48 protein-coding genes and 2 pseudogenes (2 of these 50 running past the window's edge) are annotated in these 57,671 nt (G+C 47.9%); 41 read left to right on the top strand and 9 right to left on the bottom strand.

What is annotated here, in order from left to right; all coding sequences use genetic code 11:
• From BFW96_RS16355 to BFW96_RS16255, 21 genes are all read left to right on the top strand, one after another.
• A protein-coding gene (locus tag BFW96_RS16355; protein ID WP_083252911.1) for a YesL family protein crosses the window boundary here: on the top strand, nt 1-490 show its 3' portion. 140 nt of this gene lie to the left of the window's left edge; the window shows 490 of its 630 coding nt (coding positions 141-630); the start codon falls outside the window, past its left edge; its stop codon occupies nt 488-490.
• Nucleotides 487-2,220 (top strand): two-component system sensor histidine kinase YesM, encoded by a 1,734-nt coding sequence (gene yesM, locus BFW96_RS16350; RefSeq protein WP_069840025.1) that lies wholly within the window; start codon nt 487-489, stop codon nt 2,218-2,220. Before BFW96_RS16355 ends, yesM begins: the two co-directional genes overlap by 4 nt.
• Complete coding sequence (gene yesN / locus BFW96_RS16345; protein ID WP_069840024.1) at nt 2,220-3,326, top strand: two-component system response regulator YesN; 1,107 nt, start codon at nt 2,220-2,222, stop codon at nt 3,324-3,326. Before yesM ends, yesN begins: the two co-directional genes overlap by 1 nt.
• Nucleotides 3,327-3,428: 102 nt before the next feature.
• Complete coding sequence (locus BFW96_RS16340) at nt 3,429-4,712, top strand: ABC transporter substrate-binding protein (protein WP_069840023.1); 1,284 nt, start codon at nt 3,429-3,431, stop codon at nt 4,710-4,712.
• Nucleotides 4,709-5,638: a carbohydrate ABC transporter permease gene (locus tag BFW96_RS16335; protein WP_083252910.1), complete on the top strand. Its 930-nt coding sequence runs from the start codon at nt 4,709-4,711 to the stop codon at nt 5,636-5,638. The genes BFW96_RS16340 and BFW96_RS16335 overlap by 4 nt, the downstream gene beginning before the upstream one ends.
• 3 nt (nt 5,639-5,641) lie before the next feature.
• Entirely contained in the window at nt 5,642-6,532 is an 891-nt protein-coding gene (locus BFW96_RS16330; RefSeq protein ID WP_069840022.1) for a carbohydrate ABC transporter permease, read from the top strand.
• A 15-nt stretch (nt 6,533-6,547) separates the two neighbouring features.
• A complete protein-coding gene (gene yesR, locus BFW96_RS16325) occupies nt 6,548-7,582 on the top strand; it encodes a rhamnogalacturonyl hydrolase YesR (protein WP_069840021.1) in 1,035 nt (344 codons plus the stop codon).
• Between the two features lie 23 nt (nt 7,583-7,605).
• The gene (yesS, locus tag BFW96_RS16320) at nt 7,606-9,891 is read left to right on the top strand and encodes a transcriptional regulator YesS (protein ID WP_069840020.1); all 2,286 of its coding nucleotides are present in this window, start codon (nt 7,606-7,608) and stop codon (nt 9,889-9,891) included.
• Between the two features lie 13 nt (nt 9,892-9,904).
• Nucleotides 9,905-10,603, top strand: coding sequence for a rhamnogalacturonan acetylesterase (gene rhgT / locus BFW96_RS16315; protein WP_080478178.1), 699 nt, complete (start codon nt 9,905-9,907; stop codon nt 10,601-10,603).
• The gene (locus BFW96_RS16310) at nt 10,596-11,258 is read left to right on the top strand and encodes a YesU family protein (protein ID WP_069840019.1); all 663 of its coding nucleotides are present in this window, start codon (nt 10,596-10,598) and stop codon (nt 11,256-11,258) included. Before rhgT ends, BFW96_RS16310 begins: the two co-directional genes overlap by 8 nt.
• Nucleotides 11,255-11,881 carry a YesL family protein gene (locus tag BFW96_RS16305; protein WP_069840018.1) on the top strand — a complete coding sequence of 209 codons (627 nt, stop codon included), beginning with the start codon at nt 11,255-11,257 and terminating at the stop codon, nt 11,879-11,881. The genes BFW96_RS16310 and BFW96_RS16305 overlap by 4 nt, the downstream gene beginning before the upstream one ends.
• Before the next feature lie 138 nt (nt 11,882-12,019).
• Entirely contained in the window at nt 12,020-13,864 is a 1,845-nt protein-coding gene (gene rhgW, locus BFW96_RS16300) for a rhamnogalacturonan lyase (protein WP_069840017.1), read from the top strand.
• A 45-nt stretch (nt 13,865-13,909) separates the two neighbouring features.
• Nucleotides 13,910-15,748: a rhamnogalacturonan exolyase gene (gene rhgX / locus BFW96_RS16295; RefSeq protein ID WP_069840016.1), complete on the top strand. Its 1,839-nt coding sequence runs from the start codon at nt 13,910-13,912 to the stop codon at nt 15,746-15,748.
• A gap of 52 nt (nt 15,749-15,800) precedes the next feature.
• Nucleotides 15,801-16,454, top strand: coding sequence for a rhamnogalacturonan acetylesterase (locus BFW96_RS16290; protein ID WP_069840015.1), 654 nt, complete (start codon nt 15,801-15,803; stop codon nt 16,452-16,454).
• Nucleotides 16,455-16,459: 5 nt separating this feature from the next.
• On the top strand, nt 16,460-18,454 hold the full coding sequence (gene yesZ / locus BFW96_RS16285) for a beta-galactosidase YesZ (protein WP_069840014.1): 1,995 nt from the start codon (nt 16,460-16,462) through the stop codon (nt 18,452-18,454).
• A gap of 43 nt (nt 18,455-18,497) precedes the next feature.
• Nucleotides 18,498-21,071, top strand: coding sequence for an exo-rhamnogalacturonan lyase family protein (locus BFW96_RS16280; protein WP_069840013.1), 2,574 nt, complete (start codon nt 18,498-18,500; stop codon nt 21,069-21,071).
• Nucleotides 21,072-21,192: 121 nt separating this feature from the next.
• Entirely contained in the window at nt 21,193-22,701 is a 1,509-nt protein-coding gene (locus tag BFW96_RS16275; protein ID WP_069840012.1) for an extracellular solute-binding protein, read from the top strand.
• A gap of 54 nt (nt 22,702-22,755) precedes the next feature.
• Nucleotides 22,756-23,712: an ABC transporter permease gene (locus tag BFW96_RS16270; RefSeq protein WP_040083891.1), complete on the top strand. Its 957-nt coding sequence runs from the start codon at nt 22,756-22,758 to the stop codon at nt 23,710-23,712.
• Nucleotides 23,713-23,725: 13 nt separating this feature from the next.
• Nucleotides 23,726-24,613 carry a carbohydrate ABC transporter permease gene (locus tag BFW96_RS16265; protein WP_014663136.1) on the top strand — a complete coding sequence of 296 codons (888 nt, stop codon included), beginning with the start codon at nt 23,726-23,728 and terminating at the stop codon, nt 24,611-24,613.
• A gap of 8 nt (nt 24,614-24,621) precedes the next feature.
• The gene (gene lplD, locus BFW96_RS16260; protein ID WP_069840011.1) at nt 24,622-25,962 is read left to right on the top strand and encodes an alpha-galacturonidase LplD; all 1,341 of its coding nucleotides are present in this window, start codon (nt 24,622-24,624) and stop codon (nt 25,960-25,962) included.
• 85 nt (nt 25,963-26,047) lie between these two features.
• The gene (locus BFW96_RS16255; protein ID WP_069840010.1) at nt 26,048-26,743 is read left to right on the top strand and encodes a DUF421 domain-containing protein; all 696 of its coding nucleotides are present in this window, start codon (nt 26,048-26,050) and stop codon (nt 26,741-26,743) included.
• Nucleotides 26,744-26,780: 37 nt separating this feature from the next.
• On the opposite strand, the gene hmoA is transcribed toward BFW96_RS16255, so the two are convergent.
• The 3 genes from hmoA to BFW96_RS16240 form a co-directional block, all read right to left on the bottom strand.
• Complete coding sequence (gene hmoA / locus BFW96_RS16250; protein WP_069840009.1) at nt 26,781-27,107, bottom strand: heme-degrading oxygenase HmoA; 327 nt, start codon at nt 27,105-27,107, stop codon at nt 26,781-26,783.
• A gap of 103 nt (nt 27,108-27,210) precedes the next feature.
• Complete coding sequence (locus BFW96_RS16245; protein ID WP_024573448.1) at nt 27,211-27,573, bottom strand: VOC family protein; 363 nt, start codon at nt 27,571-27,573, stop codon at nt 27,211-27,213.
• Nucleotides 27,574-27,670: 97 nt separating this feature from the next.
• Nucleotides 27,671-28,165 carry a hypothetical protein gene (locus BFW96_RS16240; protein ID WP_069840008.1) on the bottom strand — a complete coding sequence of 165 codons (495 nt, stop codon included), beginning with the start codon at nt 28,163-28,165 and terminating at the stop codon, nt 27,671-27,673.
• 196 nt (nt 28,166-28,361) lie between these two features.
• Between BFW96_RS16240 and BFW96_RS16235 the strand changes: the two genes are divergently transcribed.
• The 4 genes from BFW96_RS16235 (at nt 28,362) to BFW96_RS16220 (ending at nt 31,302) form a co-directional block, all read left to right on the top strand.
• Nucleotides 28,362-29,234, top strand: coding sequence for an STAS domain-containing protein (locus tag BFW96_RS16235; RefSeq protein WP_069840007.1), 873 nt, complete (start codon nt 28,362-28,364; stop codon nt 29,232-29,234).
• 154 nt (nt 29,235-29,388) lie between these two features.
• Nucleotides 29,389-29,556 (top strand): YezD family protein, encoded by a 168-nt coding sequence (locus tag BFW96_RS16230; RefSeq protein WP_069840006.1) that lies wholly within the window; start codon nt 29,389-29,391, stop codon nt 29,554-29,556.
• A 109-nt stretch (nt 29,557-29,665) separates the two neighbouring features.
• Entirely contained in the window at nt 29,666-30,310 is a 645-nt protein-coding gene (locus BFW96_RS16225; RefSeq protein ID WP_069840005.1) for a Bax inhibitor-1/YccA family protein, read from the top strand.
• A 32-nt stretch (nt 30,311-30,342) separates the two neighbouring features.
• Nucleotides 30,343-31,302 (top strand): DMT family transporter, encoded by a 960-nt coding sequence (locus BFW96_RS16220; RefSeq protein WP_371326436.1) that lies wholly within the window; start codon nt 30,343-30,345, stop codon nt 31,300-31,302.
• A gap of 23 nt (nt 31,303-31,325) precedes the next feature.
• On the opposite strand, the pseudogene yetL reads toward BFW96_RS16220, so the two are convergent.
• Nucleotides 31,326-31,643: pseudogene (yetL, locus tag BFW96_RS16215) on the bottom strand (transcriptional regulator YetL); the annotation flags it as partial.
• A gap of 118 nt (nt 31,644-31,761) precedes the next feature.
• Nucleotides 31,762-32,832, bottom strand: a complete 1,071-nt coding sequence (locus BFW96_RS16210) for a DUF3900 domain-containing protein (protein ID WP_014663147.1) — start codon at nt 32,830-32,832, stop codon at nt 31,762-31,764.
• Nucleotides 32,833-32,981: 149 nt separating this feature from the next.
• Here BFW96_RS16210 and cypD point away from each other — a divergent pair, with 149 nt between their 5' ends.
• The 7 genes from cypD (at nt 32,982) to BFW96_RS16175 (ending at nt 43,587) form a co-directional block, all read left to right on the top strand.
• A complete protein-coding gene (gene cypD / locus BFW96_RS16205; protein WP_069840004.1) occupies nt 32,982-36,167 on the top strand; it encodes a bifunctional P-450/NADPH--P450 reductase in 3,186 nt (1,061 codons plus the stop codon).
• Between the two features lie 445 nt (nt 36,168-36,612).
• Nucleotides 36,613-38,532, top strand: a complete 1,920-nt coding sequence (gene ltaS1 / locus BFW96_RS16200) for a lipoteichoic acid synthase LtaS1 (protein ID WP_069840098.1) — start codon at nt 36,613-36,615, stop codon at nt 38,530-38,532.
• Between the two features lie 237 nt (nt 38,533-38,769).
• Complete coding sequence (locus tag BFW96_RS16195) at nt 38,770-39,534, top strand: glucose-1-phosphate cytidylyltransferase (protein ID WP_014663152.1); 765 nt, start codon at nt 38,770-38,772, stop codon at nt 39,532-39,534.
• Between the two features lie 6 nt (nt 39,535-39,540).
• On the top strand, nt 39,541-40,509 hold the full coding sequence (locus BFW96_RS16190; protein WP_040083881.1) for a GDP-mannose 4,6-dehydratase: 969 nt from the start codon (nt 39,541-39,543) through the stop codon (nt 40,507-40,509).
• Between the two features lie 23 nt (nt 40,510-40,532).
• On the top strand, nt 40,533-41,444 hold the full coding sequence (locus BFW96_RS16185; protein ID WP_040083880.1) for a putative nucleotide-diphospho-sugar transferase: 912 nt from the start codon (nt 40,533-40,535) through the stop codon (nt 41,442-41,444).
• A 28-nt stretch (nt 41,445-41,472) separates the two neighbouring features.
• On the top strand, nt 41,473-42,651 hold the full coding sequence (locus BFW96_RS16180) for a glycosyltransferase family 2 protein (RefSeq protein ID WP_069840003.1): 1,179 nt from the start codon (nt 41,473-41,475) through the stop codon (nt 42,649-42,651).
• A complete protein-coding gene (locus BFW96_RS16175) occupies nt 42,652-43,587 on the top strand; it encodes a putative nucleotide-diphospho-sugar transferase (RefSeq protein WP_041521266.1) in 936 nt (311 codons plus the stop codon).
• Nucleotides 43,588-43,614: 27 nt separating this feature from the next.
• Here BFW96_RS16175 and BFW96_RS16170 read toward each other — a convergent pair whose 3' ends face one another.
• The 3 genes from BFW96_RS16170 to bcaP all read right to left on the bottom strand — a co-directional run bounded on the left by BFW96_RS16170 (nt 43,615) and on the right by bcaP (nt 47,143).
• The gene (locus tag BFW96_RS16170) at nt 43,615-44,844 is read right to left on the bottom strand and encodes an MFS transporter (protein ID WP_069840002.1); all 1,230 of its coding nucleotides are present in this window, start codon (nt 44,842-44,844) and stop codon (nt 43,615-43,617) included.
• Between the two features lie 110 nt (nt 44,845-44,954).
• Entirely contained in the window at nt 44,955-45,662 is a 708-nt protein-coding gene (locus BFW96_RS16165; RefSeq protein ID WP_069840001.1) for a YjjG family noncanonical pyrimidine nucleotidase, read from the bottom strand.
• Between the two features lie 95 nt (nt 45,663-45,757).
• Nucleotides 45,758-47,143: a branched-chain amino acid transporter BcaP gene (bcaP, locus tag BFW96_RS16160; protein ID WP_069840000.1), complete on the bottom strand. Its 1,386-nt coding sequence runs from the start codon at nt 47,141-47,143 to the stop codon at nt 45,758-45,760.
• Between the two features lie 249 nt (nt 47,144-47,392).
• Between bcaP and yfmT the strand changes: the two genes are divergently transcribed.
• The 7 genes and pseudogenes from yfmT (at nt 47,393) to BFW96_RS21270 (ending at nt 54,561) form a co-directional block, all read left to right on the top strand.
• A complete protein-coding gene (gene yfmT, locus BFW96_RS16155) occupies nt 47,393-48,850 on the top strand; it encodes a benzaldehyde dehydrogenase (RefSeq protein WP_069839999.1) in 1,458 nt (485 codons plus the stop codon).
• Nucleotides 48,851-48,863: 13 nt separating this feature from the next.
• Nucleotides 48,864-49,724, top strand: coding sequence for a methyl-accepting chemotaxis protein (locus tag BFW96_RS16150; protein ID WP_069839998.1), 861 nt, complete (start codon nt 48,864-48,866; stop codon nt 49,722-49,724).
• 134 nt (nt 49,725-49,858) lie between these two features.
• Nucleotides 49,859-51,748 carry an ABC-F family ATP-binding cassette domain-containing protein gene (locus BFW96_RS16145; protein WP_069839997.1) on the top strand — a complete coding sequence of 630 codons (1,890 nt, stop codon included), beginning with the start codon at nt 49,859-49,861 and terminating at the stop codon, nt 51,746-51,748.
• A 122-nt stretch (nt 51,749-51,870) separates the two neighbouring features.
• Nucleotides 51,871-52,317 carry a YfmQ family protein gene (locus BFW96_RS16140; protein WP_040083867.1) on the top strand — a complete coding sequence of 149 codons (447 nt, stop codon included), beginning with the start codon at nt 51,871-51,873 and terminating at the stop codon, nt 52,315-52,317.
• Nucleotides 52,318-52,441: 124 nt separating this feature from the next.
• The gene (locus BFW96_RS16135) at nt 52,442-52,864 is read left to right on the top strand and encodes a MerR family transcriptional regulator (RefSeq protein ID WP_040083865.1); all 423 of its coding nucleotides are present in this window, start codon (nt 52,442-52,444) and stop codon (nt 52,862-52,864) included.
• 65 nt (nt 52,865-52,929) lie between these two features.
• Entirely contained in the window at nt 52,930-54,120 is a 1,191-nt protein-coding gene (locus BFW96_RS16130; protein ID WP_015252583.1) for an MFS transporter, read from the top strand.
• Between the two features lie 290 nt (nt 54,121-54,410).
• A pseudogene (locus tag BFW96_RS21270) lies at nt 54,411-54,561 on the top strand (hypothetical protein).
• A 118-nt stretch (nt 54,562-54,679) separates the two neighbouring features.
• Here the strand turns inward: BFW96_RS21270 and BFW96_RS16120 are convergent.
• Nucleotides 54,680-56,236 (bottom strand): ABC-F family ATP-binding cassette domain-containing protein, encoded by a 1,557-nt coding sequence (locus BFW96_RS16120; protein ID WP_014663168.1) that lies wholly within the window; start codon nt 56,234-56,236, stop codon nt 54,680-54,682.
• Nucleotides 56,237-56,410: 174 nt separating this feature from the next.
• On the opposite strand from BFW96_RS16120, the gene BFW96_RS16115 reads away from it, so the two are divergent.
• Together BFW96_RS16115 and BFW96_RS16110 are read left to right on the top strand one after the other, a co-directional pair.
• Entirely contained in the window at nt 56,411-57,541 is a 1,131-nt protein-coding gene (locus BFW96_RS16115; protein WP_069839995.1) for a DEAD/DEAH box helicase, read from the top strand.
• 69 nt (nt 57,542-57,610) lie between these two features.
• On the top strand, nt 57,611-57,671 hold the 5' portion of the coding sequence (locus BFW96_RS16110; RefSeq protein ID WP_014663170.1) for a GNAT family N-acetyltransferase. It continues 386 nt past the right edge of the window; only the first 61 of its 447 coding nucleotides appear in the window; it begins with the start codon at nt 57,611-57,613; its stop codon lies off the right edge, out of view.

The following is a 57,671-nucleotide window of genomic DNA, read 5'->3' as shown; positions in this document are numbered from 1 at the left end:
GATGTTTACAGTGGCGAGAGAATGGGCGAAGGGGAATGCGGATGCTCCGGTGTTTACTGTCTTTATTCGGGCGTTTAAAAAGGAATGGCGGGCATCACAGATCATCGGGCTCATCGTTGTGACGGCTGCCCTGTTTCTGTTTGCGGATATGCGGATAGCGGCTCAGATGGATCAGCCTGTGCTCGTCAACGTGTTCCTGAGCATCAGTTTGATTTTCGCGTTTGTTGTGCTGTATGTGTTCCCGGTGTTCTCTCATTTTGACGTAAAAATCAGAGAGGTGCTGAGCATTAGCTTTTTGATTGCCTTCAGCCGCCCGGCGGTGACGCTTTTGATGGCGGCGGGCGCTGTCGGTGTGCTTTGTCTCGTTCTGTTTCATGTCACATTTTTGCTGTTTTTCAGCGGGAGTTTACTCAGCCTGATCTTAACGAAGCTGTCCTTTAAAGCATTTCGGTCAATGGATCAGCGGCAGGAGAAAGAAAAGGCGGCATGAAGAAAAGAATTGCTGGCTGGTACAAGCGGATGATGATTAAGGATAAGCTGTTTGTGTTTCTATCGTTGATTATGGCCGTATCCTTTCTGTTTGTATACAGCGGGGTGCAGTATGCCTTTCATGTGTATGATGAGCAGATTTACCGCAAGTCCTCGGAGGTGCTGCGGATGTCTTCTGAAAGGATCGAAGACGAGCTGAAAAAGATAGAGGATGTGTCTTATGAAATCATTACAGACGAACAGATTCAGCGCATCCTGAGCATGCAAAATCGGGATGATACGTATGATCAATATCAAATGAAGCAGGAGCTGTGGGATCAGCTTGCGGGATATGCCAGCGATGAAAAGTACATCGATTCCATTCATTTGATTGATGCCCGCGGCGCAGAGTATTCAGCCGGAAGCAGTTCTTCAGATCTTTTGCAGCAGGAGCAGGAAGAGGTATGTAAGCGAGCGAAAGCGAAAAATGGAAGAAATCTTTGGATGACGCTCGGCGGGTCAGATCCCGTCCTGATTTCAGCACGGCAGATCAGATCCTTTCACCAGCTGAGTTTGAACGGCTTGGGCATGGTGCTGATCCAAGTCAATATCAAACAGATGATTCGTGATGTGCCGAAGGATTGGGGCGATTCAGTCGGAGACATCATGATTGCTGACCAAGGCGGGAATTTGGTGTATACGGCACATGCATCAGCGCATGTTCCTGAGGCAGCAAAGGAGACGCTGAAGCACCCAGGTTATGACTTGATAAAAAAGAATGGCAAACGTTACTTTATTTCTTACCTTCAATCATCCTATCAAAATTGGAGCTACTATAACGTCATCCCCTTTGATCAGATGTTCGCAAAAATTTCCTTTATGAAAACAGTGATTGGCACTTGCTTTCTTCTCTTTTTCTGTGTGGTTTTGCTTTTCGGAAGGAAAATTGCCAACAGCATCACGGAGCCGATTGAACAGCTTGTGACCGCGATGAAATCGGTACAGCACGGCGGCATTGAAGCGGGTGTATCGCTTTCTCTGCCGGAGCATACACAAGATGAGGCCGGCATGCTGAACCGCCATTTTACTGTCATGATGAAACGGATTAATGAGCTGATGGAAGAAAATGTGGAAAAACAGCTCATCATTAAAGAAACCGAATTGAAAGCACTGCAAGCCCAGATCAATCCGCATTTTTTATATAACACGCTCGAGTCCATCAATTGGCTGGCCAAGGCGAATCAGCAAAAGCAAATCTCAAAAATGGTGGAATCGCTCGGTTTTCTTCTGCGAAACAGCATACATATGAAGAAGGATATCGTGACCATTCAGGAGGAGGCGGACATCGTACTCCACTATATGACCATTCAGCGATTTCGATTTGAAGAGCGTTTGAATTTCACGTTGGATATTGACGATGAGGTGAAGCATTGTCTCATTCCAAAACTCACGCTCCAGCCGCTTGCGGAAAATGCGATTCAATACGCGCTTGAACCCTTTACAAGGCCGTGCGCCATCCGGATTCAGGCGAAAAAGGCGAAGGACTGTGTCTGTATGACGGTCGAAGATAACGGCCCTGGCATGGATGAACGGATTCTTGAATCATCGGGCGGAAGAGGAATCGGACTGTGGAATATTCGTGAGCGCATCAGCCTGACATTCGGAGAGCCATACGGATTGCGTATTCAAAGTAAGCATGAAAAGGGAACGAGGATTGTGATCACAATACCGTGCCGAAATGAGGTGGTGTGATGTATAAAATAATGCTGGCTGATGATGAGAGGATTATCCTTGATGGAATGGCGGGAATCATTGAGTGGGAGGCGCTTGGCGCTTCACTGATCGGTAAAGCGCAGAACGGACATGAAGCGTATGAAAAGATTGTACATAAGCAGCCGCATATCGTCATCACAGACGTCAAAATGCCTGGCATGGACGGGCTTGAGCTAATCAAAAAGGTATCAGCCGTCAGCCCGTCGGTGCAGTTTATCGTCCTGTCCGGGTTTGGAGAGTTTGAGTACGCAAAGGAAGCTATGAAATATGGGGTGAAGCATTATTTGCTAAAGCCCTGCAATGAACAGCAGATTATCAGCTCGCTTGAGGAAATCATTGCTGAGCTGAAGCGGCAAGATGTGCGGAAAAAGAAAACAGACCACCTGATACACGAGCTTGATCATATCCGTTCCTTTGCTGCCGATCAATACTTGGAAGGCTTGATCGCCGGTGTCGCCCAGCTGTCTCCGCCGCCTTCGCTTGCCGGGAAAAAGGTCCGCCTCTTGATCTTAAAAGGGGACCAATCTATTGATACCGCGGCTAGAAAGGCACTCGGGACGGCGCTGACAGCGGTTTGCGGCAGCGGAGAATGGACCGTGCTCGCTGTAGAGGAGAACGCCGCTGAAAAGGCGGCGGAGGTTTTTGCGGACCGCAAGATGGCTATCAGTCAGGCGGGAGAACTCCGGCACGCGGGGCAGCTGTTTCGTGACACAGCTGAAGCGTCTGGTGACCTGCACGGGAGCGCAGTGATTTCAAAAATGATCAGGCTTATTGCCGACGAGCTCGGAAACCCGAATCTGTCTTTAAAATGGGCGGCGAAGGATATGCTGTTTATGAATCCTGATTATCTCGGGAAGTTATTTAAGCAGGAAACAGGCGAGAAGTTTTCCCAATATGTTACACGAGTGCGTCTTGAGCATGCGATGAAGCAGATGAAAATAAGGCGGGACGCGAGTGTATCAGAAATTGCTGAAGAAATCGGGTTTGGTGATAATCCGAAGTATTTCAGTCTTGTTTTTAAAAAATATACCGGTCTGACACCGTCAGAATTCAGAAGAAAACAGGGAGGCGCTTCCGCAGGATAGCCATCTCTGTTTTTTTGACTTTCCCCACTGTTTTTTGAGTGTTTCGCCTCATCTGAACGCTTTAAAATAAATGTAAGCACTTACATTAAAGGGGGGATTGGTTTGAAGAAGATTTGTTACGTGCTGTTATCGCTTGTCTGCGTCTTTTTTTTCAGCGGTTGTTCAGCGGGTGAAGAGGCCTCGGGGAAAAAAGAAGACGTTACACTTAGAATCGCTTGGTGGGGCGGGCAGCCAAGGCATGATTATACAACAAAGGTAATTGAACTTTACGAGAAAAAGAATCCGCACGTCCATATTGAGGCGGAATTTGCGAACTGGGATGACTATTGGAAAAAGCTCGCGCCCATGTCTGCCGCCGGCCAGCTTCCTGATGTCATCCAAATGGATACCGCTTACTTAGCCCAATACGGAAAGAAGAACCAGCTGGAAGATTTAACGCCGTATACAAAGGATGGAACGATTGATGTCAGTTCAATCGACGAGAATATGCTGTCGGGCGGAAAAATCGACAATAAGCTCTATGGGTTTACGCTAGGTGTCAACGTGCTGTCTGTGATTGCGAATGATGATTTGCTGAAAAAAGCCGGTGTGTCTATCAATCAGGAAAACTGGACGTGGGAGGATTACGAGAAGCTGGCGTATGATCTTCAGGAAAAAGCCGGCGTCTACGGCTCCAACGGAATGCATCCCCCTGATATTTTCTTTCCTTATTATTTGCGCACGAAGGGTGAGCGTTTTTATAAAGAAGACGGCACTGGCCTCGCGTATCAGGATGATCAGCTGTTTGTCGATTATTTTGAACGGCAGCTGAGGCTGGTGAAAGCGAAAACGTCTCCAACACCTGATGAAAGCGCACAGATTAAAGGGATGGAGGACGATTTTATCGTCAAAGGCAAATCAGCGATTACATGGAACTACTCCAATCAATATTTGGGCTTTGCCCGGTTGACAGACTCGCCGCTGTCTCTCTATCTGCCGCCGGAGCAAATGATAGAAAAGGCGCTGACACTGAAGCCGAGTATGCTGTTTTCCATTCCGAAAAGCTCTGAGCATAAAAAAGAGGCCGCCAAATTTATTAATTTCTTCGTGAACAATAAAGAGGCAAACATGCTGATCAAAGGCGAGCGGGGAGTGCCAGTATCCGACAAGGTGGCGGATGCGATTAAACCGAAGCTGAATGAGGAAGAAGCCAACATTGTGAAGTATGTGGAAACCGCATCAAAAAACATCAGCAAAGCCGATCCGCCGGAGCCTGTGGGAAGCGCGGAGGTCATCAAGCTGCTGAAGGACACGTCTGATCAGATTCTGTATCAGAAGGTATCCCCGGAAAAAGCCGCCAAAACGTTCCGGAAAAAGGCCAATGAGATATTAGAGAGGAATAATTGACGGGAAATGGGGCTGACGCAATGAAACAAAGCCGGAGTATGAGAAAAGACAATCTGGCGGGATATGCTTTTATTTCTCCGTTTATCATTGGGTTCCTATGCTTTACGGTTATTCCGATGGGGGCGTCCCTGTTTCTGTCCTTCACAAGCTATGACTTGTTTACGGCGCCGAAATGGATCGGGCTCGACAACTTTAAGGAAATGTTTACGGGTGACGAAAAGTATTGGCAGTCGTTGAAGGTGACGTTTACGTATGTGCTTGCCGGGGTTCCGCTCCGCCTCGGCTTCGCGCTTTTTATCGCTGTCATCTTAAACAATGCAGCAAAAGGAACGGCCATTTACAGAACGCTCTTTTATCTGCCTTCGATCATCGGCGGGAGCGTGGCTGTGGCGATTATGTGGCGCAATATTTTTGGCAATGACGGGGTCATCAATGCGCTGTTGTTTTTTGTCGGGATTGATCAAAAAATTCTCTGGTATCAGGACCCGACAAGTGCGTTGTGGACATTGATTCTGCTTTCCGTTTGGCAGTTCGGGTCATCAATGCTGATTTTTCTGGCCGGGCTGAAAAACATTCCGTCTACGTATTTGGAAGCGGCAAGTGTGGACGGGGCCAATCGGGCGCAGCGTTTCTTTAAGATCACGCTTCCGATCCTCACACCGATTATCTTCTTTAATCTTGTGATGCAGACAATTTCAGCATTTATGACATTTACACCTGCCTATATCATATCGAAGGGCGAGGGCGGACCGCTTGACGGGACACTTCTGTATTCGCTCTATTTGTTCCAGCGGGCGTTTAACTATTTTCAAATGGGCTACGCATCGGCGATGGCGTGGGTCATGCTTATCATTGTCGGGCTGATTACGCTGATCCTGTTTAAAACATCGTCCTATTGGGTTCATTACGAGTCAAAGGAGGAATGACGGATGGAGCCGGTCAACCAGCCTGTCAGAGAAGTCCCTGTTTTTGAGAGAAAAAAAGCCGGGCGCGTCAGGCCCAAACGCATACTGTTCCATGTTTTTACGGCATCGCTGGCGGTGTTATTGCTGTATCCGGTCATTTGGCTGTTTGTCAGCTCATTTAAGGAAAGCGCCAGTATTTTTACAACCTCTTATTCTCTCATTCCCGATCCCTTTATTCTCAATAACTATGCTGAGGGATGGAAGGGCATTGCGGGGCAGCCGTTTCTGACCTTTATTAAAAACTCGGCGATTATTGTCGGGCTGTCAACAATCGGCGCCGTCCTGTCATCGGCTGTCATTGCGTACGGATTTGCGCGTATTCCGTTTAAGGGTAAAAAGTTTTGGTTCGCGTGCATGATGGGGACGTTAATGCTGCCCCATGAAGTGCTGATGATTCCGCAGTATATTATGTTTGCGAAATTAGACTGGCTGAATTCCTTTAAACCGATTGTCGTACCACAATTTTTCGGGCATGCGTTTTTTATTTTTCTGATGATCCAGTTTATCCGGACGATTCCCGAGGAGCTGGATGAGGCCGCACGAATCGACGGGTGCGGGCGCTTTGCCTGCTTTTGGCGGATCATTCTCCCGCTGATTGCCCCAGCGCTCGCGACGTCTGCGATTTTCTCCTTCTATTGGAAGTGGGAGGAGCTGATTCAGCCGCTTTTGTATTTGAATAAACCGGAGCTTTACCCTGTTTCACTTGCGCTGAAGCTTTTTCTCGATACGGAATCGGCTTCGAACTGGGGCGCAATGTTTGCGATGTCGGCCGTTTCATTATTGCCTGTGATTCTTGTATTCTTTTTGTTTCAGAAATATATCGTTCAGGGCATCAGTACGACCGGATTAAAATAAAAAGGAGTGTTGCAGATGGCACAGCTTATCTTTGATGAAGAAAAGGTGGCGTCCGTCATTGATCGGATCGTGAAACGGACATTTCAGATGGATTTTGCGTGGGATTGGCCCGGCGGCGTCGCATTTTACGGCGTGGCGGAGGCCTACGAAGCGACGGAAAACGAGGAATATATCAATCTGCTAAAAACGTGGGTGGATGAACAGCTGGAGGATGGGCTGCCGCCGCTTTCGATCAATGGCGTTTCTATCGGGCATACGCTTTTGTTCCTCCACAAGGTGACGGGTGATGACGTGTATTTGGAAACAGCGGGCGAGATGGCGGAATATGTGCTGCATAAGGCGCCGCGCTTTGGCGAGGGCATCCTTCAGCATACGGTGAATACGGCTGAATATGTATTTCCTGAGCAGGCATGGGCAGATACGCTGATGATGGCGGGGCTGTTTATGCTGAGAATCGGGCGCGTGATGGAGCGTGAGGATTATTTTGAAGATGGTCTGCGCCAGTTTCACGGACATGAGGATGTGCTTCAGGACCCTGTCACGAATTTGTACTACCACGCCTGGGACAACAAAGCGCAAAATCATCTGTCGGGGATTTATTGGGGCAGGGCGAACGGCTGGGCGGCACTCACAATGGCAAAGGCGCTCCCGCTCATTGAGGTGACGCATCCTTCCTTTATGATCATTGACGGGTCGCTCAGAGACCAGCTGAGCGCGCTTGTCCGGCTTCAGGATGAATCAGGGCTGTGGCATACGATTTTGGATGATCCGGATTCTTATCTGGAGGTTTCGGCATCGGCCGGCATTGCCTCTGCTCTGCTGTCGAGCGGAAAGCTCTATACAAAATATGTGCAGAAATCGCTTGCCGCCATTTTGGATGCGGTGGAAGAGGACGGACGGGTCAGCAAGGTATCGGCCGGGACAGCTGTCATGAAAAATGCCGAAGGATACAAACAGGTGCCTTACAAACGAATACAAGGATGGGGACAGGGACTTGCGCTGACGTTTCTTGCTGATGTGTTGAGAACGAAAAAACGCGTGTATCAGTAAAGACCAGCGGCGGGGGGAAAGGGATGAAAAAACAGCCTCAACAGAAGGAACGGGTTTCTCGCTGGAAGGGAACGTATTTCAAAAGAAACTTTTTCTTCATTTTGCTGATTGCCTGTATTCCCGGATTACTGACTGGCGGCGCAATCTATTTTCTTTCGATCGACAAGGTGGAGAAAGAGCTGCAGAGATCGCATGAAGCACAGGTGGCGCGTGAGGTCAGCCGAATGGATGAGAAGCTGGGCGTGCTTGAGCTGGCTCTCACCCAGATGGCCTACGATTCTTCGCTGATGAACGGGTTGGCCGAGAGGGATTTGGAGAAAGACTTTACGTTTTCCTATCAATTAACGAAAAAGCTGTTTCTTTTGCGGGACCAGCAGCCGCTGATCGAGCGGGCTTCCATCTTTCTGAACAGCCCCCGGCCTCTTGTGCTGAGCCCCGAATACAGCGCTTTGACAGAACGGGAGGCGCTTCGCAAGTATCGCTCGCTGCTTGCCTCAGACCAAAGCATTTATTGGAAGCGGTCGGGAAATCAAGCGATGCTGATCCAGCTCATTCCGGGCGCGGCGGAGAAACCGTTCGGCGCGATCATGCTGGCGGTTGATCTGAAAGAAATGGCATCGATCCTGCAAAGCTTGTCCCCTTATCCTGAGGGCAGTGCGCTGCTTTTGGATCAAAATCAAGAGGTGCTCTTTTATGAGGGGGAAAAAGATTTTGAAAAGACTTTGCTTCATGAGGTAAAAAAACAGTCGAATGAGAAAGGCCATTTTCAGATGGAATGGGACGGCAAGGTGTATTCCGTTTCCTTTGGAGAAATGAACCGAATGCATCAGCAATGGACCTTTGTGTCAGCGGCGCCTCTTTCTGCCATTACAGCACCGATGGTGTTTTTATCCAAAGTAATCATTGTGATGCTTGTCATTTGCATCGGTTTGGCGGTATGCATGACATGGTATGCATCAAAAAAAATCTATCGTCCCATCCAGCATTTGCTTGGCTTGTTTACCGGTGGAGAGAAGAAAGTATGGCAGGCATCCGGGCAGGATGAATTCAAGTGGATTGAAAAGAGATGGCAGGATCTATCCCTTGAAAGCCGGAAGCTCCAAGAGCAGCTCCTGCGGCAGACGCCCCATATGAAAAAGAGTTTTTTGCAGCATCTCTTGCAGGGTGATTTTTACTACGACAACGAGGAAAGTCTCAGATCTCGGATGGAGGAGGCCGGCTGGAACATCGGCGAAAACGAGTTTCATGTGCTGGACCTTCAATTGACAGGGCTCCGCTGTGAAAAAAGCATCTTCTGTTGTGATGATGAACAGCTCGCTGTGTTTACACTGACTAATATCGCTGAGGAATTGGCGGCTAAACGCGTTTTTCAGCTCTCCATACTTGATATCGGCCGGCTTTCTGTCACCGTGCTTGTGGTGACAACAAACAGCTCTGATCTCAAAATGTATATAACGGAGCTGGCACGCCAATTTGGGGATGTAACCGGACTATGCCTGACCGCAACATTGAGCAGCAAGACGGAGCGTGTCACGGAAATCCCTTCTTTATTTCAGGATGTGAAAAGCGGCAAATCCCGCAGGCAGTTTGCCAATCGGAACCAGGTCATTGATTTACAGACCGACTTCCCGCAGGATAAGCAGTCAGCCCCTTATTACCCTTTTGAGCTGGAAAAACAGATTGTTCAGGCCATCCGGCTGGAAAGAAAACAGGAAGCCCAGGAACTGATAAATAGCTGTATGAAGGAACTGGCGGAAGAGGCGGCCATAGACAGGCATGTGCATTCCGCCCTGATTCAGCTGTTCTCCCGCATTCAGGAGGATATTTTGCATTCCGGTCTTAATCCCAGCGAACTGTTTCAGCATCGGAATCTGCTTCTTGATATTTCAGAATTGCGCGAACCTAATGAAGCGGCAGCCTGGCTGATGGATATTGTGGTGACGCCTTACCTTTCCAAGCTTGAAGGCAGAAAAAACAGACAGCAAAAGCAGCTGGTAGAACGTGTGATAACGATGATTCACGATCAGTATATGGCGGATATTTCTCTGGAAAGCTGTGCCGATGCGTTCGGCATGAATTCATATACGTTAAGCAAGGCATTTAAGCAAGTGACCGGCATTAACTTTATCGATTATGTGACCCAGATCAGAATCGAAAAGGCGAAAGAACTGCTGGTCAATACGAATAAAAAAATTCATGATGTGTCAGAAGAAGTCGGCTACCGCCACAATTACTTCAATCGGATTTTTAAAAAACAGGTCGGCATGCCGCCGGGTGTCTTCAGGCAAATGTATCAGGAAACGCCGTGAAAGGAGAGAACATGTGATGGAGAAACCGATTCACGTATTTTTGGCCGGGGATTCCACTGTGAGTGACTGCCCGCCTCATGAAGCGCCGATGGCGGGATGGGGGCAGGTATTCGGGCAATTGTTTTCTGAAGAGGTAGTGGTGCACAATCACGCCAAAGGAGGAGCAAGCACCAACTCTTTTGTGGAGGAAGGAAGGCTTCAAGCAATTGCCGAGCGCATGACACAAGGCGATTATTTGTTGATTCAATTCGGCCATAATGACCAAAAACCGCGGGGGACGAAGCCGTACTCCACATTTCAGCAGTTCCTTACTTTGTTTGCAGATACGGCACGCGAAAAGGGCGCGCATCCTGTTTTCGTCACATCGGTGCAGCGCCGCCGCTTTGACGAAAACGGACGGATCGAGCATACACTCGGTGAGTATCCCGATGCGATGAAAGCACTGGCGAAGGAGCTCGATGTACCTGTGATTGATCTGCTTGCGAAAACAAAGGTGCTGTATGAGGCATACGGTCCTGAGGAGTCGAAGCGATTGTTCGTTTGGTTTCAGCCGAATGAACATCCGAATTATCCGGACGGCATTGAGGACAATACGCATTTTTCGGAAAAAGGTGCAATGGAGGTTGCGAAGCTTGTGGCAGAAGGCATTGAAGAGCTCGGACTTCCGCTGAAGGACCATCTTGCGAGCCGGGAGGGAAAAGATCATGTATAAGAAAGGCGCGTGCCTGTACCGAAATCCGCTCCAGTCAGAAAGCGATGTGAAGAACTGGCGGATGGAGGGTGGCGGACAGATCTCATTTGATGATCACAGCATGCACCTGTCACATGTCCAGGACGAAGCGCACTTTGTCTTTTGGTGTCCGGAAACCTTTCCAGACGGCATCATAGTGACATGGGATTTCTCCCCGATTGAGCAGCCGGGACTATGTATGCTGTTTTTTTCCGCTGCAGGGATTGGGGGCGAGGATTTATTTGATCCAAGTCTCCAGAAAAGAACGGGAAAATACCCCGAGTATCATTCAGGGGACATCAACACTCTCCACCTGTCATATTTCCGCAGAAAATACCCGGAGGAAAGAGCATTCCGCACCTGCAATTTAAGAAAAAGCCGCGGTTTCCACCTCGCCGCAATGGGAGCCGATCCGCTGCCTTCTCCAGACGACGCTGATTCTCCGTATCGTATGAAGCTCATTAAAGACAAAGGCTATGTGCACTTTTCAATCAATGATCTGCCCATTCTTGAATGGATGGACGACGGCAGCACATACGGGCCTGTTTTAACTAAAGGAAAAATCGGGTTCCGGCAGATGGCGCCCATGAAAGCCGCTTACAGAGATTTTGCCGTACATCAAGCGGTGAGAAGATGAAGACGACCGTAACGGATGCGCTCTATGCAGGCTGCGAAGCGGTGGTGAAAATCGCATGGCTCAACGGGCTGTGGCTGTTATTTACCCTTTTGGGCGGCGTTCTTTTCGGATGGGCGCCGAGCACAGCCGCGATGTGTGCCGTGATAAGAAAATGGCTGATGGGGCAAAAAGATGTACCGGTATTTCCGTTATTTCTCGATACCTATAAAAAAGAGTTTCTCAAAGTTAACGCGATCGGATTGGCGTTTTCGGCTCTTTTGCTCATATTGTCCGCGAACTATCATTATTTTTCGGCCAGTACGGATTGGCTGTCCTTTGCCGTAACAAGCTGTACGCTGCTCGCTGGGCTTTTGTATATTATTGCGCTGATGTATGTGTTTCCCCTTTATGTGCATTACCAGCTCCCGCTTCGCAAATATATTCCGCAGGCACTGCTGTTTGGCGCCATGAGCCCGATGACGACCGGCTGTATGCTGATCGGGTGCGGATTTGTCCTTTATTTGCTGTATACGCTTCCCGGCCTGATTCCATTTTACGGCCCATGTTTATTTGGGCTTGTGATGATGTTTTTTGCTCTTAGGGGATTTCAAAAGGCGGAGGCCCAGCATCACCAAGCCGGGTAACAAAAAAATGACACATATGCAAAAAAGTGCAGTGGCTGAAATAGGCAGATGCAAAAAAGTGAAATTGAAGACAGCTCAGACAGCGCATAAAATCCAATTTAGGTAAGCGCTTACAGAAAAATAAGAAGGAGCTGTCTGATGATTACACGAAGGAAACGCATGTTTACCACTGTTACGTTGCTGGTCTTGTTGGTGATGGGAGCCTCTGTATATCCTGTGAAAGCTGAAGGGGCAGCGCGGCAGATGGAAGCGCTGAACAGGGGGCTTGTCGCGGTCAAGACGGACGGAGGCATTTTTGTCAGCTGGCGGTTTCTTGGCACCGAAAACGCGTCTGCTTTGTTCAATGTGTACAGAGACGGGCAAAAACTGAATGCTGCGCCTGTCAAAGCTACGAACTATGTGGATAAAAACGGATCGGCCGGCTCAACGTATACGGTTCGGGCCGTCGTTAACGGTACCGAACAGGCGGCATCTGAAAAAGCCTCCGTATGGGCGCAGCCGTATCATTCCGTCCCGCTGGATAAACCGGCTGGCGGCACGACACCAAAAGGTGAAGCTTACACCTACAGCGCCAATGACGCAAGTGTTGGCGATGTGGATGGTGACGGGCAATACGAGCTGATTCTGAAATGGGACCCGTCTAATTCAAAGGATAACTCACAGGATGGCTATACGGGTGATGTGCTGATTGATGCGTATAAACTGGATGGAACGAAGCTGTGGCGGATCAATCTCGGCAAAAACATCAGAGCGGGCGCGCACTACACCCAGTTTATGGTGTATGACCTTGATGGTGACGGAAAAGCGGAAGTGGCAATGAAAACGGCGGACGGGACAAAAGACGGCACTGGAAAAGTGATTGGAAATGCCAATGCTGATTACAGAAATGAACAGGGGCGTGTGCTGTCAGGGCCGGAATACCTTACTGTGTTCCAGGGAGCAACCGGGAAAGAACTTGTAACAACAAATTTTGAGCCGGCACGCGGCAATGTATCGGATTGGGGAGACAGCTACGGCAACCGTGTTGACCGTTTTCTCGCCGGCATCGCCTACCTTGATGGACAGCGGCCGAGTCTGATCATGACCAGAGGGTATTATGCTAAAACCATGCTAGTCGCTTATAACTTCAGGGACGGAAAGCTGTCAAAGCTTTGGACGCTTGACTCCTCAAAGCCAGGAAATGAAGTGTTCGCAGGACAAGGGAATCACAACCTGAGCATTGTGGACGTTGACGGGGATGGAAAAGATGAGATTATTTTCGGCTCAATGGCTGTTGATCATGACGGCAAAGGCATGTACTCAACGGGCTTAGGCCATGGGGATGCCCTCCATGCCGGGGATCTTGATCCGAGCCGGCCGGGGCTTGAGGTGTTTCAGGTACATGAGGACAAAAACGCCAAATACGGCTTATCCTTCCGTGATGCGGCAACCGGAAAAATCCTTTGGGGCATCTATGCCGGCAAGGACGTAGGCCGCGGAATGGCTGCTGATATCGACCCGCGTTATCCGGGGCAGGAAGTGTGGGCCAACGGTTCCCTTTACTCAGCGAAAGGGGCCAAAATCGGAAGCGGGGCTCCGTCCTCGACCAACTTCGGCATCTGGTGGGACGGCGACCTGCTGCGGGAACAGCTGGACAGCAACCGAATTGATAAGTGGGATTATCAATTCGGCGCATCGAAAAATGTGCTGACCGCATCAGGCGCAGCCGCAAACAACGGTACAAAAGCAACGCCGTCACTTCAGGCTGACCTGCTTGGAGACTGGCGTGAGGAAGTGGTGTGGAGAACGGAGGACAGCAGCGCGCTCCGCATTTATACGACGGCCATTCCGACTGAGCACAGGCTGTATACGCTGATGCATGATCCTGTGTACCGGCTTGGCATCGCCTGGCAAAATGTCGCCTATAACCAGCCGCCGCACACAAGCTTCTTTTTAGGAGACGGCATGGCGGAACAGCCAAAACCGAATATGTATACGCCTTAACTGAAAGGGGGAAGGAACGGGCTGCGCCCAGCCCGTTCCCATCAAATGAAACCAAAAAAGAGGCAAATGGAATACTTGACCAGAGGTTTGATTGCGGTACAGACAGAACAGGGCGTGTTTGTCAGCTGGCGTTTTCTCGGAACGGATCATGAGACGACGGCTTTTCACCTTTATCGAGATGGAAAGCGAATCACCCGCGATCCGATCGCTGACAGCACCAATTTTCTTGATCAAAACGGAACGGCAGACTCTGTTTATCAAGTGGCGGCTGTCAATAAAGGACGGGAAGAAAAGCTTTCCAAGGAAGCACGTGTTTGGCAGGAAAATGTTCTTGAGGTTCCGCTTGCCAAACCGGAAGGCGGTGTGACGCCGGACGGAAAGCCGTACACTTACACCGCCAATGATGCCAGTGTCGGAGATGTAGATGGGGATGGAGAATATGAAATAATCCTGAAGTGGGATCCGTCCAATTCAAAAGACAACGCTCATGACGGTTATACCGGGGAGGTGCTCATAGATGCCTATAAACTGGACGGCACCTTTTTGTGGCGCATCAACCTCGGCAGAAACATCAGAGCGGGCGCTCATTATACGCAATTTATGGTGTATGACTTGGACGGTGACGGAAAAGCAGAAATCGCCATGAAAACAGCTGACGGCACAACAGACGGGAAAGGACATATCATCGGTGATGAGCATGCCGATTTTAGGAACGAACAGGGCAGAATCCTGTCCGGTCCGGAATATTTGACCGTGTTTAAAGGAGAAACCGGTGAGGCGCTCACGACCGTGGAATATGAACCGCCCCGCGGCAAGCTGGAGGATTGGGGAGACGGCTATGGAAACCGGATGGACCGTTTTCTCGCTGGAATCGCTTACTTGGATGGGGAGCGGCCGAGCCTCGTAATGGCGCGCGGCTACTATACGAGAGCCGTGCTCGTGGCATACGATTTCAGAAACGGAAGGCTCAAAAAACGCTGGGTATTTGACTCCAACCAGCCGGGACATGAAGCGTACGCAGGACAGGGGAACCACAGCTTGAGCGTGGCAGATGTGGACGGAGACGGAAAGGATGAAATCATCTATGGCGCAATGGCGGTCGATCATGACGGAACCGGCCTGTACTCAACGGGGCTCGGACACGGAGACGCGATGCATGTAGGGGATCTGGACCCGTCACGAAAAGGGCTTGAAGTGTTCCAGGTGCATGAGGACGCCGCGAAGCCGTACGGACTGTCACTCCGAGATGCCGGAACCGGTGAGATATTATGGGGCGTCCATGCTGGAACTGATGTGGGCCGGGGCATGGCGGCTCATATTGATCCAAGCTACAATGGGTCGCTCGTCTGGGGAATTGATCCGCCTGGCAATGATGGCATGTCGTATGGGCTTTTTACGAGCAAAGGAGAAAAAATCAGCGACAAAGCGCCCGCTTCAGCCAATTTCGCCATCTGGTGGGACGGTGATTTGGTCAGAGAACTGCTTGATCATAACTGGGACGGAACGATTGGCAGGCCAAAGATTGAAAAATGGGATGCTGAAAACGGCTGTCTGAAGACGATATTTCAGCCGGCCGGCGTGCTGTCCAACAACGGCACGAAAGGAAATCCTGTTCTTCAGGCCAACCTGTTCGGGGACTGGCGGGAAGAAGTGATATGGAGAACGGAAGACAGCAGCGCACTCCGTATCTATACAACGACACATCTCACCCGCCACCGTTTTTACACGCTGATGCACGATCCGGTTTACAGGCTTGGCATCGCTTGGCAGAACACCGCCTATAACCAGCCGCCGCACACGAGCTTTTACCTCGGTACAGGGATGGAAAGACCGCCAAGGCCTGCCCTGTATATAGCGGGCAGCAAAGCGGAGGCACCGCTGTAGGAGGACTAAGGGATAAGAAGCAGCCGTATAAAAAACGAGGAGGAATGAAAAAATGGCAAATCATATTTATCTCGCCGGCGATTCGACTGTTCAAACGTATGGAGACAGCACAAATCAAGGGGGCTGGGGGCAGTTTCTCGGCTCACATCTGCCGGAGCACATTCAAGTAATCAACAGAGCGATTGGGGGAAGAAGCTCGAAAACATTTGTGGAAGAGGGCAGGCTTCAGGCGATCCTTGATGTGATCGAGCCGGATGATTGGCTGTTTGTGCAGATGGGCCATAATGACGCATCGAAAAATAAGCCGGAGCGCTACACCGAGCCCTATACTACCTATAAACAATATTTAAAACAGTACATCGCCGGTGCGCGGGAAAAAGGCGCCCATCCGCTTCTCATTACCCCCGTAGCCCGATTTCACTACGAAAACGGCGTGTTTTTGAACGATTTTCCTGATTATTGCATTGCCATGAAGCAAACGGCTGCTGAGGAGAATGTCCAGCTCATAGATCTGATGGAGAAAAGCCTTGCTTTCTTTACTGAGAAGGGCGAGGAAAAAGTGTACACCTATTTTATGGTTTCAGAAGGCATTAACGATTACACGCATTTTACAAAAAAAGGCGCAAATGAAATGGCGAAACTTGTGGCAAAAGGCATGAAGGAGCTCGGCCTGCCATTGATAGAATCGATCATCAAAGAAGGGTGAAGAATGTGAGGAGAAAACTATATCATGGGGCTTGCTATTATCCGGAATTATGGGATGAAGAGACGATTCAGCAGGACATTGACATCATGCGTGAAGTTGGCGTGAATGTTGTGCGGATTGGCGAATTTGCCTGGTCTGTCATGGAACCTGAAGAAGGAAAAATTGACATCGGTTTTTTCAAAGAAATCATCATCCGGCTGTATGATAGCGGGATCGAGACGATCATGTGCACGCCGACGCCTACCCCGCCGATTTGGCTGTCACACGGCCGGCCCGAACGCATGCATGTCAATGAAAAAAGAGAGATCATGGGGCATGGCTCCCGTCAGCACGCCTGTACGAACAACCCATACTTCCGAAAAAGAGCCGCCATCATCACGACAGCCATCGCCAAGGAGCTTGGCCGGCTCCCGGGGCTGATCGGCTGGCAGCTAGACAATGAGTTTAAATGCCATGTCGCAGAATGCATGTGTGAGACGTGCTTGCACTTATGGCATGACTGGCTTAAAAATCGCTACGGGGTGATTGAGCGGTTAAATGAAGCATGGGGAACCGATGTGTGGAGCGAAACCTATCAGACGTTTGAGCAAGTGCCGCAGCCGGGGCCGGCCCCGTTTCTGCATCACGCCTCTTTAAGGACCATGTATCAGCTGTTTTCGATGGAGATGATCGCTTCGTTTGCGGATGAACAGGCCAAAATCATCCGCTGCTATTCAGATGCGCCGATCACGCATAACGGATCAGTCATTTTCAGCGTGGACAATGAGCGAATGTTTCAGAATCTCGATTTTGCCTCCTATGATACGTACGCTTCGCAGGAAAACGCCTCTGCCTTTTTATTGAACTGTGATTTATGGAGAAATCTGAAACAGGGGCGCCCATTTTGGATTTTGGAAACGAGTCCGTCGTATGCCGCCTCGCTTGAAAGCTCCGCTTACCCGCACGCCGACGGGTATTTGCAGGCCGAAGCCGTATCGTCCTACGCCTTAGGAAGCCAGGGGTTTTGCTACTGGCTGTGGAGGCAGCAGCGTTCAGGCAGCGAGATTTCCCACGGTTCGGTTCTCAGTGCCTGGGGCGAGCCCACCATCGGCTACCCAAATGTGCTGGCGGTTGAGCGGGCAAGAAAGGAAATCGAACCGATTATTCTATCGACTGAACCCGTTCAAGCCGAGGCGGCGATGACGTACTCTGACAGAGCAAAAGCATTTATCAAAACTGAGCCTCACCGGGGACTCCGGCACCGTTCGCTTGTGACGCATTTTTATGAACGCCTTCTCAACACAGGGATTCACCGTGACCTCATTCCAGAAGGCGCTCCGCTGGACGGCTATCGTTTGCTGTTTACGCCATTTGTGCCGCATTTGTCTTCTGAATTTATCAAAAAGGCTACGGCATTCGCTGAAGCCGGCGGCATCTGGATCGCCGGGCCGCTGACAGGAGGGCGCACATCCGAGCATACGATTCATACCGATTGCGGACTTGGCGAACTTGAGAAAACGTCAGGGATCAAAACGCTGTTCACCTTTCCGATGAACGAGAACGTGAATACAGGAAAAGCGTTTGGCATCACGGCGCCGCTCGGGCTGTGGAGCGCGGTGTTTGACACAGAGAGCGGAAACACCCTTGGCACGGTTGAATCGGGACCGGGAGCGGGCCATGCTTTTTTGACGGAACGAAATTACGGCGAGGGGAAAATCGTCATGCTAGGCTCGCTTCCAACCGGGAAAGAAGGGGATGCGATGCTGGAGGCGTTTGTCAGGCATTACGCCGCTGAGGCAGCCATTTCTGTCCGCTCGGATGTGACACCCGGCACGATCGTTGCCCCGCGCAAAGGCGATAACGGCCTTGTGTGGATCATCGTGAATATGGATGGAAAAGGCGGAAGCGTGACACTGCCGGAAGCGGGAACGGATCTGTTGAAAAAACGTTTGGAAAAGGCGGGGAGGCTGGCGGTCGGACCGCATGAATACCGTGTAATTCAGTTTGACAATCACAGCTGATTCTTTGCATCGAATCAGCTTTTTTCTATGGAGGGAGAGACCGATGAAAAGGATCAAATGGTTATCAGAACAGCCAAAAGTGACAAGCGGTGTGACGTGGGGCGTGCCATGGAAAAAAGGAGAATTAAAAAAGGGTGACCGTCTGGCGCTTCTGAATGAAAACGCGGCAATCCGATATGTGCAAAGCGAACCGTCGGCCTATTGGCCTGACGGGAGCATCAAGTGGACGAAGCACGCGGCGGTGTTTGGCGGTCAGGAGAACCAAAGCTTTACAGTTCAAAAAGGAGAAGCACCGCAGCCGACAAAATCGATCAGCATTCACGAGTCAGCGCATGACATCCAAGTGGATACAGGAACGCTCGTCTGTACCATTCATAAAACAGGCTTTGATTTCATTCAATCGCTGCAGATCAACGGAAAGCCAATCGCCGCAGGCGGGAGGCTCGTTTCCATAAGAGAAACGAGAAAGGAGTCAGCGGCGGAAACGGTTCTTTTTCAAGAAACATCTGTCAGCCTTATCAAACAGGCGGCGATTGAGCAAAGCGGTCCTGTCAAAGCAGTGGTCAAAATCGAGGGAGTTCATGTGCTCCATAAAACGAATGAAGAGTGGCTGCCGTTTGTCATCCGTTTGACGTTTTATGCCGGGCTGTCTGAGATCGGCCTTGTGCACACGCAGCTGATTGACAGGAGCGGTAAACAAGAATTCATTAAGGGGATCGGCATCGAATTTGACCTTTTTTTGGAGGGAGAGCCGTACAACCGCCATTTTCGTTTTGCGGGAGAGAAGGGGATGTACAAAGAACCCGCCCAGCTGTTTGGCACACGTAAATTCAATGAACGGTATCCGCTTTATGAAAAACAAATCAATGGCGAAACGCTGTCACCAGATGAAGAGCATAAGGAATGGTTTGCGCACGGAACACAGAATGCGGTATGGGACGATGTGAAGCTTGTTCAGGATTCAAGCGATCATTACAGCCTGTCAAAACGGACCGGAAAAGATTATGCGTGGGTCGGCATGCTGCATGGCAGCCGGGCGAAGGGGCTTTGCTATGCGGGCGGCGTAAATGGCGGTGTGGCTCTCGGCCTGCGGTATTTCTTTGAGAAATATCCGTCAGCACTGGAAATCACAGGTCTTGCCGGCAGCCGCCCAAAAATGACCGTCTGGCTTTGGCCCCCGGATGGAGAAGCGATGGATTTGCGGCATTATACAGGACATACCCATGTGGCCAGCGCGTATGAAGGCTTTGATGAAATGCGCTCTGATCCGACCGGCATTGCGAACACAAATGAATTCAGCCTGGCGTGCTTTTCGCACATGCCGTCTGATGATGTCCTGAATGCGCTCGTTGACAAATGGCAGGCGCCGCCGCTCTTGGTATGCGAGCCGGACGTCTATTACGAATCAAAAGCACTCGGGGTTTGGAGCATCATTGACACATCCCATCCGCTCAAAAAAGAGCTGGAAGAACAGCTCGATGCGGCCTTTCTGTTTTATAAAAAGGAAGTAGAGCAACGCAGATGGTACGGTTTTTGGCATTATGGCGATGTCATGCATACGTATGACCCGATCCGGCATATGTGGCGGTACGATCTCGGCGGATACGCATGGCAAAACAATGAGCTCGTTCCGACCCTATGGCTGTGGCAGACGTTTTTCCGCTCAGGCAGAGAGGATATCTTTCGCATGGCAGAAGCCATGACCCGTCATACGAGCGATACGGACAGCTTTCACCTCGGTGAATACGCAGGACTTGGTTCACGGCATAACGTTGTGCACTGGGGATGCGGATGCAAGGAAGCGAGAATCAGCATGGCCGGGCTTTATAAATTCTATTATTATCTGACGGGTGATGAACGGACGGGAGATCTTTTGACAGAAGTGAAGGATGCCGATTATGCCCTCGTCAAAACCGATCCGATGCGCGCTTTTTACGAGAAAGGCAAGCACCCGACTCACGCCAGAACGGGACCGGACTGGGCGGCGTTTTGCTCGAACTGGCTGGCGGAATGGGAGCGGACCGAAAATCCTGATTATCTCCACAAAATCCAAATAGGCATCAACTGTCTGAAGCGGCTGCCGCTCCGCTTATTATCCGGCCCGACATTTGAATATGACCCGGCGACCTCGATGCTTCATCATATGGGAGACGGCATTGCGGGCGGATATCATATGATCATTGCCTTCGGCGCGCCGCAAGTGTGGATGGAGCTGGCTGAGCTGCTTGATGACCGGGAATGGGAGGATATGCTGAGTGAATTCGGCGAATTTTACATACTCAGTGATGAGGAAAAACGGAAAAAAAGCGGAGGCGCTCTTCATGACGGGCATTTTCACTGGCCGATGTTCGCCGCCGGTATGACAGCCTACGCCGCGAGAAAAAAACAAGATCCTCATCTCGCCGCCAAAGCGTGGAATCTTTTGCTCGATGATAAGCTCAGCCATACGCCGCTTCCGATCAAACCCGAGCACATCGAGACATGGGCGCAGCTGGAGGAGCTTCCATGGGTGACAACGAACACCGTCTCCCAATGGTGTTTGAACGTCATAACAGCGCTGGAACTGATCGGAGATTCCCTTCCGGCAAAAAAAGAAACGTCGGGCAAAAAAGGATAACAGCCGGAATTTCATAGGAGAAACGAAGCAAAAAATGAAGATTGCAAGAATTTATGTAAGCGCTTTATATTGAGAGGGGCAAAGGGGAAATGCAAATTAAAAAAAGGGGGACTTACGCATCATGAAAATAAGAATGCGAAAAAAATGGCTGGCCTTGCCGCTTGCTGCCATGATGATCGCCGGATGCAGCAATTCGGAAACATCCAGTTCAGCGGGCGGTTCGAAAGACACGATTAACATTATGGCGCCGCTCTTATCGCCGGAAAGCCCGAGTGAAAAGAGCCCTTCATTAAAAGCGCTCGAAAAATACACAGGCAAAGAGATTAAGGTGACATGGGTGCCTGATTCATCCTACAACGATAAATTCAACATCGTCATGGCTTCAGGAGAGATGCCTCACGCGATTGTCATTAAAGATAAGTCAGCCGGCTTTATCAAGTCTGTCAAAGCAGGGGCATTTTGGGAGCTGTCTCCTTATTTAAAAGACTACAAGAATTTAAGTCAGGCAGATGAAAAGATTTTGAAGAACAGCTCGGTGAACGGCGAGGTGTACGGAGTCTACAGAACGAGGGACCTGATCAGGGCGTGTATGATCATCAGAACCGACTGGCTGAAAAATGTCGGCCTGGATATGCCGGAAACGCTTGATGATTTCTATGAAGTGCTGAAAGCTTTTAAGGAAAAAGATCCTGACGGGAACGGCAAGGATGACACGTACGGAATGGTCGTGCCGAAATGGATGGGGCTCGGCAACGGAAGCCCGTGGGATGTTCTGCAAATCTGGTTCGGCGCCCCGAACCGCTACGGTGTTGAAAACGGAAAGCTGATTCCTGATTTTACAACGAAGGAATACATGGAGGCGCTCAAGTTTTTTAAAAAGCTCTATGATGAGGGTTTGATCAATAAGGATTTTGCGGTCATGGATTCAGCAAAGTGGAATGATCCGGTTGTGAAAGGAAAAGCGGGTGTCATCGTTGATACAGGCTCCAGAGCGTCTCAGATCCAAAGCGCGATGGAGGAGGCGGATGAATCGAACAAGGATATCATTGATATTGTCGGCTCGCTTGAGGGGCCGAATGGCAAGCGCACCTTCCCGACATCCGGTTATTCAGGCATGATCGCGATACCAAAATCAAGCGTCAAAACCGAAAAAGAGCTGAAAGAGGTGCTGTCCTTCCTCGATAAAATGAATGATAAGGAAGCGCAGATTCTCACGAACAACGGAGTGGAGGGGCGCAATTACGAGCTCAAGGACGGCGTATTCACCTCACTTGAAAAAAACAACAAATCCCTCCTATATGAGCATGAAGGCTTGGCGCAGTTCAGCATGTCGATCCCGAAAAGCGAGTATTACATCGAAGAGCAGAAAACAAAGCTCTTTCAACATCGCAAAGACATCATAACTGAAGGAGAAAAAATAGCCGTCTTTAACCCGGCTGAGTCGCTTGTATCTGATGTCTATACCCAAAAAGGAGCCCAGCTTGACAACATCATTCTCGACGCGAGAACACAATTTATCATTGGAGAAATTGATGAAAAAGGGTTCGAGGATGCGGTGGAGCTTTGGAAAAAAAGCGGCGGCAATGACCTGATGAAGGACTTGAACAAATTGTATCAATCGTCAAAATAAACCGATGCGCCTGCTACTCGGCGGGCGCGCCGGTACCACGAAAGGAGAACAGATATGGAAACAGTGCCGAAGAAGGGAGATTCACCTGTTCTCACTGCTGGAAAAGGCATCAGCTGGATGGCTGCGCTCAAACGGGACAAATGGCTTTATCTTCTTCTTATTCCAGGTCTGCTTTATTTTTTGATTTTCAAATACTTGCCGATGTGGGGCGTCCTGATCGCATTTAAAGACTATTCGCCATATCTCGGCTTCTGGAAAAGCGAATGGGTCGGCTTTGATTACTTCAAAGACTTTTTTATGAATCCGGATTTTTTCCGGCTGCTGCGCAACACCCTCATGCTGGCGAGCTTGGATCTTCTGTTTGCCTTTCCCGCGCCGCTCATTTTGGCATTGCTTTTGAATGAGGTGAGAAAGGCCGTGTATAAAAGATGTATCCAAACCTTTATTTACGTGCCCCATTTTGTATCCTGGACAATTGTGGTCAGCATCACCTTCGTTTTCTTTACTGTCGATACAGGTGTGATCAACAAAATGATCATGAGCCTGACAGGTGAGCAAATTTCTTTCTTGTCGGATGCAGACTGGTTCCGCCCGATGATTGTGATGCAAAGCATTTGGAAGGAGACAGGCTGGGGGACGATTCTATTTTTGGCCGCGCTGGCAACTGTTGACCAAGAGCAGTATGAAGCCGCCATCATGGACGGAGCGGGCCGGTTCAGGAGAATGTGGCATATTACACTGCCGGCAATCAGAAGCACCATTATCGTTTTGTTGATTTTAAGAATCGGTAGCTTTTTGAATCTCGGCTTTGAACAGGTGTATTTGATGACGAACTCGCTCAACCGCAGCGTGGCTGATATTTTTGACACGTACGTGTACATGATGGGGATTACCCAAGGCGCGTACAGCTACAGCACGGCGGTGGGGTTGTTTAAATCGCTTGTCGGAATCATCTTGATTTTCGGCGCCAATTACATTGCGAAAAAGTTTGACCAGGAAGGATTGTTTTAGAGGAGGGAGAGGTATGGCTGAAATTCACACGATGCATAACACCAAAGCCGGACGGGTGTTTGACGTCTGCAACATTCTGTTTCTCGGCGGTGTCGGCGCGATTACCATTTTGCCGTTTTTGTACATTATCGCTGGTTCCTTTGCGACAGAAGCGGAACTTGCCCAGCGGAGCTTCTTTATTTTTCCGAAAACCTTTACACTCGATGCTTACAAGTATGTGTTTTCGACACCGACGTTCATTCGAAGCATGGGCGTGTCCATCTTCATCACCGTGGTCGGGACGGCTGTGCAGCTGTTTTTCACCTTCACGATGGCATATCCGCTTGCGAAGCGGCATGTGAAGGGACGGAACCTGCTGTTGAATCTGGTAATTTTCTCGATGCTGTTTTCCGGCGGCATGATCCCAACGTACCTTGTCGTAAAATCACTCGGCCTTTTGGATACGTATTGGGCATTGATTCTGCCGATGGCAATTAATCCGTTCAACCTCATTATTATCAAAAACTTCTTTCAGCAGCTGCCGCGCGAGCTGGAGGAGTCGGCAAAAATTGACGGGTGTTCCGAAATCGGCGTCTTCTGGCGGATCGCCCTGCCGCTGTCAAAGCCGGTCATCGCGACCTTTGCGCTGTTTTATGCGGTCGGGATTTGGAATGATTTCTTCCACGCTCTCTTATATATCAATGACAGTGCAAAATGGCCGCTGCAAATGGTGCTTCGCCAAGTCACGATTTTATCGGATTTAACGGCGACCAATGGCGATACGTTGCAACATGCCGTTCCGCCTGAGCAAGGTATAAAGCTCGCCGTCATTGTCATTGCGACGCTGCCGATTTTGGCGGTCTATCCATTTTTACAAAAACACTTTGCAAAGGGTATGCTGATTGGCTCGGTGAAAGGCTGAGAAAGGGAGTGTTTCATATGAGTACGTTACATCAGATTAAAATTGCCTATATCGGCGGGGGGTCTCAAGGCTGGGCCAGAAGCCTGATGAGTGATTTGGCGATTGATGAGCGAATGTCAGGCACGGTGGCGCTCTATGATCTTGATTTTGAGGCCGCCCAGAGAAACGAAGTGATCGGCAATTACAGCGGGAACGGCAGATGGAGATATGAGGCCGTTTCTACTTTGAAAAAAGCGCTATCTGGCGCGGATATCGTCATTATTTCCATTTTGCCGGGTTCTCTGGATGATATGGAAATTGATGTTCACTTGCCAGAGCGCTGCGGTATTTATCAGTCTGTAGGTGATACTGTCGGGCCGGGCGGAATCATCAGAGGCTTGCGTGCTGTCCCGATATTTGCGGAAATTGCCCGGGCAATAAGAGACTACGCACCAGAGTCCTGGGTCATTAATTATACAAACCCGATGTCTGTCTGTACTAGAACGCTGTATAAAGTATTTCCCGGAATCAAAGCGATTGGCTGCTGCCACGAGGTGTTCGGGACGCAAAAGCTATTGGCGGAAATGGTCACGGAAAGGCTAGGAATAGAGGCGCCGCGGCGTGAAGAGATCCGCATTAATGTGCTCGGCATTAACCATTTTACATGGATCACGGAAGCCTCTTACCGCCATATTGACCTGCTGCCTATATTCCGTGAATTCAGCTCGCACTATGGGGAATCAGGATATGAGCTGGAGGGGGAAAGCTGGAGGGACAGCGTCTTTCATTCGGCACACCGTGTTGCGTTTGATTTATTTGAAACATATGGCGCGATCCCTGCTGCCGGTGACAGGCATCTGGCAGAGTTTCTTCCCGGCCCATATCTTAAACAGTTTGAGGTATGGAAATTCCATCTCACACCTATATCATTCAGAAAACAAGACAGAGCACTGAAACGAAAAGAAACAGAACGGTTCATTCAGCAACAACGGGGTGTTGCTGGGAAAGCTTCGGGAGAAGAAGGCGTGAACATCATAGCGGCCCTTCTCGGATTGGGTGAACTCGTCACGAATGTAAATATGCCGAATCAAGGCCAGGTTTCAAACCTTCCTATACAAGCCATTGTCGAAACAAACGCATTCATCACAAGGAACAGTGTCAAGCCGATTTTTTCCGGAGCGCTTCCAAAAGGTGTGGAAATGCTTGCGGCTAGGCATGTATCCAATCAGGAGGCAGTGGCGGAAGCCGGTTTAACAAAGGATACCGGCCTCGCGTTTCAAGCCTTCCTCAATGACCCGCTTGTCATGATTGACCGCAATGATGCAGAGCAGCTTTTCGATGACATGCATCAAAGCACCATACAAAGCTGAGGGGGAGCTTTGAGCTTCTTTCGCGGTTTAGAAAGGAAAGCATTGACCATACTGATAGTATTATCAAGAAGTAGGTGCTATCAATATGGGAAATTATTTAAGCGTTGCGGTAGAACTGGTCTGCGGTTTAGGCATTTTATTTATCATCTTAAAGCTTCTCGGGAAAACCCAATTTTCTCAAATTACGCCGTTTGACTTTATTTCTGCTTTAATTTTAGGAGAATTGGTCGGAAATGCCGTCTACGATCATGATATCAAAATCAAAGAAATCATTTTTGCTTCGCTGCTGTGGGGTGTGCTGATTTATGTTATTGAATTTATCACGCAAAAAATGAAATCATCGCGAAAGTTCTTGGAGGGTGAGCCGAATATCGTCATCCGCAAAGGAGAGCTTCAATATAAAGTAATGAAGAAAAATAAGATAGACATTAACCAGCTGCAAAGCCTTTTGAGGCAAGCGGGGTGCTTTTCGATCCAAGAAGTAGAATATGCGATTCTTGAAACAAACGGGATGGTCAGCGTGCTCCCCAAATCCGACTTTGACAAACCGATAAATAAGGATTTGCAGATTCCTTCGAAGTCTGTTTCTCTGCCGATCACTTTAATCTTAGATGGAGAGATTGTGCAAGATAATTTGAAGGAAGCAGGTGTGGATGAACAGTGGCTGAAGCAAGAATTGAAAAAGAAGAACATTGATAAGACGGAGGACGTGTTATTTGCGGAGTGGCACAAAAATAATCCGCTGTATACCGTAACCTACGAACAAAGCAGATCAACATGACTCTTTGAAAAAAAGCTTGCAGCGAGGCGCAAGCTTTTTATTGATTGTATGTCCCTTGTTTGACAGCACGTACATGGTACATGCTCACTTCAGTGTTGATCAGATAGTCAGGCTTTGGTTTGCCTTTGTTTGCTTTATGGCCGGCGATATGCGCATCGCTTTTTTCCCATTGTTTCCAGTGAGCCTCTGATTCCCAGCGAATCATGACAACAACTTCTTCATCACCGCGGCGCACATTTTTCTCAAGCACTGTCACATCAATTAAACCTTCTTGTTTTTCAATGATTCCTTCAGCACTGAAACGTTCTATGACTTTATCTGCAAAGCCTTCTTTAACCGTCATTTTTCTCAACTGTACAAACATTTGTCTCACTCCAATCATTCTCACATATGAATAATTGTAAATGAAATTCATTCTCAATGTCAAAGAAAGCGCAGGGCGTAATCGAACCGCCGTGCGCCACAGTTTATTCTTTTAATAAAAACACATTTCCGTCTTCGTCCTTAAATTGAACGAAGGTGCCCCACTCCATTTGATTGGGCTCACCGAGAAATTCTACACCGTTTGTCTTCATTTTCTCGTATGTACCGAAAATGTCCTCACATTCAAACACGATAGAAGCCTTCATTTGCTCAGAGCCTTTCATCATGGCCTTCGGGTAAATGACTAAACGAGTCTGAGCACCTTTTGGCGCAACCTCCAGCCAGCTTGCTTCAGGTCCCATCGGGTGGTCGGCTGCAATATCAAAGCCTACCTTCTCAGTCCAAAATTGTTTCGCTTTCTGCTGGTCTTCAACATATACAGCTACAGTGCCAATTTGTTTGATCATAGGGAAACCTCCAAGTTGCAAAGATAATAATACTATAACCTGTTTACGGCCGAAGTAACATAAAAAAAATCAGCCGGGAAAACCGGCTGATTTTTGATTAAAATGAGCAGCTCACAACATCGATCTGATTTGTGTCTAAGGCGAAATAAACCCAGCGGCGCCGTGAATGATCCCAGTAAAAGCCGCCGACGGATCTTCTGCCAAGGATAATTGGGTAGAACCAAAATGAGCGGCCATTGGTTAACCAAACATAGGTAAACCGGAAAAGGCAAGGACGAATGGTGATTGGTTCAACTAACAAAACGGCTCCTTGAGAACTCTGCGGTTTTTTTGGTTTCGCTGGTATTTGGGAAGGAGGAGGTCCCTGTGGCGCACCGCCGAATCCCGGAACGGCACCGCCGCCAATGCCAGGGCCAGAGCCGCCGCCGAATCCCGGAACAGCGCCGCTGCCAATGCCAGGGCCGGAGCCGCCGCCGAATCCCGGAACAGCGCCGCTGCCAATGCCAGGCCATGGATATCGATATTCATATTCAAAAGCAGGCCAAGGCTCATAAAAATGTCCCGCAAACATATAAGGATCAACATAATACATGTGATAACGCCCTTTCTCATTGTAAACTGTACACTGCAGTTTATGCGGGCAGACTCTTATTGGTGCATTCGCCTATGGATATAAACTGGAATGCGTTCAGGGAGCAGATTCATTTGATTTTTCCCTAGTCTTATTCACAATTTCGATTTATCATTTTATAATGAAAGTGCTTCTATTACGAAAAAGGAGACAGACCGTGAATATCGATCAATTATTATATCAATATATCATAGACCACACTGCGGACATTACTGAGAAATGGTTCAGTTTACGCTGCCAGCTACAAGGCGAGCTGTATTCCGCCGACGATTTAAGTGCAGAAACGAAAACGCTTTTAACCGAGCAGCATACATTTACCAATATAACTATCGCAAGCGCATTTCTGGAGGATCAAACCGATTTTCAAGAAAATATGGCGAAATGGGCGCAAACCGTTGCGAAAAACAGGGTAGAGCAGGATGTTCAGGTGCATGAGGTCGTAGAAGCCATATCCAATTCTAGAATCTCATTCTGGGACGCAGTCGCCACATTTATAAAAGAGAATCAGGAGATCGTCACAAATGAAGATGCAGACCGATGGAACCGCATTGTGAATCAGTCATTCGATAAGCTGATTATTGAATTCTCCGAGCAGTACCAAAAATTCATGCTGATGAGGCTTACATCTCAGCAGGAACTGATCTCAGAGCTTGGCTGTCCGGTCATTTCCATTGCCGATGGAATCGGGATATTGCCGCTTATCGGCTCAGTTGATACAAAACGGGCACAGGTCATTTTAGAAACAGTGCCGGTCCGCTGTGTCGAGAGAAAAATCACAAGCCTAGTCGTTGATCTTTCGGGTGTTCCGATTGTGGATACCATGGTGGCGCAGCAATTGTACAACCTGTCTAAAACGCTTTTCTTATTAGGCGTCAAAGCCGTATTTTCAGGGATTCGCCCGGATGTGGCCCAAACATCGATTCAATTGGGGCTTGATTTTAGTGAATATGAAACGTATGGCACGCTGAAGCAGGCATTAGAAAACATGGGTGTCCGCTGTATTGTTGAGGAATTGGAAGAAAACAAATAGGAAGTTTCCAGGCATATGATTGTCCATCATCGGGTGATCATATGCCTTTTTGATTTGAAGAGAAATCACCATTGATTTATCAAAAAAAACATAATATTATAATTCTTATAAGAATACTGTGAATTAAAATCTATTCAACAGGGGGGAAGGTCTTTTGGTTTCAAAATCAACGATTGATCCGGAAGTGATTGAAAAAATCATCAGTTCGCTGGAAACGCTCGATTTCGGCACCGTTCAGATTACGGTTCATGATTCTCAGATTACCCAAATTGAGATAATAGAAAAGCATCGTTTTTCGCTGAAAAGGAAAGAATCAAAATGATAACGTAAAGGGCGTTTGTTTTCATTAAATTCTCCTTAAAACATATACATATTTCATCCAATTTTTATATAATAGACCTTTAAGATCATTTTTTAGGAGGATTTTTGACATGCAAGCTACGGTTCACGAGAGTAAGCAATCGATCATGCAGCGCATTTTGACAGTCTTTGTCTTCACATTGCTGATCGCGACTGTCGGCCTTTTTATCGGCCAATTTGTTCCTGTCGCTTTGATGCTGCCGCTTTCTATTCTTGAAGTGGTGATGATTATTCTGGCCTTCTGGATGCGCAGAAGAAAAGCGGTCGGGTATGCGTTTGTATATACATTCGCGTTCGTTTCCGGCATTACCTTATTTCCGATCGTCAGCCATTACGCTTCCATTGCCGGCGCCTATGTCGTGCTTGAAGCCTTTGGTTCTACATTTGTCATTTTTGCCGTCTTAGGCACAATCGGCGCAAAAATGAAGAAGGATTTATCCTTCCTGTGGTCATTTCTGATGGTAGCGGTGCTCGCCCTCGTTGTGGTTGGCATTTTCAACATTTTCAGCCCGTTAAACTCAGCGGCGATGATGGCGTATTCCGTGATTGGAACCATCGTCTTTTCCCTTTACATTTTGTATGATTTGAACCAAATCAAGCACCGCCACATTACGGAAGACTTAATTCCCGTTATGGCATTATCGCTGTACCTTGACTTTATCAACTTATTCATCAACCTGCTCCGCTTCTTCGGCATTTTGAGCAGTGATGATTAATAAAAAAGCGCCTGTCATGAGATAGGCGTTTTTTGCCATACATCAAAAAGGCAGGTGGAGTATTGGTGAAAAAACAAATGGGCGCATATGTATCTTTGGCAGCAGCTATGGCGATCGTCGGCAGCTCTGTCGTTGTCGGCAAGCTGATGGTCGAACGGATTCCGGTCTTTCTTTCCTCAGGATTGCGTTTTTTGATCGCTTCTGTCGTATTGCTCACGCTGCTGTTTTGCATTGAAAAAGGGTTTCCGGCTTTAACGAAAAAAGATGTGCTCGTCTTGCTGGTGCAATCATTCACAGGTGTGTTTTTGTTCAGTATTTGCCTGCTGTATGGGGTTCAATATACGACGGGAACGGAAAGCGGCATTTTGACAAGCACAACCCCGATGGTAATCGGTATTTTATCCTTTTTCCTGCTGAGAGAAAAAATTGAGAAAAAGATGCTGATCGGCATTATGCTGGCGGTTTGCGGCGTGATGGCGATTAATCTATTTGGAGCGGGGAGCCAAGACGGGGCGCCGCACGCCTTATTCGGGAACATGCTGATCATTGCTGCAGTCATTGGCGAAGCGTTGTTTACATTGATGGCCAAGCTGCTATCCCCGCATATTTCGGCTCTGGCGATTTCGACCTTCGTATCGCTCTTCGGCTTCCTGTTTTTTCTCCCGTTTGCTTTGTTTGAGGCCTCTTCATTTGATTACAGCGTGCCGACTGTTTTGGATTGGTCGTACGTGCTGTATTACGCGCTTTTTGTTACCGTTTTAGCATTTTACTTATGGTATAGCGGGGTGACGAAGGTGCCTGCGGGTGTATCGGGCATTTTCACATCCGTTCTTCCGGTCTCCGCTGTTATTTTGTCAGGCGTAATATTGAAGGAGCCGTTTGAGTTTGTGCATTTCATCGGCATTGCATGTGTCATCGGCGGCATATTTGTTACGGTCATAAAGAAAAAACAGCCGGATGCGTATCCGGTTGCAGAAGAAAAGACGCTGTAGCCTGTCCGGATCGGACGGGTTTTTTAGTCTTTAAACACGTTCAGCCTTTCAAAAAGATCACCAAGCATCTTACGAACATATCTTTTTCCTCATCGTTGTAGTTTTCCATGACCGCGGAGATTTTGCGGCAAAAATTGCTCAAGGAGTGCTTTGCCTTCCGTTGTCAGTTCACTGCTGATTTTTTGTTTATCCTCTGTGTGATACCTCCGGCTGACAAAACCGTCTCTCGCCAGCCCGTCCAGCAGACCTGTAATCGTCGCTTTCGTGACGTTTGACTGTTTGGCAAGCTCTGTCGGACTTAACCTATGATCCCTGGCATCAAAGAGGAGCATCAGGCGATCGAGGATGCCATCGTCCTCGCCGAAGAGTCGGGAGCGGAAGAACTGATTGGGGAGTGCTATGCGGTGTTGAGGGAAGGGTATTAAATAGGAAAAGCCCAGAAAGTGATTTCTGGACTTTTTAGTCTTGCTCTGTTTTATTCCTTATCCGCTCAATCACCTCATGCAGCCCCTCAGGCTTATAAAACTCCACCGGCGAACTGCCCTTCTCAAACGAAATTGTCTCGGCTTCAATCAGCGCGACATAGCGCCCGTTTACTTTTGCGAGATGAATAGAATCGCCAAAATCCGCTAGCAATCCCTTAATCTCTGTTTCTCCGACTTTCATTTTCAGCTGGGCCTCTGGCGTGTGCTCGATGATTTGGGCGGAGGCTTCGATCACTTGATGGGTGTCGAGGCGCTCTTGGATCTCCCGCTTTTCGCTCGCTTCCCAAATCTCAATGTCGTGCTCGAACTGCTTGAGCTCTTCGCTATTGTCTTCAAATGTCTCGTAGACGTGCTCCTGCACCATGTTCATGACCTGGTTTTTCATGATTTCCGGCATCGATTCGCCGTACTCGACGAATTTCAGAAAGTCCTCAAAATAGCGGGCGTGCGAGGCCTGGTGGATTTTCAGCTCGCCTTCCTCGACCATTCCTTCCTCGGGCATGTACGGGTATTGGATGCTTTTCATGTTTTTTGTCGTGATCGCCATTTCGACTTTTTTAATGAGAGAAGACGCGTCAGAGATGCGGGCGACCTTCGGCTCAAAGTCACATTTCATAATGAAGACAAATGACTCGTCAAAGTATTTTCTCGGCACGGCTGAAGCGACGAGAAACACGCCGCCGCGGACTGCGCTTGTGTCGAGGTACGTGCGGACGAACTGCTCGCTCAGCTCATTGAAGTCTTCTTTTGTTGCCGCCAGACGCGCGCGGTTGAACATGTTGTAGTTTGGGTTGGAATCAAGCTCGTGGCCGGGCTCGACGATAAAATGGCCGATTTTCGTCGGCACCTGCTCAGACTGCGGATGACGTTCTGCTTTCCGTTTGACGATTTTTTTCAGTTCCCCGTCGAGAAAGTCCTTCAGCTCGCTTTCTTCAAATTCGCCCGTATCAAGGGTCTGAAAGTGCTTGAACTGTTTGTTCGCCTGCTCATCCTTGCCTTCCACCTGTATGACATAAAAGGATAAAAACCGAATTTCAAAATCCATATGTGAACTCACCTTATTCGCGTATTGTACAGCTTCTCAAGTATAGAAAAAACAGCGATCATGCGTCAATTGGGAGAACGGAATAATCATGACCATGAAAGGGAAATGTAGTCAAATAGAAGGCATTTCATACGGAAAGGAATGGTTCGATGAAGGAAACAAGCCCGATTCCTCAGCCGAAGACGTTTGGGCCGCTTGGCAATTTGCCTTTAATTGATAAAGACAAACCGACGCTTTCACTGATCAAGCTAGCGGAAGAACAGGGTCCGATTTTTCAAATCCATACACCCGCGGGCACGACGATTGTGGTGTCCGGCCATGAATTGGTGAAAGAGGTTTGTGATGAAGGACGGTTTGATAAAAGCATTGAAGGCGCCTTGGAGAAGGTTCGCGCGTTTTCCGGTGACGGATTGTTTACGAGCTGGACGCATGAGCCTAACTGGAGAAAAGCGCACAACATTCTGATGCCGACGTTCAGCCAGCGGGCCATGAAGGACTATCATGAGAAAATGGTCGATATCGCTGTTCAGCTCATTCAAAAATGGGCCAGGCTCAATCCGAATGAAGCTGTTGATGTCCCGGGAGATATGACCCGGCTGACGCTCGACACCATTGGGCTGTGCGGGTTTAACTACCGCTTTAACAGCTACTACAGAGAAACGCCCCACCCGTTTATCAACAGCATGGTGCGGGCGCTTGATGAAGCGATGCATCAAATGCAGCGGCTTGATTTCCAAGATAAGCTTATGGTCAGAACAAAGCGGCAATTCCACCATGATATTCAAACGATGTTTTCGTTAGTCGACAGCATTATTGCAGAGCGCAGGGCGAATGGAGACCAGGATGAAAAAGATTTGCTCGCCCGCATGCTGAATGTGGAAGATCCGGAAACGGGTGAAAAGCTCGACGACGAAAATATCCGCTTTCAAATCATTACGTTTTTGATTGCTGGCCATGAAACAACGAGCGGCCTGCTGTCCTTTGCGACCTACTTTTTATTGAAGCATCCTGACAAACTGAAAAAGGCGTATGAAGAGGTAGATCGGGTGCTGACAGATGCAGCGCCGACCTATAAACAAGTGCTCGAGCTTAAATACATACGGATGATTTTAAATGAATCACTGCGCTTATGGCCGACAGCTCCGGCTTTTAGCCTTTATCCAAAAGAAGACACAGTCATTGGCGGAAAGTTCCCGATCACGACGAAGGACAGAATTTCTGTGCTGATTCCGCAGCTTCATCGTGATCGAGACGCTTGGGGAAAGGACGCCGAGGAATTCCGGCCGGAACGGTTCGAACATCAGGACCAAGTGCCTCATTATGCGTACAAACCGTTCGGAAATGGGCAACGGGCCTGTATCGGCATGCAGTTTGCCCTTCATGAAGCCACACTTGTGCTGGGCATGATTTTAAAATATTTTACGCTGATTGATCATGAGAATTATGAGCTTGATATCAAACAAACCTTAACGCTCAAGCCCGGCGATTTTCGCATCAGGGTTCAAACCCGTCATCAGGAAGCCATTCATGCTGACATCCATGCAACAGAAAAGCCGGGGCCTGATAAGCAAAAAGAAGAAACGGAGACAAAGGACGCATCGGTCATCGGCCTTAACAACCGCCCGCTTCTCGTGCTGTACGGCTCTGATACCGGCACCGCAGAAGGCGTCGCCCGGGAGCTTGCAGATACAGCCAGTCTTCACGGCGTCAGGACCGAAGTGTCACCTCTGAACGATCAGATTGGCAAGCTGCCGACAGAGGGAGCGGTTGTCATTGTGACCTCGTCCTATAACGGAAAACCGCCAAGCAACGCGAGACAGTTTGTCCAGTGGCTCCAAGAAATCAAACCCGGTGAGCTTGAGGGCGTCCATTACGCGGTATTTGGCTGCGGCGACCACAATTGGGTGAGCACGTATCAAGACGTGCCGAGATTCATTGATGAACAGCTTGCAGAGAAAGGCGCGACTCGGTTTTCTGCGCGCGGGGAAGGTGATGTCAGCGGTGATTTCGAAGGGCAGCTTGATGAGTGGAAAAAGAGCATGTGGGCGGACGCCATCAAAGCATTCGGACTGGAGCTTAATGAAAACGCCGATAAGGAACGAAGTACGCTGAGCCTTCAGTTTGTCAGAGGGCTGGGAGAGTCTCCGCTTGCCCGATCGTATGAAGCGGCTCACGCATCCATCGCCGAAAATCGTGAGCTTCAGTCCGCGGACAGCGATCGAAGCACCCGCCATATCGAAATCGCATTGCCGCCGGATGTTGAATATCAAGAGGGCGACCACCTTGGCGTATTGCCAAAAAACAGTCCAACCAATGTCAGCCGGATTCTCCATAGATTCGGTCTGAAGGGAACAGACCAAGTGACATTGTCGGCAAGCGGCCGCAGTGCGGGGCATCTGCCATTGGGCCGTCCTGTCAGCCTGAATGATCTTCTCAGCTACAGCGTTGAGGTTCAGGAAGCAGCCACAAGAGCGCAAATACGTGAACTGGCCGCTTTTACAGTGTGTCCGCCGCATAAGCGCGAATTAGAAGAACTGACAGCAGAGGGTGTTTATCAGGAACAAATATTGAAAAAACGAATTTCTATGCTGGATCTGCTTGAAAAGTACGAAGCATGCGACATGCCGTTTGAACGATTTTTAGAGCTATTACGTCCGTTAAAACCGAGATATTATTCGATTTCAAGCTCTCCAAGAGTGAATCCGGGGCAAGCATCAATCACAGTCGGCGTTGTGCGCGGCCCGGCGTGGAGCGGCCGTGGCGAATACAGGGGTGTGGCATCAAATGATTTAGCTGAGCGTCAAGCCGGTGATGATGTCGTGATGTTTATCCGCACTCCGGAATCCCGGTTTCAGCTTCCGAAAGACCCTGAAACTCCAATTATTATGGTCGGGCCAGGCACGGGAGTCGCGCCATTCCGCGGCTTCCTTCAAGCCCGCGATGTTTTAAAGCGGGAGGGGAAAACGCTCGGTGAGGCTCATCTCTATTTTGGATGCAGGAACGATCGGGATTTTATTTACCGAGATGAGCTTGAGCGGTTTGAAAAAGACGGAATCGTCACTGTCCACACAGCCTTTTCCCGAAAAGAGGGCATGCAGAAAACATATGTCCAGCATCTCATGGCTGAACATGCAGAAACCTTAATATCGATTCTTGACCGCGGAGGCAGGCTTTATGTATGCGGTGACGGCAGCAAAATGGCCCCGGATGTGGAGGCGGCACTTCAAAAAGCGTATCAGTCTGTTCATGGAACCGGGGAACAAGAAGCGCAAAACTGGCTGAGACATCTGCAGGATACCGGTATGTATGCCAAAGATGTCTGGGCAGGGATATAGATAAAGAAGACTGGAAACATCCAGTCTTTTTTGTCCTTTCGAAAAAATGGTGATCACGCTAAACATTAGTGCATACAATAACTTCAGTCCGCCGGAAGGGCGGGCTGTCTGCAAAACCTATTTTTCGTTTTTGCTAGTTTATGTTATTCTTATACTCGGTATCTATTTCTTTTTCCAAAGGCACACATGACAAAAGAAATCCTTTTTTTATTTCTGAGGAAAAAAGTGAAACGAAATGAAGGTTTCTTTCGTCCAGTGATTGGTTTCCAAATGGTTGTAATAAAAATGGTATGGTGCGAAACATAAATATTCCGGCTTGCCGCGGTGTATTTATTGTTGTGTGATGCCTTGATTTTGTTTGGAAAGAAGAAATGAGAAGGCAGGATATAAAGAGCAGGTAAATATGAATGAAGAACTTAAAGTGTTTAAGAAAGTAGAGGTTGCCATGAAGAAACTTTTTTCTTACAAACTTAGCTTTTTTGTGCTGGCTGTTATACTGTTTTGGGCAAAAACGTATTTATCCTACAAGACTGAGTTTAATCTTGGGGTAAAAGGCACAACCCAGGAGATCCTCCTGATATTTAACCCATTCTCAAGCGCCGTCTTCTTTTTAGGACTGGCTTTGCTGGCGAAAGGGCGTAAATCAGCCATTATTATGCTGATTATCGATTTCTTGATGACATTTGTGTTATATGCAAATATTTTATTCTATCGTTTCTTTGACGATTTCTTGACGTTCCCGAACATTAAGCAGTCCGGAAACGTTGGAAACATGGGAGACGGTATTTTCAGTATCATGGCCGGTCATGATATTTTCTATTTCTTAGATATTATCATTTTGATTGCGGTATTGATCTGGAGACCTGAATTAAAAGAATACAAAATGAAAAAACGCTTTGCATCTTTAGTGATCCTTTCCGGGGTCGCACTGTTTTTCATCAACCTGCACTATGCGGAAAAAGACCGTCCGCAGCTGCTGACAAGAACGTTTGACCGCAATTATATCGTGAAATATTTAGGTCTTTACAACTACACCATTTATGACGGTGTACAGACGGCTCAAACAGAAACACAAAGAGCCTATGCAAGCAGCGATGATTTAACAAGCGTCGAGAATTACACGACGTCTCATTATGCGAAACCGAACGCCGAGTACTTCGGCTCTGCCAAAGGCAAAAATATCATTAAAATTCACCTCGAAAGCTTCCAGTCGTTCCTGATTGACTACAAGCTGAACGGTGAAGAGGTAACGCCTTTCTTAAATAAACTTGCGCACGGCGGAGAAGATGTGACGTATTTTGATAACTTCTTCCATCAGACAGGCCAGGGAAAAACATCTGACGCCGAGCTGACAATGGATAACTCGATCTTCGGCCTTCCAGAAGGCTCCGCGTTTGTGACGAAAGGCGAAAACACGTACCAGTCGCTTCCGGCGATTTTAGACCAGAAGGAAGGCTATACAAGCGCCGTCCTGCATGGTGATTACAAATCGTTCTGGAACCGTGACCAGATTTACAAACATATCGGATACGACAAGTTCTTCGACGCAAGCACGTATGATATGTCAGATGAAAATGTCATTAATATGGGTCTGAAGGATAAGCCGTTCTTTACAGAATCGATTCCAAAGCTTGAGTCTCTTAAACAGCCGTTTTACGCGCATTTGATTACATTGACAAACCATTATCCGTTTAACCTGGATGAAAAAGACGCGTCTCTTAAAAAAGCGACAACCGGCGATAACACAGTAGACAGCTACTTCCAAACAGCGCGTTACCTTGACGAAGCGCTTGAGCAATTCTTCAAGGAGCTGAAGGAAGCCGGCCTGTATGACAACTCAGTCATTATGATTTATGGTGACCATAACGGTATTTCAGAAAACCATAACCGAGCGATGAAAGAGATCCTTGGAAAAGAGATTACAGATTATCAAAACGCACAGAACCAGCGTGTGCCGCTGATGATCCGCGTTCCTGGCAAAAAAGGCGGAGTGAACCATACGTATGGCGGCGAAATTGACGTCATGCCGACACTTCTGCACTTAGAAGGAATTGATTCTCAGAAATATATCAACTTTGGTACTGACTTATTCTCTAAAGACCACGACGATACAGTGGCATTCAGAAACGGAGACTTCGTAACGCCGAAGTACACATCAGTCGACAATGTCATTTACGATACGAAGACTGGTGAAAAATTGAAAGCGAATGAAGAAACGAAGAATCTGAAAACAAGAGTGAACCAGCAGCTGAGCCTTTCAGACAGTGTCCTGTACAAAGACTTGCTGAGGTTCCATAAACTAAATGATTTCACAGCCGTTGATCCGTCAGACTATCATTACGGCAAGGAAAAAGAAATCAAATAAGATGAAAAAGAGCCTTGAGCGGGCGCATTGCCTTCGCTCAAGGCTCTTTTTTTTGGTTATATAACCAACTTGAAAAAATAGATTCCATTTGGTCACCAAGGCCGTCTTTCTCTCATATCATTACAGTAGATTTTGAAACCGGTATTGAAATCGGACAAATTATCGGGGAAATGCCTTGATAGATTGTAAAGATGTACCAGGTTTCGAACTCAATATTCATAGAGATGAGGGGTAGAGATGAAAGCGGTCATTCTCTGCGGCGGAAAAGGAACGAGAATGAGTGAAATCACGAATGACATTCCTAAACCGCTCGCCATGATAGGCGGCAAACCGATTCTATGGCATATTATGAAAATCTATCAGTACTACGGAGTAAACGAGTTTATTCTGCTTTTGGGCTATAAAGGCGAAAAAATCAAAGAATACTTTCTCGACTATGAATGGAAGCACAACAGCCTGACACTCGACAGCGCTACGGGAGAGGTACAGATGCTGGGGCAGCCTGAAACGTGGAAAATTACGTTTTTGGAGACTGGGGAAGATACGCTGACAGCCGGAAGAATCTTGCAGGCGAAAGACTATATCGGTGATGAAACATTTCTGCTCACCTATGGGGACGGGCTGGCCAATATCAATCTTTTCCATCTCATCAGCTATCATCAGACAAAAGGTGCTGCCGCGACTGTCACCGGCATTGACAAAGTCTCGCAGTTTGGCACCTTGACGGTTGAGGACGGCATGGCGAAAACATTTTCTGAGAAGACATCAAGTGACGGAATCATCAATGGCGGATTCTTCGTTCTCAGTCCCAAGGTTTTCGATTATTTGCCGAAGGACGGGAACACAATGTTCGAAGATGAACCGCTGAAGAACCTTGCCAAAGACGGAGAGCTTGCCGTGTACCGCCATTATGGATTTTGGACGGCCATCGATACGTATAAAAATCTCTTAGAAGTCAACAAGATGTGGGATCAAGGACAACAAGTATGGAAGGTATGGTGAACCGATTTGAGTTTCTGGAAAAATAAAAACGTATTTGTTACGGGGTGTACAGGTCTTTTAGGAAGCTATTTGGTGAAAGAGCTGATCGAACAGGGCGCAAACGTGACGGGGCTTGTCAGGGATCATGTGCCCCAATCTAATCTGTATCAGGGAGACCATATCAAGAAAATGAACATCGTGCGGGGCTCTCTTGAAGACTTGGCTGTCATTGAACGCGCGCTTGGCGAGTACGAGATCGACACTGTCTTTCACCTCGCTGCACAAGCGATTGTCGGGGTGGCAAACCGCAACCCGATTTCTACATTTGAAGCAAATATTCTCGGCACATGGAATATTCTCGAAGCCTGCCGCAAGCATCCGTTAATTAAGCGGGTCATTGTCGCTTCAAGTGATAAAGCTTACGGCGATCAAGAAAACCTTCCGTACGACGAAAACATGCCGCTGCAGGGCAAGCACCCGTACGACGTCTCAAAAAGCTGCGCAGATCTGATCAGCCACACCTATTTTCACACGTACGGGCTTCCGGTCTGTATTACGCGCTGCGGAAACTTATACGGCGGCGGGGATTTGAACTTCAACCGCATCATTCCTCAGACGATTCAGCTTGTGCTGAACGGGGAAGCGCCGGAAATCCGAAGCGATGGCACCTTTGTCCGGGACTACTTCTATATTGAAGATGCCGTTCAGGCTTATTTGCTTCTTGCAGAGAAAATGGAAGAAAACAATCTTGCCGGAGAGGCCTTTAACTTCAGCAATGAGATCCAGCTGACCGTTCTTGAACTGGTAGAGAAAATATTGAAGAAAATGAACAGTAATCTGAAACCTAAGGTGCTGAATCAGGGAAGCAATGAAATCAAACATCAATATTTATCCGCGGAAAAAGCGAGAAAGCTGCTGAATTGGACACCGGCCTACACCATTGATGAAGGACTTGAAAAAACGATTGAGTGGTATACGGAATTCTTCAAAAAGTAATGTGAAACGAGGTGAACATGACTGTGACCAGCGCGTATTGCACCGTTTTATCAAAAGGAAGATTATATCAGGCAGTCGCCTTATTTAAGTCATTAGAGCGAGTAGACCAAGACAGTCCCATTTTTACGCTGTGCATGGACGAAGATACGCACCGCGTGTTACAGAAGCTGAAGATGAAGCAGCTGAACCTTGTGCCGGTGGCCGCTCTTGAAAATGAAATGCTTCTAAAGCTGAAGGAAACTAGAGATCAAAGTGAGTATTGCTGGACGATGAAGCCGATCTTTCTGCAAGCTGTGCTGAACAGCAATCCCGAGCTGGAGCGTGTGACATACATTGACGGGGATCTTTTTTTCTACGCAGATCCATCGCCGATTTTTGAAAACCAGCCGGACTGTTCGGTGCTGCTTTCACGGGGGGATATTGTCATTCCTTCTTTTGAGAAAGATCAGATTGACATGCTGCAGCGTCTTTTAGGCAGATATAATTCGGGGTTTATCAGCTTCAAGCATGATGATGCAGGCACGGATTGCTTGGAGTGGTGGAAGGAACGCTGTCTTGAGGAATGCAAAAATGCGCCAGGTGAAGGAAAATTCGGTGACCAAGGCTATTTGGATTATATGTCTGGGCTGTTTCCGAATGTTTGTGATATTACGACACCCGGCGTGAACATTGGTCATTGGAATTATGGGCAGCATACGTTTTCGTGGGAGGATGGCCGGATCGTGCTGGAGGATGGCAGTCCGTTGATTTTTTATCATTTCAGCGGATACCGAATCGTCGGCATCAATGAAATCAAACAGATTCATGAAACAACCCGCACAGACCTGCCGTTTGTGCATGAACTGTATCAAGAGACACTGCCGCATATCATTGAGCACATCAAAACATTAGACCCTGAATTTAACGGTTTTGCTTCAAAAGATGACAACAAATAAATGAGTAAATACGGGAAGTGAAAATGAAGTGAAAGCAAGCGTTATTATTCCTGCATATAATTCAAAGGAGCGTCTTTATAACAGCCTTCTGTCATTAAACCAGCAGGAGTGCGATGAAGAATTCGAAGTCATTGTAGCGGACAATGGCTCTGAGGACGGGACGCTCTCAATGCTTGAATCATTTAAAGCGGATTTTCCGCTGATTTTTACCCGGATTAAAGAAAACAGGGGGATTGCGTACGGTCGAAATCAGGCGCTACGCAATGCCAGAGGAGATATCCTGATTTTCCATGACAGCGATATGCTTGCGGCAAAGGACCTTGTGGCAAAACATATTAAAGCTCATGAGAATGAAGAGAATCTCGTCGTGTGCGGGTTGTTTTGGAAGCGGATCTACAGTTTTTATTATGAACGATTTGAAGAAGAACATAAGGAACAGCTCGCAAAGCTCACAGATGAAATGCCGAAAAAAGACAAACAAAAGCTGCTGGAGGAAGCGGACATTAAAAACGGAAGCTTTCTTGATAAAAGCTTTGACCTTAATACCGACTTTATTGACGTGCTCAAGCAGATTTTAGATGAGTACGGAGATGATCTGGAAGGCTATCATATGCCATGGCGCTTTTTTATCACAAATAATTCCTCTGTTAAACGCAAGCATGTCGTTGATCTCGGTTTATTTGACGAAGGCATTGTGCGCTACGGGTTTGAGGATTATGATCTCGGCATCAGGCTTCATCAGGCCGGATTGACCTTCAGGCTTCGGCGCGATATTGTCAGTGTTCATCAGGAGCATCCAAGCAATTGTAAGTCTGTAGACGATATTCGGGCAAACATTGCCTATATGTGCGATAAATACAACAATATCCGGTCCTTAGACGTTCATCTCGCTTTTAATGGGCCGTTCCCGCCTGACATGACGAACAGAATCATGGATGATATTCAAAAGCTGCTGGAATCTCAGAAATATGATCTGCTGCTGAATCTATTTCTTGAGCTTCTGCATGTTGTTAAAGAGCGCAATATTGATCCGGATTGGCGAAAGAAATCCCCAAGGGTGACGGCGGAAAGCTTTGATTTACAAACTGTCCGCAAGCTTCTGCCAAAAGCGAAGAAAAAGCTAGGCGTGAACGATTTCGCCAACGCACTGTATGCGCTTGTCAACGATTTGCTGCACGTGGATCTTAGATCATTGGATGTGGTATAAGTGAGTACATTTCATTTTTCAACGATAGTGTCAAGGACACATATCTTTAAGCTCATGCCCATGATTCATTCTCTCCATGAGCATTGCGATGATTTTCATTTATATGTGCTGTGTGTCGACCAGAAAGCGTACGAATTGCTTCAGCACGTTCCATGGGAGCATGTCAGCTTTGTGCAGCTGCATGAAATGGAAGACCCGGAGCTGCTGAAAGCAAAAAGCAACAGAACGTTTCATGAATATTGCTGGACGTTAAAGCCCGCCTTTTTGTTTCATGTGATGAGCAAGTGGGATAACGCTGAATACTTTGCCCATATGGATACGGATCTATTTTTCTTTTCTGATCCGGCACGTATTTTTGCAGAAAACCCAACGGCGTCTCTGTATTTGACTGATCATCGTAATTCGCCGCGCTTCACGTCCTACTACGACCGAACCGGACGCTTTAATACAGGCTTTGTCGGTGCCGGTAATACAAAGGAAGCATATGAAGCGGTATGGCAGTGGAGACAGGACTGTATTGCATTTTGCACGGTCGAAATGGATACGGAACGAAAGACATATGGTGATCAAAGATATGTGGAGAAATGGCCGGCGCAGTTTAAAGGTGTTCATGTTGTCAAATCAATAGGAGCCAATACAGCGCTTTGGAATATCGAAAACTATAAGGTCGGGCAAAAGGACGGCCGCGTGTATATAGATGAAACGCCGCTGATTTTCTATCATTTCTCTGGGTTTACACTGGTGACAGAAAAAGAGTTTAATCTTTGCTGGTACTACCGGATTGAAGATGAAGCGACAATTGAGATGATTTATATGCCGTATATATTAAATCTGAAAAAATGGATTGATGAAATACAGTCCGCGTTTCCAGACTTTGCGGACGGATTTATCCCGAAGCATGCAGTGCCTGACACTCATTTTATCCAGCTGGATTAAAAAAACCCTGCCGCTGGGCAGGGTTTTTTAGCTATGCCATTCTCTCACCTTCTGGTCACTTGGCAATAGGAAGGCAAGGATGCCGAGGACAGGGAGAAAGGCAATGGCGATCATCGTCGGGGTCAGTCCAGCTGCATCAATCAGAGCGCCCAGCGCCACAGCGCCGATCGCGCCCATCCCGAAGGCAAGCCCGACGGTTAACCCAGACATTGTGCCGATTTTTCCAGGAACTAGTTCCTGTGCATAGACAACCGTTACGGAGAAGCTCGACATCAGAACCACGCCAATCAATGCGAGCACGCCATAGGCGAGAACCGGGCCGGCAAATGGCAGCAAAATCGCCAGCGGCGCCGAGCATAACAGCGAACCGAGGATAACGAAGCGTTTTCCAAAACGGTCTGCAAGCGGGCCGCCGAGAAACGTGCCGATCGCGCCAAACAGCAAGAAGACAAAAATATAGCTTTGTGCCTGCTGAATGCTTACGTGATATGTATCCATCGCGTAAAACGTGTAAAAGTTGCCGATCGCACTCGTATACCAGGAACGCGCAAAAATGAGAAATATAATAATAATAAGAGCAGATACAACAGATTTGGTGATGGCTGTGTTTTCAGCCGTTTTCTTTTGCTTGCTTGATTTCTGGGCGAGACTGCCAAGACGTGAGGCGTACCATTTCGCAATATACATGAGAAACATAACAGCAAGCGCGGCGACAAGCGTGAACCAAACAGCGCCGAATTGCCCGAGCGGCACAAGGATCAGCGCGGTGATCAGCGGCGCCATCGCTTGGCCTGAGTTTCCGCCCACTTGATAAATCGACTGGGCGAGTCCGCGTTTTGTGCCGGCGGCCATATACGCCACACGAGAGCCCTCCGGATGGAAAATGGCTGAGCCTAATCCAATGAAAAACACACAGCATAAGATCGTGATGAATGACGGGGCGAATGCAAGACCCAAAATGCCAAGCATGCTGGCGGTCAAACCGACTGGAAGCGCGTACGGCCGCGGCCGTTTATCGGTATACCAGCCGACGACAGGCTGCATCACGGATGACACCATGTTTAATGTGAAAGCGATGATGCCGAGCTGTGTAAACGTCAGGCTCATGGAGCGTTCCAAAATAGGAAACATGGCCGGAATCACGGCCTGCAGCGAATCGTTGAGCATATGGCAGATTCCGATAATAATCAAAATCGGATACACCGTGGTGCCGGGTTTTTGAACTGTTTTTTCTTTTAACGGGGCGGCGATAGCCAATTGAGTCTCCTCCTTACATATATAGCCAAAGCATACCATCATATTATTCATAAGGTGAAGAATTTATCAAGAGGAAAAAAGACTTTTATGAAAGAAACGCCGTCAGCCGATTAGCAGCTGACGGTATTTTCGATATTCAAAATGTGATATAGCTCTTCAAGGTTACGAATCTCATAGGTTGGGATGATCTCTGGCATATTCGGCTTCATCTCAGGGTTCATCCAGCAAGTATCAAGCCCGGCGAGCTGGCCGCCTTTAATGTCAGCAGTCAACGAATCCCCAATGATTAATGTGTGCTCTGCTGAAAATTGGGGAATCCGTTCAAACACGTAATCGAAATATTCTTTCATCGGCTTTTGGAAGCCTGTGTCTTCAGAAACGAAAATGTCCTTGAAGAACGGAAATAATCCTGAGTCACGGAGACGCTTGTATTGTGTGTTAGACACGCCGTTTGTCACGATGTACAAATCGAACTGATGCTGCAGATTTGAGATGAGAGCAAAAGCACCGTCAATGAGCTGATGTCCTTCTTCAAGAAAGCTGCGGTATTTTTGCTCAAGCAAAGCGCCGTCCGCCTCGTAACCGTACTCCTTGAGCAAAGCGGAAAAACGCGTATTCACGACTTCATCCCGTGTTATCTTTCCTTCTTCAAAGGCTCTCCAGAGACCTTGATTGATGGCTTTATACTGCGTCTTCATGTCATTTGTTAAAGGAATGTTTTGATCTTCAAACAGCAAACGGAGGGCTAAAGCTTCTGCCGCTTTAAAATCAAGGATGGTATCATCTACATCAAATAATAAAGTGCGGTATTGTTTCATCTGTGTGTCTCCCCTTCTCATATGTACTCAAAGTATAGCACATAAAAAAAGGAAAAAGCCGGCGGATGAGTGAGGCACCGCCGGCTGAAAAGAGATTATTTGTTTAATAAACTGTGTTTTCTCGAATATAGGAAGTAAACCAGCGTTCCGACAGCGATCCAGATGACAAATGAAAGCCATGTGACGCCGGGAAGGCTGTACATGAACCAGAGGCAGATGCCTGCGCTGATAATCGGCACAACCGGAACGAATGGCACTCTGAAGGACGCTTTGATTTCAGGATGTTTCTTTCTTAACACAATGACAGCAATGGAAATGACCGTAAACGCGGCAAGTGTTCCCATGTTCACCAGATGAGCCAGCGTTCCGAGGTTAATAAACCCGGCGATTCCCGCTGCAACGATCCCTGTGAGCCATGTATTGCGAAACGGCGTTTTAAATGACGGATGCACCTTTGCGAACAAGCCAGGCAGAAGGCCGTCTCTGCTCATGGCAAATGTCAAGCGGACCTGAGCGTACAGCAAAGCGAGCATCACCGTCGTAATCCCGATAATCGCACCAACAGAAATAATTCCGGCGACAGTGTCCTGTCCGACGAATTTCAGCGCGAAGGACACCGGATCTCCGACATTCAATTTGGCATAAGGCATCATGCCTGTCAGCACAAGCGATACCGCGATGTACAGAACCGTACAGACGGCTAGAGCTGAAATAATGCCGACGGGCATGTTTTTTTGTGGATTTTTCACTTCCTCTGAAGCGTTAGAAACCGCGTCAAACCCAAGGTACGCGAAGAAAACAGTGGCAGCGCTCAGAATGACGCCTTTCATCCCAAATGGCATAAAAGGTGACCAGTTGTCCGGTTTCACATAAAAGATGCCGACAATAATGAACAATAAAATGATCGCGATTTTCATCAGTACGATGACGTTGTTAAAGCGTGTGCTTTCCTTGACGCCTCTGCTGACAATCGCAGTGATGAGGAGAATGATCACTGCAGCCGGAAGATTAAATACGGCATCCGGCGTGCTTCCCGGCGCTCCTGTCAGTGCAGCCGGAAGATGGAGATTAAAGCCGGCAAGCAGCGATTGAAAGTAGGAAGACCAGCCGGTGGCAACCGCCGACAGTGCAATGACATATTCAAGCATGAGATCCCATCCGATCAAAAAGGCGAGCAGCTCTCCAAGTGTCACGTATGAGTATGAGTACACGCTCCCCGAAATCGGAATGGAAGACGAAAACTCAGCATAACAGAATGCAGCCAGCGCACAGGCGAGCCCTGCTAAAATAAACGATATGATGAGGGCGGGACCTGCACCGGTCGCTGCCACTGTTCCTGTAATGACAAAAATCCCTGTACCGATGACACAACCTATACCGAGCAAGGTTAAATCAAATGCGCTTAACGTACGGGCAAGGCTTTTTGACTTGCTCTGCGCACTCAATGTTTCAAGCGGTTTTTTTCTAAATAATGAACTCATCAAAAGTTCCTCCTGGGAATATTCAAAATATTCTAATCATTATATACAGTTCTTGTTGTATTATATTGTCGAAATTTGACGCAGTCAATAAAATATTTTTCTGCTTTAAACGATAGAAGCGAAACAGCGTTGTCGTATCATAGGATAGCAATTTTTACTAATCTAATATTCAATTTTATGCAGGATGAACCGATAGAAAAAATAGATTCGCCCATATTTTGATTTGCGGTTATAAAGGAGATGCTGACCATGTTTCAATATGAAGAGTTGAATAAACAGTATATCGGCGGGAAATGGCAGGAGGGCAGCAGCCCAAATGTATTGGAAAACAAAAATCCTTATACTCAAAAAACATTCACAACATTCCGTAAAGCGACTGCTGACGATGTAGATGAAGCGTACCGGGCAGCGGCGCTGGCGAAGAAAAAATGGGATGCGGTCAATCCGTTCGAAAAAAGATCCATTTTAGAAAAAGCCGTCACGTATATCGAAGAAAACGAAGAAGCCATTATTTATTTGATTATGGAAGAGCTTGGGGGAACAAGACTCAAAGCAGCCTTTGAAATCGGTCTTGTCAAAAACATCATAAAAGAAGCGGCAACGTTCCCTGTCCGCATGGAAGGTAAAATTCTTCCGTCCACAATAGACGGAAAGGAAAACAGATTATATCGCGTGCCGGCAGGTGTTGTCGGTGTCATCAGTCCATTTAACTTCCCATTCTTTTTATCTATGAAATCAGTGGCGCCTGCACTCGGAGCCGGCAATGGCGTTGTGTTAAAGCCGCATGAGGAAACGCCGATATGCGGCGGAACGCTGATTGCGAAAATTTTTGAGAACGCGGGAATCCCAGAGGGTCTGCTGAATGTTGTTGTCACAGACATTGCTGAAATCGGAGACAGCTTCGTTGAGCATCCAGTGCCGCGGATTATCTCATTTACCGGTTCTACGAAAGTCGGCAGCTACATCGGGCAGCTTGCGATGAAGCATTTTAAAAAGCCGCTTCTTGAGCTTGGCGGGAATAGCGCCTTCATCGTGCTTGAGGATGCAGATATAGGATATGCGGTCAACGCGGCGGTGTTCAGCCGATTTACACATCAAGGACAAATTTGCATGTCAGCCAATCGCGTGCTTGTCCATTCATCTATTTATGATAAGTTCCTTGAGCTCTATCAGGCAAAAGTGGAATCGCTGAAAGTCGGCGACCCAATGGACCCTGATACGATTATCGGGCCATTAATCAACAGCAGACAGACGGACGGGCTGATGAAGTCTGTTGAGCAAGCAATTGAAGAAGGCGCTGTACCGGTGAAGCTTGGCGGATTTAACGGGACGATTGTGGAACCGACGATCTTAAAAGACGTCAAACCGTTCATGAGCATTGCCAAGGAAGAGCTGTTCGGGCCGGTCGTCTCCTTTATGAAGTTTGATTCAGAAGACGAAGCGGTGGATATCGCAAACGAAACGCCGTTTGGATTGAGCGGTGCCGTACATACGTCAAATCTTGAGCGCGGCGTAGCTTTTGCGAAACGCATTGAAACAGGCATGATTCACGTTAATGACACGACCATTAATGATGAACCGAATGTAGCCTTCGGCGGTGAAAAGCAATCAGGCCTCGGCCGTTTGAACGGTGAGTGGAGCCTTGAAGAATTTACAACGCTGAAATGGATCTCGGTTCAGCACGAAAAACGCAGCTTCCCTTATTAATGAATAGGAGTGAATGGAATTGAGCATAAAAACGGAAAAAGAAAAGGCAGATATTCTGGACGCATTTATCAAAGTAGCCCCTTATTTAAACAGCCTGGTTCAGGATGATATTACAATCGGCATTTATGATACGGAAAAGCTGCTCGTGAACATACCGGCCAAAACCTTTTCGCTGAACGTAAAAGCCGGTGATCCACTGCAGGAAGGGGATATCATCACAGATGCCATCCGCAGCAATCAGAAGAAAACGAGCATGGTTCCGAAAGAATTGTTCGGCTTCCCGTTGATCGCCCGTGCCATCCCGCTCCACGACGAGAATGGAAGAGTCATTGGAGGCGTTGGCCTCGGTACGAGCCTTGAGGAGTCATCAAAGCTGCATGATGTGGCAGAAAGCTTATCGGCTGTTGTTGAACAAACGGCCGCGGCCATTTCCGACATTTCTGAATCAATTAACGGGTTTTCAACTCAAATGTCAGGCATTTCCTCTCAGGCGAAAAAAGTAAGCGAAAGCGCCGGTGAAATCGCCGATATTTCAGTCACTGTTAAAGGCATCTCTGACCAAAGCAATCTGCTTGGCTTGAACGCCGCGATCGAAGCGGCAAGAGCAGGGGAGTCCGGAAAAGGCTTCTCTGTCGTTGCAGATGAGATCAGAAAGCTGGCGACGCATTCAAAAGAAAATGTCGGCCAAATTGACCAGATTACGAAAAAAATCCACAGCCTGCTAAAAGGGCTGGAGGAATCCATTGAGTCAATTAATCAGCATACAGACGGACAAGCCGCTGCCGTTGAACAAATTTCCGCCACGATGCAGGAGATTTCAGGAAGCGCGCAGCATCTTGCAAAAATGGCAGAAAAAGCGCTTGAGGAAGAGTAAGAGACCGGGGACAAACGTCCCCGGTCTTTTTCTTATCCCGCATTTCCATGAAATTCGTCTGACGTTTTACTAGTTTTATTCCAGCGGCTGATTTAAAATGTACACATGAACTTACGTGAGGATTGATAGGAACCATGAGCATATTAAAAGCGGAAAATCTTTATAAAACATACGGAGATAAAACATTATTCGACCATATCTCCTTTCATATTGAAGAGAATGAGAGAATCGGATTAATCGGGCCGAACGGAACAGGAAAATCAACGCTGCTGAAAGTGATTGCCGGCCTGGAATCTATCGAAGAAGGAGAAATCACGAAATCCGGAAGCGTGCACGTGGAATTTCTTCATCAAGACCCTGAGCTGCCCGCGGGGCAAACAGTACTGGAGCATATCTATTCCGGTGAATCGGCTGTGATGAAAACCTTGCGTGAATATGAAAAAGCGTTGCATGAATTGGGGAAAGATCCCGAAAATGAACAGCGCCAGAAACACCTGCTGGCAGCGCAGGCGAAAATGGACGCGAACAACGCATGGGATGCAAACACCCTGGCAAAAACCGTACTGACTAAGCTGGGTGTCAGCGATGTAACAAAGCCGGTCAACGAGCTCTCAGGGGGCCAGAAAAAACGGGTAGCCATTGCCAAAAACTTAATTCAGCCCGCTGATCTGCTCATTTTGGACGAGCCGACAAACCATTTGGATAATGAAACGATTGAGTGGCTTGAAGGATATTTAAGCCAATATCCCGGCTCTGTTATGCTGGTCACGCACGATAGATATTTCTTAAACCGTGTCACGAACCGCATTTATGAGCTAGAACGAGGCAGCCTCTACACGTATAAAGGCAACTATGAAGTGTTTTTAGAAAAACGAGCGGAACGGGAAGCGCAGGCTGAGCAAAAGGAAACGAAGCGGCAAAACCTGCTGCGCCGTGAACTGGCTTGGCTCAGACGAGGAGCGAAAGCCCGATCCACAAAACAAAAGGCGAGAATTGACCGGGTAGAAGCGCTTAAAGAGCAGAAAGGCCCTCAGTCATCGGGTTCACTCGATTTTGCGATTGGCTCGCACCGTCTCGGCAAACAGGTCATTGAAGCGGAGAACGTCATGATCGCTTATGACGGCCGCATGCTCGTCGACCGCTTTAATGAACTTGTCATACCGGGTGAACGGATCGGAATCATCGGGCCGAACGGCATCGGGAAAACAACGCTGTTAAACACCCTTGCCGGCCGTCATACGCCGGACGGAGGCGATATTACGATCGGACAGACGGTCAGAATCGGCTACTATACCCAGGATCATAGTGAAATGAATGGTGAGTTAAAGGTCATTGACTATATAAAAGAAACGGCGGAGGTCGTAAAAACAGTAGATGGCGATATCATTACAGCTGAACAAATGCTGGAGCGTTTCCTCTTCCCGCGTTCAATGCAGCAGACGTATATCCGCAAGCTGTCCGGCGGGGAAAAACGCCGTTTATACTTGCTACAGGTTCTCATGCAGGAGCCGAATGTCCTGTTTCTCGATGAGCCGACGAACGATTTGGATACTGAAACATTAAGCGTTCTTGAGGATTACATCGACCAATTCCCTGGCGTCGTCATTACCGTATCCCATGACCGCTATTTCCTTGACCGCGTCGTCGACCGTTTGATTGTGTTTGAAGGAAATGGTGTCATTTCCCGCTTCCAAGGCTCCTACAGCGATTATATGGAAGAGTCAAAAGCGAAAAAAACAACTGAAAAATCGGCTGCTGAAGCAAAACCGGCTGAAGCCGAGCCAAAGAAAAAACGGAAAAAGCTTTCTTACAAAGACCAGCTGGAATGGGACGGCATCGAAGATAAAATTGCTCAGCTGGAAGAAAAACATGAACAGCTCGAAGCTGACATCGCCGCAGCAGGCAGTGATTTTGGCAAAATCCAAGAGCTGATGGCCGAGCAGGCGAAAACGGCGGAAGAGCTTGAGGCTGCGATGGACCGCTGGACAGAATTGTCCCTCATGATCGAAGAACTGGAAAGCTAAAAAGCGTGGCCTCAGCAGGCCGCGCTTTTTTTCACATAATGTACAAAAACGAATCGGCCTGCTTATGATAGGATGGAATTGTGTGTCAGCGGCACATGGAAAACTAACGGAGATGATGAAGTATGACATGGGCGATCGTGATGTTAATTCTCATGAGTCTGGTGAAAATCGTATTAACCTGTCTTCCTACAGGCGTCATAGAATGGCTGCTCAGCAAATTTGAAGTGCACGCCAAGCTTAGTGATGAAAATGCGAGCCTCTCTCTAGACGGAAAACGTCTCGAGGGTACAGAGAAGCAGAAAGTGATTGATCAATTTAACGAAGCTGTCTTCCTGGAGAAATATTATATTTACCCAGGTGACGAAGAGCGTTATTTATATCCGGAAAACGGCGGCACGCCGCTGGTGATAGATACGAAAAAAGGCAAACATGATGTGAGGCTGTTTGTATACCGCTACGACGACCATATCGACGTCGTAAAACAGTACAAGAAGAAAGTGATCGCGTATCGAGTGCTTTCAGAAAGCCTTCAAAAAGAGTCTCTGTCACTGGCGGGAAGTTTAGCTTAAACAGGAAAGTGAAAGACGGGTGCTTTATGCTGCTCGTCTTTTTTATTGCTTTTTAAAAGTTAACGTTTACGTTAAGGTTCAAAAGGTGTATAATGGTAACAGAAACGGCGAAGGGGGATTTACCTTGGAATGGATGAAGATTGATCAAGTGGCCAAAAGAAGCGGGCTGACAAAGCGGACTATCCGGTTTTATGAAGAAATCGGTTTGATTCCGGCGCCGAAACGGACAGACGGCGGTGTAAGGCTTTATTCAGAGGATGATATGGAGGAGCTTGAGAAAGTCATCAGCACAAAAGAGGTGCTCGGTTTTTCCCTTCAGGAGCTTCAGCATTTCATGGAAACCAGCCGTCAGCTAGAGTTAAACAAAGAGGGGTATTTGTTGTCACTGGATCCTAAGGAACGGAAAGAAAAACTGGAGGAAATTCAGGAAACCCTGAATCACCAGCTGGGTTTGATTGATGAGAAAATCCGCACATTCCAAAGCTTTAAAGAACATCTGCAGGGCATGAAAGAAAAAGCGGAACGTGGCATTCAATCAATCGAATGAAAAGTTTGTTAAACGCTATTTTTGTAGCGTTTCTTTTAATGGAATAAAAATGGAGGTCAGGTCAAATGGATAAAACAAAACAAGTGAATCAGAAAACAGGCTTGCTCAGCCAGCCGAAAGCGGTATGGGCTGTCGCGTTTGCCTGTGTGATTTCTTTTATGGGAATCGGGCTGGTCGATCCAATTCTTCCGGCAATTGCCGCACAATTACATGCTTCACCTAGTGAAGTATCACTCTTGTTTACAAGTTATTTGCTTGTTACCGGATTTATGATGTTTTTCTCAGGAGCCATTTCCAGCCGCATCGGCGCGAAATGGACATTAATTCTCGGACTTATTTTTATTATTGTGTTTGCGGGGCTTGGCGGCAGCTCAAGTTCAATTGCTCAGTTAGTCGGCTATCGCGGCGGCTGGGGATTAGGTAATGCTTTGTTTATCTCCACAGCGCTTGCGGTTATCGTCGGCGTGTCAGTCGGTGGAAGCGCCCAAGCGATTATTTTGTATGAGGCTGCGCTCGGTCTTGGGATTTCTGTCGGACCGCTTGCAGGCGGAGAGCTTGGAAGCATTTCATGGCGGGCACCGTTTTTCGGGGTATCTGTCCTGATGTTTATTGCGTTAATCGCGATTTCTTTCATGCTGCCGAAATTGCCGAAACCGGCGAAACGCGTCGGTGTGTTTGATGCGATGAAGGCGCTCAAATATAAAGGGCTGCTGACGATGGCGGTATCTGCGTTCTTATACAACTTTGGATTTTTTATTTTGCTTGCTTATTCTCCGTTCGTACTGGATTTAGATGAACATGGTCTTGGGTATGTCTTCTTCGGCTGGGGCCTTCTGCTGGCGATTACGTCAGTCTTTACGGCGCCGCTCGTGCACAAAGCGCTGGGCACAGTGCGTTCGCTCGTCGTTCTCTTTATCGCCTTTGCGGCCATTCTCGTTATTATGGGGATCTGGACAGACCATCAGACTTTGATTATTACATGTATCGTTGTCGCTGGTGCTGTCCTTGGTATGGTGAATACGATCATGACAACCGCTGTGATGGGTTCTGCGCCGGTTGAACGCTCAATCGCGTCTTCAGCCTACAGCTCAGTCCGCTTCATCGGCGGCGCACTCGCTCCGTGGATTGCGGGAATGCTGTCAGAACACTTCACCGCAAGCACACCATATACAGTCGGCGGTATCGTCGTTTTTGTCGGCATGCTTGTCCTTCTCATGGGACGTAAACATCTTGCCGGGATTAAGGCGGGGCATTAATAAAGAAAGACACTGCGCATATGCAGTGTCTTTTTATTCGTTATAATGGCATCATAATCGAATTGGTGCAGGAAAGGAAAGTCTTTATGACACAATTTTACTACTTAACAGCTAAAACCCCTTTAGAAACCGGTTTTTTCGGTCAGCAAGAACGGCGTTCGCGGAAAGGGCATCCACTTCGGTCAGGCATTGATGCGGCTGGGATTTATCTTGTAGAAGCTGAGAATGTGTCCGTTTATTTACGATTGCCATTTCAAGTGATGGTTCATGCTGTAGAGGGGACGTTTGCCATGAAGGCAAAGCCTGACGAATATGATCAGAAATGTTTAGAAACGCTCTATCAATACATTCACAGCGTCATGAAAAACAGCTTTTCTGTAGAGTGGTTCACCGCTTGGGCTGATGAGGAAGACTTTGAATTGTCTGCCAAAAGAGAACTGACACTTGATGAATTCACATCGCCATTGCAGCTCATTTTAAAAGACAGAGAGCTTTTGAGAATCGTTCAGAAAAAATGGCAGTAAAAAACCCGCCCTGCAGCAGGCGGGTTTTCTTCGGTTTAAAGCACTTTCGTCGTCCAAGACTCGCAGTTCCATGTCTCTGTCGCGATATCCATATAAAACTCTGGCTCGTGGGAAATAAGCAGAATCGAGCCTTTGTATTCTTTGAGGGCGCGCTTGAGCTCTTCCTTGGCATCGACATCCAAGTGATTTGTCGGCTCATCGAGCACTAACAGGTTTGTTTCCGAATTGATTAGCTTGCACAATCTGACTTTCGCTTTTTCGCCTCCGCTTAATACGGAGACGCGGCTTTCGATATGCTTTGTCGTCAGTCCGCATTTTGCCAGTGCGGCACGGATTTCATACTGCGTATAAGAAGGGAATTCGCTCCATACCTCTTCGATGCACGTATTGTTATTTGTTTCCTTGACCTCTTGCTCGAAATAGCCGGTATAGATGTGCTCGCCGCGTTCAACCGAACCTTCGAGCGGCTGGATCTCGCCAAGCAAACTTTTTAGCAATGTCGTTTTTCCGATTCCGTTTGCGCCGTATAGGGCGATTTTTTGGCCGCGCTCCATGCGGAGGTTCAGCGGACGGGACAGCGGGGAATCGTAACCGATCACGAGATCCTTCGTTTCGAAAATCAGCTTGCCTGACGTTCTCGCCGGCTTGAAGTGGAATTCCGGCTTTGGCTTTTCTGCCGCAAGCTCGATCATATCCATCTTATCGAGTTTCTTTTGGCGGGACATCGCCATGTTTCTCGTGCTGACACGCGCTTTGTTGCGGGCAACGAAATCCTTCAGCTCTGCGACTTCCTGCTGCTGCTTTTTGTAGGCCGCTTCAAGCTGCTGTTTCTTCACCTCGTAGACTTCCATAAACTGATGGTAGTCGCCGACATAGCGAGTCAGCTCTTGATTTTCAACGTGATAAATCAGGTTGATGACGCTATTTAAGAAGGGAATATCGTGGGAAATCAGGATGAACGCGTTCTCGTATTCCTGCAAGTAGCGTTTCAGCCATTCAATATGCTGTTCATCAAGATAGTTGGTCGGCTCATCGAGAAGCAGAATTTCCGGCTTTTCAAGAAGAAGCTTAGCGAGAAGGACCTTTGTGCGCTGTCCGCCGCTTAGATCAGTGACATCACGCTCTAAACCGATATCGCTCAAGCCGAGGCCGCGGGCGATTTCTTCCACTTTGGAATCAATAACATAAAAATCATTGTTCGTCAGCGCGTCTTGAATCACGCCGACTTCTTCAAGCAGCTTCTCGAGTTCGTCGGGATCAGCTTCACCCATTTTGTTGTAAATCTCGTTCATTTCCTCTTCCATCGCAAATAAATAATGGAACGCGTCTTTCAGGACGTCACGAATGGATTTTCCTTTTTCAAGCACGGTATGCTGGTCAAGATAGCCGACACGGACATTTTTTGACCACTCGACTTTTCCCTCATCAGGTTCAAGCTTTCCGGTAATAATATTCATGAAGGTTGATTTTCCTTCACCGTTTGCGCCGATCAGCCCCACGTGCTCGCCTTTTAACAGGCGGAAGGAGACGTTATTAAAAATGGCCCGGTCACCGAAGCCGTGGCTTAAATCCTTTACAGATAAAATACTCATGTTTACACCTCTATCGTTTATCAAACACGCTCAATCGGCGTGTAATATTCACCCTTTTGATTATAAAGGAGGATTCGGAATGTTGAAAGGTATAGGAAAGAAAAAGAAAAATTGCGTTCCGGGCGAGGTTTTGAGATACTATGGAATAGATTTCAGGAATTGAGGAGAACAAAAATGACGCAAACTTGGCCATTTTTACATAATGCACAATCATTTATACAAGAGAATTGGAAGGCTTCCGGCTTTCAAAAGCCAACTCCTGTACAGGAGCAGGCTGCCCAGCTGATCATGGACGGAAAGGATGTCATCGCGGAATCGCCGACAGGCACAGGGAAGACGCTGGCGTATGCGCTGCCGGTCTTGGAGCGGATCAAGCCGGACCAGAAGCATCCGCAGGCAGTCATTTTAGCGCCTTCGCGTGAGCTGGTCATGCAGATTTTTCAAGTGATTCAGGATTGGAAAGCGGGCTCAGAGCTGCGCGCCGCTTCCTTAATCGGCGGGGCGAATGTGAAGAAGCAGGTTGAAAAGCTGAAAAAACACCCGCATATCATCGTCGGCACGCCGGGCAGGGTATTTGAACTGATTAAAGCAAAAAAACTCAAAATGCATGAAGTGAAAACGATCGTGCTTGATGAAACGGATCAGCTCGTCCTGCCGGAGCATCGCGAAACGATTAAGCAAATCATTAAGACAACATTGAGAGAGCGCCAGCTTCTTTGTTTCTCAGCCACCCTCAAAAAGGAAACAGAGGATGTGCTCCGCGAATTGGCGCAAGAGCCTGAGGTGTTGAAGGTGCAGCGAAGCAAGACGGAAGCTGGGAAAGTGAAGCATCAATATCTCATTTGCGATCAGCGTGACAAAGTAAAGCTGCTGCAAAAGCTGTCAAGGCTTGAAGGCATGCAGGCGCTCGTATTTGTGAGAGACATCGGCAACCTGAGTGTATATGCGGAAAAGCTGGCATATCACCACGTTGAACTCGGCGTTTTGCACAGCGAAGCGAAAAAAATGGAGCGGGCTAAAATCATTGCCGCATTCGAAGACGGAGAGTTCCCGCTTTTATTGGCGACTGACATTGCCGCACGCGGCTTAGACATTGAAAACCTGCCATACGTGATTCATGCTGATATTCCTGATGAAGATGGCTATGTACACAGATCAGGACGAACAGGCCGGGCCGGAAAAGAAGGCAACGTGCTGAGCCTTGTGACAAAATTGGAGGAATCAAAGCTGAAAAAAACGGCGAAGAAGCTTGGTGTTGAGCTGAGTGAAGCTGTGTATGCAGGCGGAAAACTGAAGACGAAATAAAAAGGAGGGCGAAAAGCCCTTCTTTTTTGTTGTAAAATAATAGAAAAGGTTTCGCGCGGAGGTGGGAAGATGGCTTCAATAGACAGGTTTCAAGCAGTGAAAGAGCCAGAGCTTAAAATCCTTGAACACT

It is taken from the genome of Bacillus sp. F56, from assembly GCF_001748205.1.
Taxonomy (GTDB): Bacteria; Bacillota; Bacilli; order Bacillales; family Bacillaceae; genus Bacillus; species Bacillus stercoris.
This window is presented reverse-complemented; position numbering and strand designations above follow the sequence as displayed.

Coding starts and splice junctions, on each gene's coding strand:
- yesM (WP_069840025.1), top strand. CDS start 487: ATGAAGAAAAGAATTGCTGGCTGGTACAAGCGGATGATGATTAAGGAT.
- yesN (WP_069840024.1), top strand. CDS start 2,220: ATGTATAAAATAATGCTGGCTGATGATGAGAGGATTATCCTTGATGGA.
- BFW96_RS16330 (WP_069840022.1), top strand. CDS start 5,642: ATGGAGCCGGTCAACCAGCCTGTCAGAGAAGTCCCTGTTTTTGAGAGA.
- yesR (WP_069840021.1), top strand. CDS start 6,548: ATGGCACAGCTTATCTTTGATGAAGAAAAGGTGGCGTCCGTCATTGAT.
- yesS (WP_069840020.1), top strand. CDS start 7,606: ATGAAAAAACAGCCTCAACAGAAGGAACGGGTTTCTCGCTGGAAGGGA.
- BFW96_RS16310 (WP_069840019.1), top strand. CDS start 10,596: ATGTATAAGAAAGGCGCGTGCCTGTACCGAAATCCGCTCCAGTCAGAA.
- BFW96_RS16305 (WP_069840018.1), top strand. CDS start 11,255: ATGAAGACGACCGTAACGGATGCGCTCTATGCAGGCTGCGAAGCGGTG.
- rhgW (WP_069840017.1), top strand. CDS start 12,020: ATGATTACACGAAGGAAACGCATGTTTACCACTGTTACGTTGCTGGTC.
- rhgX (WP_069840016.1), top strand. CDS start 13,910: ATGAAACCAAAAAAGAGGCAAATGGAATACTTGACCAGAGGTTTGATT.
- BFW96_RS16290 (WP_069840015.1), top strand. CDS start 15,801: ATGGCAAATCATATTTATCTCGCCGGCGATTCGACTGTTCAAACGTAT.
- BFW96_RS16280 (WP_069840013.1), top strand. CDS start 18,498: ATGAAAAGGATCAAATGGTTATCAGAACAGCCAAAAGTGACAAGCGGT.
- BFW96_RS16275 (WP_069840012.1), top strand. CDS start 21,193: ATGAAAATAAGAATGCGAAAAAAATGGCTGGCCTTGCCGCTTGCTGCC.
- BFW96_RS16270 (WP_040083891.1), top strand. CDS start 22,756: ATGGAAACAGTGCCGAAGAAGGGAGATTCACCTGTTCTCACTGCTGGA.
- BFW96_RS16265 (WP_014663136.1), top strand. CDS start 23,726: ATGGCTGAAATTCACACGATGCATAACACCAAAGCCGGACGGGTGTTT.
- BFW96_RS16255 (WP_069840010.1), top strand. CDS start 26,048: ATGGGAAATTATTTAAGCGTTGCGGTAGAACTGGTCTGCGGTTTAGGC.
- hmoA (WP_069840009.1), bottom strand. CDS start 27,107: ATGTTTGTACAGTTGAGAAAAATGACGGTTAAAGAAGGCTTTGCAGAT.
- BFW96_RS16245 (WP_024573448.1), bottom strand. CDS start 27,573: ATGATCAAACAAATTGGCACTGTAGCTGTATATGTTGAAGACCAGCAG.
- BFW96_RS16240 (WP_069840008.1), bottom strand. CDS start 28,165: ATGTATTATGTTGATCCTTATATGTTTGCGGGACATTTTTATGAGCCT.
- BFW96_RS16225 (WP_069840005.1), top strand. CDS start 29,666: ATGCAAGCTACGGTTCACGAGAGTAAGCAATCGATCATGCAGCGCATT.
- BFW96_RS16210 (WP_014663147.1), bottom strand. CDS start 32,832: ATGGATTTTGAAATTCGGTTTTTATCCTTTTATGTCATACAGGTGGAA.
- cypD (WP_069840004.1), top strand. CDS start 32,982: ATGAAGGAAACAAGCCCGATTCCTCAGCCGAAGACGTTTGGGCCGCTT.
- ltaS1 (WP_069840098.1), top strand. CDS start 36,613: ATGAAGAAACTTTTTTCTTACAAACTTAGCTTTTTTGTGCTGGCTGTT.
- BFW96_RS16195 (WP_014663152.1), top strand. CDS start 38,770: ATGAAAGCGGTCATTCTCTGCGGCGGAAAAGGAACGAGAATGAGTGAA.
- BFW96_RS16165 (WP_069840001.1), bottom strand. CDS start 45,662: ATGAAACAATACCGCACTTTATTATTTGATGTAGATGATACCATCCTT.
- bcaP (WP_069840000.1), bottom strand. CDS start 47,143: ATGAGTTCATTATTTAGAAAAAAACCGCTTGAAACATTGAGTGCGCAG.
- yfmT (WP_069839999.1), top strand. CDS start 47,393: ATGTTTCAATATGAAGAGTTGAATAAACAGTATATCGGCGGGAAATGG.
- BFW96_RS16150 (WP_069839998.1), top strand. CDS start 48,864: ATGGAATTGAGCATAAAAACGGAAAAAGAAAAGGCAGATATTCTGGAC.
- BFW96_RS16145 (WP_069839997.1), top strand. CDS start 49,859: ATGAGCATATTAAAAGCGGAAAATCTTTATAAAACATACGGAGATAAA.
- BFW96_RS16140 (WP_040083867.1), top strand. CDS start 51,871: ATGACATGGGCGATCGTGATGTTAATTCTCATGAGTCTGGTGAAAATC.
- BFW96_RS16130 (WP_015252583.1), top strand. CDS start 52,930: ATGGATAAAACAAAACAAGTGAATCAGAAAACAGGCTTGCTCAGCCAG.
- BFW96_RS16120 (WP_014663168.1), bottom strand. CDS start 56,236: ATGAGTATTTTATCTGTAAAGGATTTAAGCCACGGCTTCGGTGACCGG.
- BFW96_RS16115 (WP_069839995.1), top strand. CDS start 56,411: ATGACGCAAACTTGGCCATTTTTACATAATGCACAATCATTTATACAA.